The 57671-nt window shown below is 39.8% G+C and carries 52 protein-coding genes (1 of these 52 running past the window's edge); 23 read left to right on the top strand and 29 right to left on the bottom strand.

Annotation, left to right across the window (positions count from 1 at the left end; translation table 11 throughout):
- Positions 1-111 precede the first annotated feature (111 nt).
- The 6 genes from HMPREF0766_RS05120 to HMPREF0766_RS05095 form a co-directional block, all read right to left on the bottom strand.
- A complete protein-coding gene (locus HMPREF0766_RS05120; protein ID WP_002994377.1) occupies positions 112-747 on the bottom strand; it encodes a GntR family transcriptional regulator in 636 nt (211 codons plus the stop codon).
- Between the two features lie 109 nt (positions 748-856).
- Positions 857-3589 carry a hypothetical protein gene (locus HMPREF0766_RS05115; RefSeq protein WP_002994374.1) on the bottom strand — a complete coding sequence of 911 codons (2733 nt, stop codon included), beginning with the start codon at positions 3587-3589 and terminating at the stop codon, positions 857-859.
- Between the two features lie 153 nt (positions 3590-3742).
- Complete coding sequence (locus HMPREF0766_RS05110) at positions 3743-4729, bottom strand: DUF4466 family protein (RefSeq protein WP_002994370.1); 987 nt, start codon at positions 4727-4729, stop codon at positions 3743-3745.
- Positions 4730-4742: 13 nt separating this feature from the next.
- Entirely contained in the window at positions 4743-5141 is a 399-nt protein-coding gene (locus HMPREF0766_RS05105) for a hypothetical protein (protein ID WP_002994367.1), read from the bottom strand.
- 94 nt (positions 5142-5235) lie between these two features.
- Entirely contained in the window at positions 5236-7071 is a 1836-nt protein-coding gene (locus HMPREF0766_RS05100) for a RagB/SusD family nutrient uptake outer membrane protein (protein ID WP_236590542.1), read from the bottom strand.
- Positions 7072-7084: 13 nt separating this feature from the next.
- Complete coding sequence (locus HMPREF0766_RS05095) at positions 7085-10270, bottom strand: SusC/RagA family TonB-linked outer membrane protein (protein ID WP_002994364.1); 3186 nt, start codon at positions 10268-10270, stop codon at positions 7085-7087.
- Positions 10271-10882: 612 nt separating this feature from the next.
- On the opposite strand from HMPREF0766_RS05095, the gene HMPREF0766_RS05090 reads away from it, so the two are divergent.
- From HMPREF0766_RS05090 to HMPREF0766_RS05075, 4 genes are read left to right on the top strand one after another with little or no spacing between them, the layout of a single operon-like run.
- On the top strand, positions 10883-12391 hold the full coding sequence (locus HMPREF0766_RS05090; RefSeq protein ID WP_002994359.1) for a PQQ-dependent sugar dehydrogenase: 1509 nt from the start codon (positions 10883-10885) through the stop codon (positions 12389-12391).
- Entirely contained in the window at positions 12391-13623 is a 1233-nt protein-coding gene (locus HMPREF0766_RS05085) for an Nramp family divalent metal transporter (protein ID WP_002994358.1), read from the top strand. The genes HMPREF0766_RS05090 and HMPREF0766_RS05085 overlap by 1 nt, the downstream gene beginning before the upstream one ends.
- A 5-nt stretch (positions 13624-13628) precedes the next feature.
- On the top strand, positions 13629-14648 hold the full coding sequence (locus HMPREF0766_RS05080; RefSeq protein ID WP_002994357.1) for an NAD-dependent epimerase/dehydratase family protein: 1020 nt from the start codon (positions 13629-13631) through the stop codon (positions 14646-14648).
- Positions 14648-15706, top strand: coding sequence for a dihydrodipicolinate synthase family protein (locus HMPREF0766_RS05075; protein ID WP_002994355.1), 1059 nt, complete (start codon positions 14648-14650; stop codon positions 15704-15706). The genes HMPREF0766_RS05080 and HMPREF0766_RS05075 overlap by 1 nt, the downstream gene beginning before the upstream one ends.
- A 101-nt stretch (positions 15707-15807) precedes the next feature.
- Here the strand turns inward: HMPREF0766_RS05075 and HMPREF0766_RS22055 are convergent, their stop codons facing one another.
- Entirely contained in the window at positions 15808-16554 is a 747-nt protein-coding gene (locus HMPREF0766_RS22055) for a DUF3667 domain-containing protein (protein ID WP_002994353.1), read from the bottom strand.
- A 22-nt stretch (positions 16555-16576) separates the two neighbouring features.
- Positions 16577-16774: a hypothetical protein gene (locus HMPREF0766_RS05065; protein ID WP_236590543.1), complete on the bottom strand. Its 198-nt coding sequence runs from the start codon at positions 16772-16774 to the stop codon at positions 16577-16579.
- 284 nt (positions 16775-17058) lie between these two features.
- Between HMPREF0766_RS05065 and HMPREF0766_RS05060 the strand changes: the two genes are divergently transcribed.
- The 7 genes from HMPREF0766_RS05060 to HMPREF0766_RS05030 all read left to right on the top strand — a co-directional run bounded on the left by HMPREF0766_RS05060 (position 17059) and on the right by HMPREF0766_RS05030 (position 21225).
- A complete protein-coding gene (locus HMPREF0766_RS05060) occupies positions 17059-17436 on the top strand; it encodes a helix-turn-helix domain-containing protein (protein WP_002994347.1) in 378 nt (125 codons plus the stop codon).
- Between the two features lie 86 nt (positions 17437-17522).
- Entirely contained in the window at positions 17523-18278 is a 756-nt protein-coding gene (locus tag HMPREF0766_RS05055) for an SDR family oxidoreductase (RefSeq protein ID WP_002994345.1), read from the top strand.
- Positions 18279-18445: 167 nt separating this feature from the next.
- Positions 18446-18877, top strand: a complete 432-nt coding sequence (locus tag HMPREF0766_RS05050) for a DoxX family protein (RefSeq protein ID WP_002994343.1) — start codon at positions 18446-18448, stop codon at positions 18875-18877.
- Positions 18878-18947: 70 nt separating this feature from the next.
- Positions 18948-19466, top strand: a complete 519-nt coding sequence (locus HMPREF0766_RS05045) for a DinB family protein (protein WP_002994341.1) — start codon at positions 18948-18950, stop codon at positions 19464-19466.
- Positions 19467-19518: 52 nt separating this feature from the next.
- Complete coding sequence (locus tag HMPREF0766_RS05040; protein WP_002994339.1) at positions 19519-20118, top strand: Crp/Fnr family transcriptional regulator; 600 nt, start codon at positions 19519-19521, stop codon at positions 20116-20118.
- Positions 20119-20178: 60 nt separating this feature from the next.
- On the top strand, positions 20179-20805 hold the full coding sequence (locus HMPREF0766_RS05035; RefSeq protein WP_002994337.1) for a hypothetical protein: 627 nt from the start codon (positions 20179-20181) through the stop codon (positions 20803-20805).
- Positions 20806-20823: 18 nt separating this feature from the next.
- A complete protein-coding gene (locus tag HMPREF0766_RS05030) occupies positions 20824-21225 on the top strand; it encodes a DoxX family protein (RefSeq protein WP_002994333.1) in 402 nt (133 codons plus the stop codon).
- Between the two features lie 69 nt (positions 21226-21294).
- Here the strand turns inward: HMPREF0766_RS05030 and HMPREF0766_RS05025 are convergent, their stop codons facing one another.
- The 3 genes from HMPREF0766_RS05025 to HMPREF0766_RS05015 form a co-directional block, all read right to left on the bottom strand.
- Complete coding sequence (locus HMPREF0766_RS05025; protein ID WP_002994330.1) at positions 21295-21795, bottom strand: hypothetical protein; 501 nt, start codon at positions 21793-21795, stop codon at positions 21295-21297.
- A 131-nt stretch (positions 21796-21926) separates the two neighbouring features.
- A complete protein-coding gene (locus tag HMPREF0766_RS05020; RefSeq protein ID WP_002994327.1) occupies positions 21927-22676 on the bottom strand; it encodes a DeoR/GlpR family DNA-binding transcription regulator in 750 nt (249 codons plus the stop codon).
- Between the two features lie 32 nt (positions 22677-22708).
- Positions 22709-23098: a VOC family protein gene (locus HMPREF0766_RS05015; protein ID WP_002994324.1), complete on the bottom strand. Its 390-nt coding sequence runs from the start codon at positions 23096-23098 to the stop codon at positions 22709-22711.
- Positions 23099-23197: 99 nt separating this feature from the next.
- Between HMPREF0766_RS05015 and HMPREF0766_RS05010 the strand changes: the two genes are divergently transcribed.
- Positions 23198-24373, top strand: coding sequence for an MFS transporter (locus HMPREF0766_RS05010; protein WP_236590544.1), 1176 nt, complete (start codon positions 23198-23200; stop codon positions 24371-24373).
- A gap of 30 nt (positions 24374-24403) precedes the next feature.
- On the opposite strand, the gene HMPREF0766_RS05005 is transcribed toward HMPREF0766_RS05010, so the two are convergent.
- The 3 genes from HMPREF0766_RS05005 to HMPREF0766_RS04995 all read right to left on the bottom strand — a co-directional run bounded on the left by HMPREF0766_RS05005 (position 24404) and on the right by HMPREF0766_RS04995 (position 28384).
- Positions 24404-26368 carry a tetratricopeptide repeat-containing sensor histidine kinase gene (locus tag HMPREF0766_RS05005; protein ID WP_002994318.1) on the bottom strand — a complete coding sequence of 655 codons (1965 nt, stop codon included), beginning with the start codon at positions 26366-26368 and terminating at the stop codon, positions 24404-24406.
- 370 nt (positions 26369-26738) lie between these two features.
- Positions 26739-27716 carry a Gfo/Idh/MocA family protein gene (locus HMPREF0766_RS05000; protein ID WP_002994315.1) on the bottom strand — a complete coding sequence of 326 codons (978 nt, stop codon included), beginning with the start codon at positions 27714-27716 and terminating at the stop codon, positions 26739-26741.
- Between the two features lie 65 nt (positions 27717-27781).
- Positions 27782-28384, bottom strand: a complete 603-nt coding sequence (locus HMPREF0766_RS04995) for a hypothetical protein (protein ID WP_002994312.1) — start codon at positions 28382-28384, stop codon at positions 27782-27784.
- A gap of 212 nt (positions 28385-28596) precedes the next feature.
- On the opposite strand from HMPREF0766_RS04995, the gene HMPREF0766_RS04990 reads away from it, so the two are divergent.
- The 7 genes from HMPREF0766_RS04990 to HMPREF0766_RS04960 all read left to right on the top strand — a co-directional run bounded on the left by HMPREF0766_RS04990 (position 28597) and on the right by HMPREF0766_RS04960 (position 35023).
- Entirely contained in the window at positions 28597-29865 is a 1269-nt protein-coding gene (locus HMPREF0766_RS04990) for an ATP-binding protein (RefSeq protein WP_002994311.1), read from the top strand.
- Positions 29866-30132: 267 nt separating this feature from the next.
- Positions 30133-31437, top strand: coding sequence for a hypothetical protein (locus HMPREF0766_RS04985; protein ID WP_002994309.1), 1305 nt, complete (start codon positions 30133-30135; stop codon positions 31435-31437).
- Between the two features lie 10 nt (positions 31438-31447).
- Positions 31448-31852, top strand: coding sequence for a hypothetical protein (locus HMPREF0766_RS04980; RefSeq protein ID WP_236590545.1), 405 nt, complete (start codon positions 31448-31450; stop codon positions 31850-31852).
- Positions 31853-31910: 58 nt separating this feature from the next.
- Positions 31911-32852, top strand: coding sequence for a hypothetical protein (locus HMPREF0766_RS04975; RefSeq protein WP_002994305.1), 942 nt, complete (start codon positions 31911-31913; stop codon positions 32850-32852).
- Between the two features lie 314 nt (positions 32853-33166).
- The gene (locus tag HMPREF0766_RS04970; protein ID WP_002994301.1) at positions 33167-33550 is read left to right on the top strand and encodes a VOC family protein; all 384 of its coding nucleotides are present in this window, start codon (positions 33167-33169) and stop codon (positions 33548-33550) included.
- Between the two features lie 17 nt (positions 33551-33567).
- Positions 33568-34443 carry an AraC family transcriptional regulator gene (locus tag HMPREF0766_RS04965; protein ID WP_002994299.1) on the top strand — a complete coding sequence of 292 codons (876 nt, stop codon included), beginning with the start codon at positions 33568-33570 and terminating at the stop codon, positions 34441-34443.
- An 85-nt stretch (positions 34444-34528) separates the two neighbouring features.
- Positions 34529-35023 (top strand): VOC family protein, encoded by a 495-nt coding sequence (locus HMPREF0766_RS04960; RefSeq protein WP_002994297.1) that lies wholly within the window; start codon positions 34529-34531, stop codon positions 35021-35023.
- Between the two features lie 363 nt (positions 35024-35386).
- Here the strand turns inward: HMPREF0766_RS04960 and HMPREF0766_RS04955 are convergent, their stop codons facing one another.
- Both HMPREF0766_RS04955 and HMPREF0766_RS04950 read right to left on the bottom strand, forming a co-directional pair.
- Positions 35387-35737 carry a hypothetical protein gene (locus HMPREF0766_RS04955; protein ID WP_002994295.1) on the bottom strand — a complete coding sequence of 117 codons (351 nt, stop codon included), beginning with the start codon at positions 35735-35737 and terminating at the stop codon, positions 35387-35389.
- Position 35738: 1 nt separating this feature from the next.
- Positions 35739-36197, bottom strand: coding sequence for a hypothetical protein (locus HMPREF0766_RS04950; RefSeq protein WP_138944198.1), 459 nt, complete (start codon positions 36195-36197; stop codon positions 35739-35741).
- A 197-nt stretch (positions 36198-36394) separates the two neighbouring features.
- Between HMPREF0766_RS04950 and HMPREF0766_RS04945 the strand changes: the two genes are divergently transcribed.
- A complete protein-coding gene (locus tag HMPREF0766_RS04945) occupies positions 36395-36652 on the top strand; it encodes a hypothetical protein (RefSeq protein WP_002994291.1) in 258 nt (85 codons plus the stop codon).
- A 7-nt stretch (positions 36653-36659) separates the two neighbouring features.
- Here the strand turns inward: HMPREF0766_RS04945 and HMPREF0766_RS04940 are convergent, their stop codons facing one another.
- From HMPREF0766_RS04940 to HMPREF0766_RS04930, 3 genes are all read right to left on the bottom strand, one after another.
- Positions 36660-37205, bottom strand: coding sequence for a GNAT family N-acetyltransferase (locus tag HMPREF0766_RS04940; protein ID WP_037459601.1), 546 nt, complete (start codon positions 37203-37205; stop codon positions 36660-36662).
- A 103-nt stretch (positions 37206-37308) separates the two neighbouring features.
- Positions 37309-37764, bottom strand: coding sequence for a DUF5004 domain-containing protein (locus tag HMPREF0766_RS04935; RefSeq protein ID WP_002994287.1), 456 nt, complete (start codon positions 37762-37764; stop codon positions 37309-37311).
- A gap of 59 nt (positions 37765-37823) precedes the next feature.
- Positions 37824-38387, bottom strand: a complete 564-nt coding sequence (locus HMPREF0766_RS04930) for a Crp/Fnr family transcriptional regulator (protein ID WP_002994285.1) — start codon at positions 38385-38387, stop codon at positions 37824-37826.
- Between the two features lie 74 nt (positions 38388-38461).
- Here HMPREF0766_RS04930 and HMPREF0766_RS04925 point away from each other — a divergent pair, with 74 nt between their 5' ends.
- Both HMPREF0766_RS04925 and HMPREF0766_RS04920 read left to right on the top strand, forming a co-directional pair.
- Entirely contained in the window at positions 38462-39154 is a 693-nt protein-coding gene (locus tag HMPREF0766_RS04925; RefSeq protein ID WP_002994283.1) for an HAD family hydrolase, read from the top strand.
- Between the two features lie 128 nt (positions 39155-39282).
- Positions 39283-40881, top strand: coding sequence for a serine hydrolase domain-containing protein (locus HMPREF0766_RS04920; RefSeq protein ID WP_002994281.1), 1599 nt, complete (start codon positions 39283-39285; stop codon positions 40879-40881).
- A 453-nt stretch (positions 40882-41334) separates the two neighbouring features.
- On the opposite strand, the gene HMPREF0766_RS04915 is transcribed toward HMPREF0766_RS04920, so the two are convergent.
- The 10 genes from HMPREF0766_RS04915 to HMPREF0766_RS04870 all read right to left on the bottom strand — a co-directional run bounded on the left by HMPREF0766_RS04915 (position 41335) and on the right by HMPREF0766_RS04870 (position 55546).
- Positions 41335-41616 (bottom strand): hypothetical protein, encoded by a 282-nt coding sequence (locus HMPREF0766_RS04915; RefSeq protein ID WP_002994278.1) that lies wholly within the window; start codon positions 41614-41616, stop codon positions 41335-41337.
- Positions 41610-42695: an RHS repeat-associated core domain-containing protein gene (locus HMPREF0766_RS21810; RefSeq protein ID WP_002994276.1), complete on the bottom strand. Its 1086-nt coding sequence runs from the start codon at positions 42693-42695 to the stop codon at positions 41610-41612. The genes HMPREF0766_RS04915 and HMPREF0766_RS21810 overlap by 7 nt, the downstream gene beginning before the upstream one ends.
- Positions 42696-42778: 83 nt before the next feature.
- Entirely contained in the window at positions 42779-43288 is a 510-nt protein-coding gene (locus HMPREF0766_RS04905) for a hypothetical protein (RefSeq protein WP_002994274.1), read from the bottom strand.
- A 1-nt stretch (position 43289) separates the two neighbouring features.
- On the bottom strand, positions 43290-44228 hold the full coding sequence (locus tag HMPREF0766_RS04900; protein WP_002994273.1) for an RHS repeat-associated core domain-containing protein: 939 nt from the start codon (positions 44226-44228) through the stop codon (positions 43290-43292).
- Between the two features lie 52 nt (positions 44229-44280).
- Complete coding sequence (locus HMPREF0766_RS04895) at positions 44281-44535, bottom strand: hypothetical protein (RefSeq protein ID WP_002994271.1); 255 nt, start codon at positions 44533-44535, stop codon at positions 44281-44283.
- Between the two features lie 98 nt (positions 44536-44633).
- Complete coding sequence (locus HMPREF0766_RS04890; protein ID WP_002994269.1) at positions 44634-45062, bottom strand: DUF5958 family protein; 429 nt, start codon at positions 45060-45062, stop codon at positions 44634-44636.
- Positions 45063-45064: 2 nt separating this feature from the next.
- Positions 45065-48967, bottom strand: a complete 3903-nt coding sequence (locus HMPREF0766_RS04885) for an RHS repeat-associated core domain-containing protein (protein WP_002994268.1) — start codon at positions 48965-48967, stop codon at positions 45065-45067.
- 33 nt (positions 48968-49000) lie between these two features.
- Positions 49001-54466, bottom strand: a complete 5466-nt coding sequence (locus HMPREF0766_RS04880) for a DUF5977 domain-containing protein (protein ID WP_002994265.1) — start codon at positions 54464-54466, stop codon at positions 49001-49003.
- 11 nt (positions 54467-54477) lie between these two features.
- Positions 54478-55002 (bottom strand): hypothetical protein, encoded by a 525-nt coding sequence (locus tag HMPREF0766_RS04875; protein WP_211206617.1) that lies wholly within the window; start codon positions 55000-55002, stop codon positions 54478-54480.
- Positions 55003-55036: 34 nt separating this feature from the next.
- On the bottom strand, positions 55037-55546 hold the full coding sequence (locus HMPREF0766_RS04870; protein ID WP_002994261.1) for an OmpH/Skp family outer membrane protein: 510 nt from the start codon (positions 55544-55546) through the stop codon (positions 55037-55039).
- A gap of 494 nt (positions 55547-56040) precedes the next feature.
- Here HMPREF0766_RS04870 and HMPREF0766_RS04865 point away from each other — a divergent pair, with 494 nt between their 5' ends.
- Positions 56041-57671, top strand: partial view of a hypothetical protein gene (locus tag HMPREF0766_RS04865; RefSeq protein ID WP_380948577.1) — the 5' portion only. The gene runs 1336 nt beyond the window's last position; only the first 1631 of its 2967 coding nucleotides appear in the window; its start codon is at positions 56041-56043; the stop codon falls past the right edge of the window.

Raw genomic sequence — 57671 nt, 5'->3', positions numbered from 1 at the left:
GACTGCTGGTCAGGAGGATATTATTCTGGAAAAGGTTCGGGAAAATAAAAAAACCGGAAGATTTCTCTTCCGGCCGTCAGTCAGGTTATACAGATTAGTGAATTTAACAACTTAAAATTCAATAGATTCCTTCTCTCCTCTGTCAAGATGCTCCAGTAAAGTATCTATGGATTCTTTTAATTTACCCTCCTTCAGGTATTCCACGATTTTACGGTGTTCTACTTCAGTCTGTTTATAGTCATCCATATGGCTCAGAGCATTGCCCAGCTTCAGATGAAACAAAGGAATATTACTGTTATGATAGATATGCAACAAACGCTCATTGCCTGTAGATTCGATTATTTTCTCATGAAAACGCACATCTGCTTCACATGCCCCGCCATAATATCCTTTTTCTACCATGGAAGAAAAATCGTCACAAATGAGCTCCAGCTCTTTGATCACTGCTTTATCTCTTTTTGTAAACAAGATCTTGAGCGCACCGACTTCCAGAAGTTCACGCAGTTCGCGGATGTCCTTGATATCATCAGCTGTCATTTTTTTAACAAAACAACCGCCTTTTCCTCCAAACTCTACAAGCTGCTCTCCGGCTAAACGCATAAAAGCCTCACGGATAGCAACACGACTCACACTTAGTTTATCTGCCCAGAAACTCTCGATCAGTCTGGCACCGCCAACAAGCTGATTGGACAATATTTTTTTCCTGATCTCTAAATACGCCTTATAAGACAACGAGTCTTCCTTCATATTGTATACAATTTAATATCAAAAATAAGAATACATCTCGTATTTATTGCAATAATAAAATGCATCCCTGTAACTTACTAAAAAAATCAATGACAGCACAAACAATAAATTAATTATTATTCAACCCTGCTTCATCTGCTCCATATTTTCTTCCGGGAGCAAACCGCAATGCAGTTCCCTGAGATTCAAAACTGATAACATTCTTACCCGGATCAACCGGAATATTTTTATCAGAAACCTGCTGCCCGGATTGAATAGTCCAGAATCCTTCTTTCAGACCTGCCAGAATGATTTTGTATTTTTTATCTGCCGGAACTGTTAATTCAATCGGCTCACTGATCAGTTGTCCGCCTTTACTGATGCATACAATACGATCATCCAGCCTGATTAAATAATAACCTGCTTTTTCTTCATATTGAACAGGTAAGGGAGCGGATTGCCCTTCCACCATCTGAAAAACCGTCAGAAAACGATCTTCCCGATTTTCCTGTTGTGGTGTAACCATGATACGGTGTGCACGTGCCTCCGGCCAGTTTGATTTGACTTCATAATCATCTCCAAAGACCTGATTAGCTTTTTCCCCACTCAAAACAGTGACTACTCTTTGCTCAGACTTCGGCAACAACATATTGACATAAGTTTTCCCGGTATTTCCTTCCAGTTCACTATGCAATACCAGCTGTCCCTGCTCTTCTTTTGGTGCATTCAGTGTATTGATCTGCCAGTATTTTTTAAAGGCCGGATCATTTACTTTCATGTCATCCGTCAGAATAATAGCCGCAGGTACATCTTTACGGTTCAGATCGAGAAACAGAAAACCGCGGGTATAGCTACTCATTTTAGATGTATATGCGGCTGTCAGATCTATATTGTAATAACTAAAATCCGGCGACATGGGGTCGGCAGCTACAGCAGAAGAGCGTACGAAACCAACATTGTACCAGGGATCGGTCTTTGCCTCTGTCGCCGTTCTCGGAAAACGCTGGCTGAAACGCGTGCCCCCGTCATTAGTTTTTGTTCTGAACAATAGTTTTTCCTGAGGATCTAAAGCCAGCATCATACTGTGTGACACTGAACGTTTGTTAAAATTGAAATCATATGGCGATCCATAAGACAGATACAACCCGAGATCACCCACCTGTATCCCGTGATAGTAGATCTGCAATGCTCCGGCATCTGCATGCTGGTGATTTCCGAAATGATAACCTCCGCCTTTTATTTCAGCGACCACATCACTACTGCTGCGATCCATATTCCATCCTGTACGCGCAACCATAGCTCCCAACACCGGGCCAAAATCTTTTGTTTTAGGCAATTGATTCAGATTATAGTCCGGCTTAAGCAACGGATCGTTTAACAGCAGGAACAAAACCGGATTATCCGGCAATGCGCCTTGTTTGTAGAACTCGGCTTTGATCAGAGGATTGTGCGAATATGCATAGCAAAGCAACATAGTTTGGGGATTTTTCCAGTAAAAGTTACTACTGGAGGCATACTTGACATTGAACATATCGCCGTCCCGTAACATTTTACCATCCGGCGTACGCATATAAAGCCAGTAGTAAGGCATGTTTTTGATATTTTCATCAAAAACCTCCTGACCTGTCATCCTGTAATAGAACCATACCGCATGCATTTCCCAACCGAAACGATAGCCACCGTAATCTATCCCCTGATTGTGCCGCGGAGACTGATACTCAAATTTACGCATAGGAACCAATTGTTCTAATACGGTATACGACACATATTGATAAGGCAACGGATCTTCATCATATACTGCTATACTCATAGCTAACAGGTCTCTGCATATCTGTGCCTCATTGCCATGCCCGTTGATAATGCTTTCCTGACCATAGAACGGAGGCCAGCCGATTTCCATATCATCCGCCAGCCGGTACATATGCCGACGGATATGCGCCCGCTGTTCCGCTGTCATCAGATCATAGCACCAGTCGTACACGACTGCTGAGGTGTAGATTGCACGTCCGATCTCCCGGGTAATATCCCCGTAGGTAATGTTTCCGAATTCCAGAACTGACAGGTAATCTGAAACCAGATGCACAGCCTCTTTTCCAACCGATTTGTCTCCTGACATCAGATAATAAAAAGCTTTTATCTCTATATTTTTTTCCAGCACTTCATTATAAAACTGTTCCTCTGCCGGATTGATATGGAAGGTAAATGCGGCAGTAGCTGCCGATTTTACTTTCTCCCATTCAGGTCTGTTTTCTTCACTGCTCAATCTGTTTTTGATCGTCACCAGACTTTCTTCATTGACCCAGATACGCGGTCTGCTTTTGGGAGGTACAATAGCTGGCTTATAATGAAGAGCCTCCTGTGGTACCTGAGGAGCTTCAAAACTCCGGATTTTAATCGTCTGGAACCTGATATTTCCGGGCAACCACATCTTTATCTGATGTTGCCCCTTTTTCAGTTGAAACTTCCCGAGCACCTGCCGTCCTCCCATGTGTGCATCAAACAGGATACGGCTTGTAGGCCGCTCTTCATCGATCTGCAATTTAACATTCTGCGTCATGCGCCCCGTCTTATCTTCTTTTTTCAAAGCCTCCGCATCCGATGGTTCAACTACAGTTTCCAGGGTATATTTACCATCAGCAGGAACATACACATCGAATATTATATCATATTTATAATCAAATTTTTGTACTACTTTACTAATGTTATTCTTTAATACTATATAACCTTCTGACGACTTATTTCCTTTGGATTTTGCCACAGTATGCGCATTGATCCCGGCATCAGAAGCATGGTATATTTTTTCGTATACAGACACAGGAGAGAGTTGTGCATGTACGGATACAACAGACACTGCTATCACCATGAACAATGTTATTAAAAAAGGGATACGGCAATATTTATTCTTTAAGGATCTTTGGCTGTACATATTCTACTTGTTGAAACAAATTAATAAACCGGATTTCCTTTCTACGAAAAAGAAATCCGGAATAAACAATCTAAAACAATTATACTGAAATTAGTTCATTGCTAATCTTTTCATACTGATTTTCAATTCTTTTGTAGCATCAGTTGAACTATTGATATACACATATGCTCTATACTTCTTATCCGCTGTCTCTACCCACAGTCCGCCTTCATTCCGCACATTGACAGCGAAATCAGGGGCATCCGCAAAGTCTTTCTGCATCAGATCCAGATCATCCACGAATACACCGTACTGCAGACGCGCCAGCTGCTGATCACGTACTGTCCATGCTTTGATCAGCTTTGTGTTATTTTTTACTCCTGCAGGCAGCGTTACTCCCGGTAAATAGATAGCATTAGCAGACGGGGCTACTACAGCATGCTTAAAATCTATATTTGGAATAACACGATACAGGTATACCAAATCGATTTTATCAGGATTCTGAGCCGCAAATGCAGCATCATATACCGCCATATCGGCAATCGAGATATAGCAGGCCTGTGCATCCTTAGCGACCAGATCAAGTTTCATATCCATTTTACGGATATCATACGGACCAAGATTATAGGTAACCGTCTGTCCGTTGCTTGCTTTTGCAGAAAACTTAAAGGAAACGGTCTTTCCGCGCGCTTCTTCCGGTATTTTATAATAGTACCGTAATGTAGCTGCACTTGTATCTCTTGAAAAATTAACTGTAGTGGTCGTACTGCTGGTGACGGAAGGGTCTCCGATCTGCACACCTACATCTACCCCCGAATTATTCGTGTAATATGACTTATTGTCCAGATATGTACCGCTGGCTCCGGCAATGGATGCTTCCACTGTAGCCGAGACGATCTTACCTTCTGTGGGCAATAACGCCATCGCATAGGCGAATTCAATATTTGTCCCAACGACATTAGGACCCATGGATCGTTTGATCACATCGTTATGCAATCCGGATTCCGCTTCAGGAATCTGATAGGAATTTTCTTTACATGCCGTTACAAACAGCGTAAGCATGCTAACGATTCCGATATAACTTATTAATTTCTTCATCTTTATCAGTTTTTTACTGTTTAACAGTCAGTGTAACGGTATATTCTTTTCTCACCTTACGGTTGCCTGATACCACTGTCCATTTGCGTGGAGTGCTCAGGTTAGAAAAATCCTCTTTACCGACGATTTTAGGATCTAATAAGGCATCTGCCACTAAGCTAAACTGCGGGTAAAGGTTGCGGAGATCGGTACCGAACATCACTTCTACTTTTATGGTCTGCGCTACGGTATCGATAACTGCAGCTTTGGTACGTACAGTTTGAAAATCAGCACCCAGCAATTCAAAATTGCTGACGTAACATTCTGCCCGATTCGTGATCAGCAGCCCGTCACTATCCATAGGATAGTCTTTTTGACAGCCTGCCATCGAGATGCACAATGTCAATAAAAGGCCTTTTATAATATTTTTCATCTGTATATAATTTATTTTTTAATGTGGATGAAACTATCAGATCTTTCATTTGAATCATTCTGATGATTTCATATTGATATCGATTAATATATAATTATCTCCAGGGAATATTCTGCGTCAGACGGCTGTTGCGGTCACGTTCGGTCTCCGGGATCTGGTAAATATAACAACGTTGGTAGGTCAGCTCCGGCTCATTAAAGAAAAAGCGCTCCCAATTGTTGCCATAGGTATCCTGAAACCATTTTCCATTGCCATATGCTGCTCCGAAGACTTTCTCTATGGTTCTCCATCGTCTCAGGTCGAATGCGCGCTGACCTTCACCAAACAACTCCACAATACGCTCCTGCTCTATTGCATCAAAGAATGCTTGCTTAGAACTTGTTTTTGTACTGGACAAAGCCGGCAGATTACCGCGACGACGTACTCTGTTTACCAGGTCTATTGCATCAGCCTGTGGTCCGCCTACCTCATTTGTAGCCTCCGCATACATGAGGAATACGTCAGCCAGACGCATCATCGGCCAGTTGTAGTCTCCCGAACTTCTGTTTTGACCGCCATAATTACGCACAAACTTACGTGTCTCTATACCGGACAGATTGGTGCCGTTATCATTGAAGGAAGTATAGCGTACACCATCAATAGTGACTGCTGCCCCCCAGGTCTTGTAGATAAAAGGAACATAGCCTGTCAGTTCAGTCGTACCCATTCCCATGATTTTCTCATAATCCCAAAGCAAAGTCGCTTTCATACGATAATCCCGGTTACGGTAAGATTCCGGATTAATAGCCGAATTAGGCATCGTACGTGCACCCGCTACTGTTGGGGCAACCTGTATCATGGGTGGCAGAAAATCTCCCGTAATGGTCGACTGGTAGCGATTAGCAATCTCATAACGGGCTACCACCTGATTCTGAGACAAACCTACAGACACGCCGGTCCACACACGCATATACTCTTCACTCTGACCTGTACCGTTTCCGCCGTGTGTCAATACCATGATCATCTCTCCGTCGGTATTCGGGTTTCCTGTAGACGGGATGAACATGTAGTAATAGTTTGGCAGTACATCAGCTTTGCCCATTTCTCCCCATTCACCCGGTTCTCCATTCCGGAACAACCGCAATCCATAGTCGTTGATAACCTTTTTAAAATCCTCTGCAGCACCGCGGTATGCTTCCTGAGCTACAGCTGCGGAGGGCGTAAAACGTTCCAGTTCCGGCCAGCCATTTTTATTCCAGGAAGCCCAGAATAACTGCAGTTTACCACGGAAAGCTAATGCAGCAGGTTTGGCTGCACGACCTATTGTCGCACCTTTCACTGGAAGTTTATCATATGCATAAGTAAAATCAGCCATAATGGAATCTTTGATCCGTGCGATAGGCATCCGTGATGCCGTATCCGCTTCTATAGGATCACGCAGGATATGTGAAAAATACGGCACATCTCCCCAAAGTGAAATCAATCTGAAATAAGCGATACCTCGTAACAGTTTCGCTTCTCCGGCTATTGCTTCCAGATTTTTAAGCGAAGTCTCTGTCTTTGCATTCGGCAGCATCAGCTTATTGATATTCTCGATCACATAATTTGAATGTGTAATCGAACCATATAATGCACGGTATAATGCTGAAGCACCACCGCCATAGTTGCTGGGGCTGTTCACCGTCATTGCAATCGGCGCAGCTCCTACATTCCATACCTTCAGAAAATCGCCATGTCCGTCAAAATGATAATCCCTATCAAAGCAGGGGCGAAAAACAGCGTAATTCCCCATAAGGGCGCTCAATGCATCATCTTCACTTGCCCAAAATGTCTGTGTGCTGGGCGCTGTCGTAGGCACCTGATTCAGCAGATCCTTGCGGCATGATGACAATCCTGTCACAGTTGCTATTATAACACTAAAAACAACTGTTATATTTAATTTCGTTCTCATCCTTATAAATCTCTTATAGTTCCACATTCAGTCCTAATACAAAAGTTTTGGTAATGGGATATGCATCATTTGCATACGAACTTTTCTCCGGATCCAATCCTTTGAAACTCGTAATTACAGCCAGATTATCAGCGGATCCGTATACCCTTAGTTTATTGACTCCCAGACGTTTTACCATCCCGTTACTAAAGGTATAACCCAGTTGTATATTCTTGACACGCAGATAAGACAGATCCTGTAACCAATGCGTACTCAGGTAATTGCTGGTACTTGTAGATCCCAGTGTACTTGGCAACAATCTCGGATAGTCAGCATCTCTGTTATCCAGATTCCAGGTATTATTCCACTGATCCTCGGTGATAGCCTGATTAGTGGTACCGATAAACGGACTATTAATTCTGTTCATCCAGAATTCTTTACGTCCTGTCGCTCCCTGAAGCAGGAAGGCGAAATCAAATCCTTTCCAGCTTGCACTTCCTCTCAACGCATAGTTGGTACTTGGTCTTCCTAATTGCGATTTAGGGTAAGCTACACGGTCATTGATATCGATCTTACCGTCTCCGTTTACGTCCTTGATCAGCACATCTCCCGGAGAAGCTCCCTGAGGAGCAGCTTTATAAACATCTTCCCAGGTCTGCGCGATACCCAGAGACTCAAAGGCATACACAAAATTATAAGGCATATCCAGGAAAGTAGAACCTTTGGGCAGTTGTTCATTCCAGGACAGCAGGCGGTTTGAATTTTTAGAAAAATTGAAATTGACCATGTATTGGAAATCTTGCTTACGATCTGTCCATGTCAGATTGGATTCTACACCCCTGTTGCGCATATCTCCGATATTTCTTCTTGGAGCGATGTATGCACCACTCAGGTGAATGGAAACATCCGAAGGGCGATTCATTCCTTTAGTCAGACGATCATAATAATCTACTTCCCAGGATAGTCTGTTATTGAAGAAAACAAGGTCCATCCCCAGATTCAGCACATTTGTACGTTCCCAGGTCAGGTTATAGTTGATAAATTTCTTATTCGTAAGACCGATAACAGGTACTCCGCCAGAAATATAGTTACTTGCTGTCAGCAATTCCTGCTGTTCATATCTACCCACACCACTGTTATTACCTAATGCACCATATGAAGCACGTAACTTACCTGTGCTCAACGCAATTTTAGATTTCAGATCCGAGAAGAAACTTTCTTCTGTAAAACGCCATCCTGCAGATGCCGAAGGGAAAAAGCCATACTGATCTCCTTTGAGGAATTTAGAAGATCCGTCTACACGGAAATTTGTTTCCAACAGGTATTTGTTGAAGGCAATATAGCCTATACGACCTATATAGGAACGCAAACCTTCATTATCGGAAGAACCTCCTGTAGTCTGCACATTATTCAATGCGCCGTCAATTTCATGCAACAGCGGATTCAGACGATCCCCCCTGCTGGCAGAGAGATATCTGTCACTCCAGAATTCCTCACTGTAAGCCCCCATAACAGAAAGATCATGATCACCGAATTTGCGCTCATAGTTTAGTCTTCCTGTTAATTGGGTTTTATAACCTTCTCTGTCTACATTATAAATAGGTTCATTATTTCCCACATAGATTCGTGGCCCCCAGTCGTCCAACTGGAAATTATATGCACGTGTAGGCAGATCTGCACGCCAGTCAAATCTGTTGTTATATTTTAAAGAATAGTCTACATGAGCGGTAAATCCCTGAAAAGGTTTCCAGTCCAGGTATCCATTCAGATAAGCTTCTTTCTGATTCATGGTATTCCTGTTGCGGACCAGATAATCCGCGTAAGGATTGGTAGACTGCGAACTTTCATTGTAAGCCATAGCACCACCATAATAGCCGGTCACAGGGTCAAAAGGCAGAATACCCGCAGGTGCGGTAAAGATATCCAGACCATTCGGACTATTTGCGGTCATCCCCTCCTCGTAGTTGTAATGATATTTGGACCAGTTACCTGAAAATTTAACACCGGTATTAATGGTATTAGTCACCTTCAGATCAAAGTTGAATGCCGCATTGTAGCGTTTGAAATCATTCTCGATCTGAATACCTTTTTCATCCAGCGCCCCGAAAGAGACATAGTAGTTTGAATTTTCACCTCCGCCGTTTACCGATACATTATAGGTATTGGATTTTCCGTCGCGAAGGATCACATCCCACCAGTCGGTATTCGGATAGCGCTTAGGATCGATCATACTCAATGCCAGCCATTGATCTATAGTTCCGTTTTTGAACTGAAAGTTACCCGGCAAGGTCGTGGCAGCCTGCGCACGCTGCGTGGCTGTCAATGCCTTTGCGTAATTACTCAAAAATTCAAAACTCTGTGTTGGTTTTACCAGGGTCCAGCTTCCTGAAGCGCTTATTTTAGGTTTAGCATTTCGATTTCCGGTCTTTGTTGTAATCAGAATAACCCCGTTTGCTGCCCGGGAACCATACACAGAGGCTGAAGCAGCATCTTTCAATACCGACACACTTTCCACGTCATTGATATTAATCCGGTTGAGACTGACGTCCGGCATTCCGTCTACGACGATCAATGGTCCGGCATTATTGACTGTTCCCAATCCGCGAATCATCAGATCTGCGGCATTATTTCCTGCCATACCTGAGTTTTGGCTTACGGCCAATCCGGGAAGTAAGCCCTGTAAAGCAGAAGAAACATTAGACATCGATCTGCTGGTTACGGCTTCATCGATCTTCACCGAAGCCACAGAACCGGTCAGGTTGACTTTCTTCTGTGTTCCGTATCCGACAACGACCACTTCATCAAGTTCTTCCAGTGAAGTCTGCAGTGTCACGGAGGCCGCATCTTTGGCGTCCTTTACTTGAGACAGAAAACCGATAAGTCTGAACTGCAACTTGTCAGATGGTGCTGCAACGATGCTGAAACTACCGTCTGCCTGTGTCAGTGCAACTACATTACTGGTCAGATTTCTGACTTCTACACTCCCCAGTCCGTTTCCATTGCCATCTATTACCTTTCCTTTGACTGTTGTCTGTTGAAAAGAAGTAGCATACACCTGTATACGACCGGTCATACCTCTAGCATGCGGATCTTTAACAGGATGTGTCCCCGTAGCAAAAGTAATAGAAGGGCTGAGTGCCAGAAGTTGAATAACTGGAATGATAAAAAGATGGTTTTTTGTTTTACCAAAAAGCCTGTTCCGGTTAATGTTTGTTTTCATTATTTATCATGGTTTATAATTGTAAACATTTTGAAAATTTACTGGACCCGTCATCCAGACTGATAAAAGCTGATCATTTTATCTTGACAATAAGGTAATTATCTAGTGATCATAGGCCTCCTTTCCATAGGTAATTCTCGGTTTATCCATTTTCAGGTAACGTTTTTACTTTTTTCTCTTAATTGATCATCTCCTTATCTTTTAACCGGAGTTAAACAGACAGTAAGGAATGGTATGAGATAAAAAAGTACTGTTAAATACTATCGGTTCTCCATAATTTAGGATATAAGTCTATCCTTTCATAAACATTATCACAACAATAATGTATACAATTATATCAATAATTTGTAAACAACAAAAATTATTTATTTATTTTTTTCATTCCGGAAGAATCAAACCCGGAGTCCATCTACAGGAAGAAATCAAATCGCATATTTTTGTTTTGCCGCACTAAAGCAATTGTAACATCATATTTAATATTGTAAACAAATAAAGTTTAAAATTGTATACAATATTATTTGATTTTCTCAGATTAATATTTACATTTGACTCAACAATTGAGGCTTTATCTTTTACCTGAGGATAGATGCCTGTAAACCTGAAATTTGACACATGCTTAGATTTAACACTTTTATTATAGTTGCTGTTATTGTGTTTATGGCATCCTGTGGGCCTAAAAAACTACCTGAAAATGCCGAATTTGTACAATTGCAGCAGACAGTACTGTCCCTGACACCGGAAGCAGACAGCCTGGATGTCCCGTGGGATTTACAATATGATCAGGCAGCACATGCGATTATATTTTCGGAAATAGCCGGAAAAATCAAAAAACTGGATCTTAAAACATCAAAAGTTGAAAACCTGATTACTATCCCGGAAGTATATCATCAACGTACACTGGGATTACTGGGTATGGCTTTATTTCAGGAAAAAGATTCGCCTTCTTATCTGTATCTTTCATACACGTCCAAATCCAGCGACAGCATCTTTTCAAATCTGGTGCGCTATGATTACAGTACCACGAGCAAATTAAGTAATCCAAAGACACTGCTCAAAATCCCCGGAAATACTGGACATAATGGCTCCCGCATAATTGTTACGCATGATCAGAAAATAATCTGGGCTACCGGTGATGCAGCCAGCGATACGTATGCACAAGACAGCACCTCTCTCAACGGTAAAATCCTGCGACTCAATCCGGACGGGTCTATCCCGAAAGACAATCCGATCCCGGGAAGCTACGTCTATGCATGGGGATTCAGAAATATGCAGGGACTGACACAGTCTCCCACCGGAAATATCTATACATCAGAACACGGAGATGCCATAGAAGATGAAATAAACCTCATACGACCACTGCATAACTATGGCTGGCCACAAATAGAAGGTATGCACGATACGGAAACGGAAAAAGCTATTGCTAAAAAATCTCCACGTACGGAGCCTATCCGTTCATGGACACCAGTCATCGCTCCGGCAGGGCTGGCTTACTATAGTAACGATGCTATCCCGGAATGGAAAAATACATTACTGTTAACAACCTTAAAAAGTCAATCGTTACGTATTCTGAAGCTCTCGGATGACGGCAGCCGGATTGTAGATGAAGATATAGTATTTGCAGATAAGCTGGGCAGACTAAGGTCGGTAATGGTGCTGCCGGATGGTGATATATACTTTTGCAGCAGCAACAGGGACTGGAATCCGCAAAAGGGATTTCCGAAACCGGCCGATGATGTGATCTATAAATTAAGTAAAACGGATGTACGTCCCGTAAAAACGATCAAACCGACAAAGCCTGTTGCCCAGACGACCAAAAGTGGTCAGGAGTTGTATAAAGCCTATTGTGCTTCCTGCCACAAGGATGACGGCAGCGGAGTACCGTCCTCCTTTCCGCCGCTGAAACAATCGGCCCTTGTCAACGGAGCTCCTGAACCGCTGATCCATATTCTGTTAAAAGGATTGACGAACCAGAAGACAGGCAAAGTACAATATGAAGGCGCAATGCCTGCCTTCTCATTTCTCAGGGATGAGGAGATTGCATCGATTGCAACTTATATCCGCAGCAATTTTAACAACCAGGCAAGTGCCATCTCTGCTACCCAAGTAAAATCTAACCGATAATGTCAACACAACCTACAAACACTCCGAAGACTAAAATAAACTGGCTTTCTGTACTCGGTCCCGGTATTATTACCGCAGCACTGGTATTTGGTCCGAGTAAAATGACCATTACTTCTAAAATGGGGGCCGATTATGGCTACGACCTGCTATGGGTCATTATTCTCGCCATTTTTTTTATGATGGTATTCACCACAATGGCTGCAAGGATAGGTGCACAGAACAGTGAATCTCTGCTTACCCTGATAAAAAACAAATTCGGGAAGCCTGTAGCTATATTCATTGGCCTGGGAATATTTCTGGTCGCTATATCGTTTCAATCAGGCAATTCTACCGGAGTAGCAATATCAGTAGGTGAAGCTACAGGATCCAATCCGAAGATCTGGATAGTGGTATTTAATGTTCTCGGAATCCTGTTATTATTCTTTCGATCTTTTTATAAAGTATTGGAAAAGCTTATGTTGGTATTGATTATTATCATGCTGTTTTCATTTCTTACCACTGCCATACTGGTACAGCCTAACCTGATTGACATGAGCAAAGGGATTATCCCAGGTATACCGGATGGCTCGATGGTACTCATTATTGCATTTATAGCATCCTGTTTTTCACTTGTAGGAGCTTTTTACCAATCCTATCTGGTACAGGAACGTAAAAAAATGGGCGGTTCCGATCAGCAAAACGGCACAGAAATGCTTGGAAGCCGGGTCGGAATTATAATTCTGGGTATCATGAGTACAGGTGTACTGGTATGTGCAGCGAATATCCTGCATCCGCAAGGAATCAAAGTTAACTCAGCGACAGAAATGGGGAAAGCTCTGGAACCCTTATTCGGAGACTATGCTTCACAGCTTTTCTATATAGGCCTGTTCGGAGCTTCCTTTTCATCCCTGATCGGGAATGCCGTGCTGGGTGGTTCTCTGCTAGGCGATACTTTCGGATACGGCAACAATCTGAACAATAAAATGGTGAAATTATTTATCTCCATTGTTATGATTTTCGGATCCATTATCGCTCTGGCATTTGGCAAACTTCCTCTGGAGCTGATTGTCTTTGCGCAGAGCATTACCACCTTACTCGTTCCGTTTATCGGTTTCACTTTATATCTGATAGGAAATGATAAAACGCTCATGAAGGAACGCGTTAACTCAACATCAACCAAAATATGGGGTGCTTTGGGCCTGATCCTGATTATAGGGCTGGCTGTAAGTAACCTGATCACTTTAATAAAATAAAGCATATGAACAGAGACTTAGTACAATTAGAAGAAGAAATCCTGGCTCCTTCTGCAGCACTTATTGCAGATATCAAACGTATAGAAGGTGATATTATGCTCCTCGGCATAGGAGGCAAAATGGGACCAAGCATGGGCAGACTCGCCGTGCGTGCCATTCGGGAAGCCGGATTATCAAAAAGAGTGATTGGGGTTTCCAGATTCTCGGATAACAAAGTTAAATCAGAATTAGAGGCTTATGGTATCGAAACGATATCCTGTGACCTGCTCAATCAGGAAGAGTTACAGCAACTCCCTCAGGTACCTAATATTATTTATCTCGCCGGACATAAATTCGGCACAACAGGAAATGAAGATTTTACATGGGCGATGAATACTTATCTGCCGGGCATGGTTGCTCAGCATTTCAGGAACTCCAAAATTGTAGCCTTTTCTTCCGGAAATGTACTTCCCTTTGTCCCTGTTACATCAGGAGGCGTATCGGAAGAATCTTCACCGGAACCTGTAGGAGAATATGCTCAATCCTGCCTAGGGCGGGAGCGGATTTTCCAGTATTTTTCCAAAAAGAATCAAACAGAAGTATTGATCTACAGACTCAACTATGCGGTAGACTTTCGTTATGGAGTATTGGTAGAAATTGCCAAAGCAGTACTTCAGGATAAACCTATTGACCTGCGGACTGAAAATGTAAATGTAATCTGGCAGGGAGATGCCAATGAAATTGCTTTGCGCTCCTTACTGCATTGCGAGGCTCCGGCAAAAATGCTCAATGTCACCGGTCCGGAAACGTTATCTACACGTTGGGTTGCAGAACGATTTGCAGCGATATTTGGTAAAACAGCACATTTTGAACACGAGCCGGCCGGTACAGCTCTTCTCAACAATGCTTCCGAATGTCACCGTCTGTTTGGTTATCCGAGAGTTACTATCCGCGAAGCCATCGATATTACAGCCAGATGGCTTACAGAAGGAGGCGATCTATTCAATAAGGACACCCATTTTCAGGAGAGAGGAGGAAAATTCTAATGAAAAAATTAGATCCTGCTTTAAAACAACTTTTACACGAAGGCACTGTCATTCCGGCACATCCGCTGGCCCTGCATGAAGATCGCAGTATCGATGAAGAAGGTCAGCGCCTGTTATCCAGGTACTATATGGCAAGTGGTGCCGGAGGTATCGCAGTGGCTGTACATTCGACTCAGTTTGAAATTCGCGATCCGAAGATCAATCTCTTCGAAACAGTGTTACAGTGGGCAGCGGAAGAAGTGCAGAATGCAAACTTAGATCGTCCCTTTATTAAAGTAGCCGGTATCTGCGGACCTACAGAACAAGCCGTACGGGAAGCAGAAACTGCCGTACGATACAACTATGACATCGGACTACTGAGTATGGGCGGATTGCAGGACTGGACGGAAGAACAGATTCTGGAACGGGTACGCAAAGTCGCTGAAATCATGCCTGTATTCGGATTTTATCTCCAGCCATCCGTAGGCGGAAGAATATTTTCCTATGCATTCTGGCAGGCATTCGTAGAGATTGACAATGTAGAAGCCATCAAATGTGCCTCATTCAACCGTTATCAGACGTTGGATGTAATGCGGGCACTGGCCAATTCATCCCGAAGAAATGACATCGCGATGTATACCGGCAACGACGACAATATTATTGCCGATCTGCTGTCTACTTACCGGTTTCCCGTAAATGGGGAATCTGTAGAAATCAACTTTAAAGGCGGTCTGCTTGGACACTGGGCTGTATGGACACAGAAGGCTGTAGCACTGATGCAAGAAATAAAGGAATACCGTAAACACAAAACCGATGAGAAAGCAGACGAATTACTATCCCGAAACATAGAAGTAACCGATGCTAATGCCGCATTTTTTGACCCTGCACACCACTTTCATGGATGTATCCCCGGCATTCATGAAGTATTGAGACGACAAGGCCTGATGAAAGGTATATGGTGCCTCAATCCAAATGAAAAACTGTCCCCCGGACAAAAAGAAGAAATTGACAGGATATATAGAGAGTATCCGCATCTGAATGATGATGTATTCGTTCAGGAGTTTTTAAAGAAAAATTAAATAAGAGAAGGTGACCAAAAGGTCACCTTCTCTTATTTATATCAGGAGCCTGATCTGATTTACAGAATCCAAAAAAAATCTGTTTCAATCGTGGATAGCTTCTACTTGAACCTGCTGATTATTCCCCATATTATGCCAAATACCAAAGAAAGTAATATATATGACACCGGAATCATTATACTCCTTATCATTCGCCCTCTCCTGGAATACCCTGATTCTGAAAAGAATTGATAATATATCCACACGGTATAAATCAACATGGATATACTGATAACGGTATAATACAAAAAGAACAGGACTGTTTTGTCGGTATAGAAAACGGTAAGGGTTGTAAACAGCAAACCAATAACTAATTCGGCTGCAGACTTATACGAATTCAACACCAAATGTTCAGAATAATTAAATTTAGCTTTCCTAAACCATAAAAAACTAAATAAAGAATATAGCGGGATAGTGATTAACGGAACGAGCTTAGGATATTTAGTTAAAATCCTCTCAATCGGACCTGCTGCTTCACGGCTCTGCTCCGGCATCAGATCACTTAATTTGATATCAGAATAATGTCCGATGATGCCTGACACTGCTATGATAATCAGTATAAGGGTTACAAAATTAAAATAACCCACCCGCTTACCTAATATATATCCTCTTATGCTGTGCCCCGGACGCGTAAATAATTCCTTAATGGTAAACAAAATACCCTTGTCTACGTGCCATACACCATGAACCAGGTCATGTTCAAAAAAATGTTTAAGAGAATACCGGTGCGTACTGCTTTTCTGTCCGCAGCTCTTACAATAATTTCCGGTTATTTCATCGTGGCAATTCAGGCAATTTTTTTCTGTCATTTGTTAATAATTGATATTTAATTTATCTGGATTTTATTTCGGCATTCAACACTTTCAATGCGTTAATCATTGGTATAAATGTTACAGGTAATACGGCAGCAGGAATAAATAACTTAAGAGAAGAAATATTCATGTAGACGTAAAATGCCATCCCTATCATAAAAAACCATACGATTACAGCACCGATAAGAATTCCTTTAACAAGGTTTCTTCTTTCCATCAATCTTTTTATGCTGAGGTCTCTGAGGTTTTTTAGTAGCATTATATTGTTAGCAATAGTGGTTAAAACATGGTATGTTTGGTATGGTACTGGTAAACAGAGGTATTATTACCGGTAAACTTATTATAAGTAAACCAGAATGGTTTATATTTTTAGAAACCGAAATTAATTTAAAATACTTTCCCCTATCTGCCCACAAAAATATAGTACTGATCTGAATTATACAATAAGGATTTATAGAATAGGTTTATTATTATATCTCTCCATTATTTGTATACTTGTATATGAGTAAGATCAAAAATAATCAGGAAAAAAGAAGCGTAGAGATAACTTCAAAATACTTTGATTTTTTAGATCATCATGTAGATGATGTCTTAAATGGACGTACTGACGAATTTATGGAGCTCAATCAGATCGCAAGTGCACTGGCAGTATCACACAAGCACCTCACAGATACAATCCAGAAGGAAAAAGGAAATCACCCCTGCCACTTCTATGATGAAAAGATCATCGAAAAAGCAAAAGCATTATTGACGGAGACCACCCTTCCGGTCGCACATATAGCGATGAAACTTACATACGATCCTTCTAATTTTTCCAAATTCTTCAAAAAATGGACAGGCATGACCCCGGGAAATTTTCGTAATTCAGAAACAAAGTAAGTATCAAACCAAAACTTCCGAAAAGTTCACCATATCGCTCTGATTTTCATTACAGAACTTTGCCATACAAACAAATTAAAAATCTTATGGCAAGAAATGATTTAAAAGGAAAAGTAGTATTAATCGCAGGCGGAGGTAAAAACCTCGGAGGACTGTTGAGTCGGAATTTCGCAAGTCAGGGAGCAAAAATAGCCATTCATTTTAATAGCGAAAGCACAAAAGCTGAAGCCGAAAAAACGTTGGCGGATATTCAACACGCCGGAGGAGAAGCGTTTCTGTTTCAGGCAGATCTGACTCATGTAGAGAATATCAAAAAACTTTTTAACGAAACCATATCAAAATTCGGGGGTATTGATATCGCTGTCAATACCATTGGAATGGTCCTGAAAAAACCATTTCTGGAAACAACTGAAGAAGAATACGACACCATGTTTGATATCAACTCCAAAGTCGCCTATTTCTTTATACAGGAAGCCGGCAAAACATTAAACAACAATGGTAAGATATGTACAATAGTTACTTCCCTTCTGGCAGCCTATACGGGATTATATTCCACATATGCCGGAGCTAAAGCACCTGTTGAGCATTTTACAAGAATGGCTTCCAAGGAATTTGGTGAACGGGGTATTTCTGTTACGGCGGTGGGGCCCGGTCCGATGGACACACCTTTCTTCTACGGTCAGGAATCAGCAGATGCCGTCGCCTATCACCAATCTGCCTCTGCTCTTGGAGGACTGACAGATATCAAAGACATCGCACCACTGATTCAGTTTCTGGTCACAGATGGCTGGTGGATCACCGGACAGACCATTTTTGCGAATGGGGGGTATACGACACGTTAAATCCAAACGAAACAATAGGCAGCAGAACAACGCTGCCTATTGTTTTTATTACACAACACTAGCTGTTTTCTAACCTTACGGACTATGGAATTTCAAAAAAGGGTTATATTTTACTAAACTTTATCCATCGTTGGCTGTTTCTAATCTTACATATCATTACCCTGACCATGAAAAACAGAAAGATATCAACGATTCAACATATTGCCCGTATTGCATTGGGATTATTTCTTCTGTTTGCGGGTATCGGTCATCTGAGTTTTGCCCGCTTGGAATTTCGTGCACAAGTACCGCCATGGGTTCCGATGGATGTAGATCTGGTTGTGATCCTGTCCGGTATTGCAGAGATCGGACTTGCCTTACTGATCCTTATCTGGGGACAGCGTAAAAACTGGATCCCCTGGTTTGTAGCACTGTTCTTTATTGCTGTTTTTCCTGGAAACATAGCACAATACACAGAACAGAGAGACGCTTTCGGATTAAATACAGACGGACTCCGGCTTTTTCGGTTATTTATGCAGCCTGTACTTATTATCTGGGCATTATGGAGTATGGATGCTTTTCATAAAAGAAAACATAATTTACGAAGACAATACAAATAAGAAAACCGGTTGTTCGAAAGCCCTCATATGCAAAAAATAATTACTAACTTATGGTATATTACAGATAAATATGAAAAAGGCAACAGAACCTGAAGTATGGATGCGGGGGCCGGTTGCCGGCGTACCGGGATTATTGCAACCAGTCGCACACGCACTTTTACAGGCAAAGGAAGATATCACTGATGCTGTAAAAGGAATAGATGAACAGAGCCTCTGGCAACGTCCTGCCGGAGTTGCTTCCATAGGATTTCACTTACAGCATATCACCGGAGTTATAGACCGTATGTTTACCTATGCACAGGATCTTCCGCTGTCCGAGCAGCAGTTGAGTTATCTGGCAAAGGAGGGCCTGGTAGATCCCACAGTGACTTTAGAAAGTCTCCTGCTTCAACTGGAAGTACAACTGCAATCCGCTATATCCCAATTGTGCAGTACGGATACCGATCAGCTCACAGCGACCCGTTACCTTGGCCGCAAGCGTATACCGACTACTTTAACCGGATTACTTTTCCATGCTGCAGAGCATACACAGCGCCATACGGGACAATTACTTGTAACGGCAAGAGTATTGCTATGTCCCTCCTTTTAGCTCTGTAAGGGGAGATGTATTATATTTGCGTCTTCAAACGCACAGACAGGTTATGGATAATGAAAAGTATATCGGAGATCTCATTGCTCACTTTAGAAAAACAGTGCCACTTACGGAAGAAGAGGTAGCAAAGATCATCCCTGCACTGGAACCAAAGCTGCTCAAACGAAAAACATATATACTAGAGCCCGGACAAATCTCCCGACATATGCGCTATATCGCCAAAGGAAGCATGCGCTGCTATTACCTGGATGACAAAAGCCAGGAGCATACCCTTCAGATCGGAATAGAAGATTGGTGGATCAATGACCTGTATAGTTATCTCACGCAGAAACCATCCCGGATGTACCTGCAAACAATGGAAGAAAGCGTTATTATCCGGATAAACCGTCAGCAACTGGAAAGATTATATACTGTAGTACCCGCGCTGTCTGATTTTTTCAGATTAAAAATTCAAAATGCATATGTGGCTCTTCAGGAACGCACACTCGAACACATGAGTGTAGATGCTTATGAGAGGTATTGTACATTTCTGTCCGAATACCGTGATATAGAACAACGGGTACCTCAATATATAATAGCTTCCTATCTGGGAATGACTCCCGAATTTCTCAGTCATCTGAGAAAGAAAAATGCTGCAAAGATTTCTTAAGATACCTTAATTTTTAGCGTAACTCTGCCGCCTACTTTTGCCTCTGTCAAATAACATGAGATGAAAGCAGCGAAACGTATTACCCTTTTTTTAATCCTTTGTTGTGCGGATTTTACCCTCTTCGCACAACATCCGGAATATAGTCCGGAAATCATACTTGGAAACAGGGCATTCTCCTATATCCATCAAGTCAGTTACAGGTTCAGCCCAAAGTGGAAACTGGACAACTTAACCTTATTCGACACAGAATATGGAGATAAGAAAAATGATATATTTTTTATTCGAAACAGTCTTGCCTATTCCCTGCATAAAAACATATCTTTCAGCACGGCTGTAGGTTTAAAAAATCCGGGAATCTTTACTTCAGTTTCTGCACAGTATCAGCTCCGGCATAGGAATTTTTCATTGTCTTATGCCGCCGGGATAACCTATCAGAAAGGAATTACGCTCGAACAATCCTTCAATGCACTATACACACCTGTTATTACTCCTGTAATACATGGATATTTTAAAATTCAGGCTGTAGCAAATATCAATACGAGAGAATACCAGCGTGGATTTCAACAGTTGCGGACAGGATTACAAATAAATGGCAACATATACGGTCTTGCATTTAATCTGGATCAGTTCAACAATAGTCATAAAACACTCGAAAATACAGGCATATTTCTAAAACATAATTTTTAACATCAAAAATCAAATCAAATGAAAAAATCACAAGACATAGGGCTATTCATTGTCAGAATTACTATTGCTGTTCCGATGCTGATGTACGGGATCAGTAAAATAATACACGGAATCAGTTATATTGAAGGCCTGCTCAAAGAAAATGGATTACCCTCTGTACTTGCTTACGGGGTATATGTGGGAGAAGTGATCGCACCAATACTGCTTATTGCAGGATTCCGAACAAGACTGGCAGCCGTATTATTTGCGTCAAATTGTCTGACAGCAATTATTTTGGCACAGACAGCAGCTATATTCAGTCTCAATGAAAACGGAGGTTGGGCTCTGGAAACTCTGGCCATATATGCTGGAATAAGCATTGCATTGTTCTTTACCGGCAGCGGTAAAATCGCATTATCTTCAACACATCAATGGGATTAAGATGCGAGTGCAAACTGTGCAGAAGAGACAGATTATCTTCTGCACAGCTTGTGGCTTTAGCCATAGTAATCAGGATTGTTTATTGAACCTGACTTCACCCTGATATTGTTTATCAACAAGCACCAACAGTACAGGATGTACTGTAAACGACTGTTTACCTTCCTCTTTGACTGTATAATCCAGTACAAGATGATCACCGACCTGCTTCAGTGCGGAAGCCGATATGGTAGTCGCTGTATCTGTGACTGTACCGATCACCGCTAAGACATATACTTTAGCAAAGTCTATAGAGGTAGGCGTACCATCCTCTCCCATCACAGCTGCCATACCAAAAATACGGTCAAATTCTTCCTGTGATGTGATTTTTAACTCTTCCGTTTTACTGTTATTATAGGTGTTTTTGACAAAGTAACGTTCAGCTTCTGTAAACGGAATATCAGGTATCTTTTCAGAGAGCACATTTTCGCTGGTATCCGCTGCATTTTCACTGTTGTTCTGATTTGTATTAGACTGACACGAGACTGCCAGAAAACCGGCCGAAAGTGTAAATAAAAAGATTCTTTTAATCATAACTGTTTTTCATTAAAAGGTAAACATCCTTTAGCATATGCTACATTTTGTATCTAAAATAAGAATAAAAAACCGGAAAGACCAACATTCACCTTTGAAGAACATTTGCTGCAAAGATCATTTAGGATATCTTAAACCAGCTGAATTCCCGATCCGCGAAAATCATCCAGCCGCTTATCATCACTTGCTGCTTCCGTTATCAAGGTATCTACATCCGATACATCGCATACTTTAAACGGATATGTACTGTTCAGTTTATCCGTATGGCTCACCACGATCTGTTGCAAAGAAGACTTTAACATAGCTTGTTTCAGATCTCGTTCTTCTTTAGTGCCGGCAGTAATGCCGTATTGATATTGAATAGCGCATGCCCCCATCAGATACAGATCGGCCACATATGAACATACTTCTTCACAGGTTTGTAGACCGCTATTTACCTGTGTCTCCCGGTTATAAATTCCTCCCAGAACAATAATTTCAATCCCTTTGTATACGGAGAGCAGAGGGATCAAAGCCTGATTATTGGTAATAACTCTGAAATTTGAATGCGTTGGCAAATGAGCCGCGATTTCGCAGATAGTCGTACCTCCGTCCATAAAGATAGTTTGTCCGGCTTTGATAAATGGTTGCGTTTTCAAGGCAATAATTTCCTTTTCTGTAGTGAAATAAGAGCTGCGGTCCTGAAAATTAAGCGGATTTTTGGCCGGCAGTATAGCCCCGCCCCTTACTTTTACAAGCAGTCCCCGGTCTGCCAGGGTATCTATATCCCTTCTGATTGTATCTTCTGAAACAGACAAATCTGCTGAAAGCGGGGTATATCCCACTTTTCCCGCATCCCTCAGCACAGTCAGAATATGATCAAAACGTTCTTCCTTTAACATGACTTAAAAAATTATTGATTATACATCCAATCTTAGACAGCGATAAGCTCCAGATGGTTCCCCTCGGGATCCAGCACTACACTCTCATAATACCCGTCTCCGGTAATGCGGGGTTCACTATAGATCGTATATCCGTCCCTGCGCAATCTTTCTGTCATACTATCCACATCCTCCTTACTTCCTACAGTAATCGCAAAATGCGTAAGCCCTTCCATAATCCCCCGGCATGTAGCTGGAAAGATATCCGGCCTGTTCATCAGTTCCAGACGGGTCCCCCCTTCAGAAAATTGCAGGAAATAAGCCATATACTGTTTTTTCTCATTTATATATTTATCCTCCGCAACAGCAGCAAAATATTCTTTATAGAAGTTTTTCATTCTTTCCAGATCTGCGACCCATATGGCCAAATGTTCTATTTTCATTGCAAATACCAATTTTATTTTTCGACAACCCTTTAATTATTTTGCAATTTTATGAAAATTTGCATTTATTTGCAAAATAAAACTATCAAAATGATGGAAATGAAACTCAAAACAACAAAGGCCATTACAGCAACCAAAGCTATATTTCTGGTTTGCGGATTAGCCATTTCCAGTTGGGCACCCATGGTTCCTTATGCTAAGGACAGATTAGGAATCAATGATGCTGATCTGGGAATTTTACTTTTGCTTTTGGGTGCCGGAGCTATTGCGATGATGCCTGTCAGTGGAATTCTCTCACACAAATACGGTACGCGCCGGGTTATACTGGTAGCAGCGCTGGCCACGGCTCTTATCCTGCCTTTATTGCTGATTATCAGCTCGCCTGTATGGATGGGTGTTTCCTTATTCCTTTTCGGAGGGGCGCTCGGTACTGTAGATGTCGCCATGAATGCACACGGGGTACAGGTACAGAATAGTGCTGAAAAACCAATTATGTCTTCCCTTCACGGACTTTTCAGTGTTGGTGGATTATTTGGATCATTGGGTTTAGGCTTTCTCATTAAGATGGGACTTCCTCCTATCACCGCCATTGTCGCTATCTGTATTTTACTCATCTGTATTGTCTCCTGGAATTTCAGGTTTTTGTTTGATATGCACACTGAGAAGGAATTAATTGTAAAATTTGCGGCTGCACCTGACGAAAAGAAAAAGACAGGTGTATCCTGGCTACAGGCAAGCATACTGTTTTTGGGGCTGATGTGCTTTATCACTTTTCTTTCTGAAGGAGCAATGTTAGACTGGAGTGCGATATTCCTTCGGGAAAATAAGGGTGTAGCACCAGAGCTTGCAGGCGTTGGTTACGCCGCTTTCTCTGTAGCCATGGCAACCATGCGCCTGTTAGGTGATCGTATCATTTCCCGATTAGACGGGAAGACAGTTGTAGTAGGCGGATCAGTCATCGCTGCTGCAGGTATCTTTATTGCTGTTGCGGCTTCCTGGCTCCCGCTTACGCTGTTCGGATTTATACTTTTGGGAATCGGAGCAGCGAATATTGTTCCTGTATTCTTTAGCGAAGGCGGACGCATCCGGAATGTCCCGGCCACTATCGCAATACCGGTTATCAGTACCATGGGATATGCAGGTCAGCTGGCTGGCCCGGCAATGTTAGGTTATATATCCTTCCGTTTTTCGATAGATACGGCATTTTTGCTGATTGCCTTCCTGATACTTATTGTAGCTCTGACATACGGATTGCGAAAGACGTCTAAAATCTGACGAATCCATATTTCAAAGTAAACTTTCTGCTTATCTGAGATCAGAAAGAGGTATGTGAATATAAAATATACTTCCGAACCCTTCCTGACTACTGACAGAAATAGACCAGCCCATTCTGGCAGCAAAGTCATCACATAACAAGAGCCCAAGGCCGGTACCTTTTTCTTCCCAGGTGCCGGGATGACTTTTTTTCGTCGAGATACTTTTCAGGCTCAGCAGTTGCTCTTCGCTCATTCCTACACCTTCATCTTTCACGTAGATCTGCAGCTCAGTATCCGACTGATCCGCGCCTATTGTAATCGGACGACCTGTAAAACTAAATTTAATGGCATTGCTGATCAGATTACGGATAATAAACTCAAAGCGTTTTCTATCTCCACGCACAACCAATGTATCCGGGATATGATTGATTAGCGCTAAACTCTTCATTGTAATTCTTTCCTGAAACAGCAATTGACTGGATTGTACGATTTCCCGAACTTCAATAGATGCTATCCGGAGTTCCTCACTGGACATCTGCCCCGCAGACCAGACCAATAATTCATCCAGCATCGTAGAGGCAATATTGACTTCATGGCCAATCTTGAGCAACGAACTTCGGATATCTTCCGGTGGAATTTCGGCTATCTTGGAAAAAGATAATAAAGATTGAAAAGTACTGATCGGTGCACGCAGATCATGCGAAACCACAGAAAATATCCGGGACCTGAACCGCTCTGCTTGCATCAGAGACTGATGTTGCTCCTTTATCATCTCCGTTTGTTGCCGTATTTCTTCATTAGCCTCCAGCAGTCTTTCCCGTTCTTCATTTAACAAATGATTTTTCTTACGTATCAATACAAACAGCATTGCCAGTATCAGTACAATAGCTCCTGTAGCTACCCATAGTATCTTGATCCGGTTAGCTTCCTGCTCTATACTACGGTTTTCCAGCAACAGATTTTTATTCTCCAGATCCTTTTTCTCACTTTCATATTTTTCACGGAGTTCTTCTCTTACTTTGAGTCTTTGCAGCCCGGCCTCTTCCTCACTCACCCGCAGCAGACTATCCTTATCTGTTAGTAAGACGGAAGTATCTTTTTCTTTTACAGCTTTTGCTATTTTCTCAAAATCGGTGCTGAATTCATCATTCAGATAATCCAATCCACTTTCACGGATTAGTTTTTTAATCCGGGCAACCTCCTGTGTAGCCTCCTCAAACAAACCCTGTTTTACCAGAATATTAGCACGGTTAATACGTGCATACGAACCGGCCAGCTTATCCTTTGTCTTATCTGTAAGGGCTACAGCAAGATCCGTATATTTCTTACTGAGTTCCAGTTGGTCGTCTTTCAGATAGACATAGCTCAATAAGATATACGTATTTGAAAGATCCTGATCCGGCACATTCTTTTTTGCAAACTGTATTGTTTTCAGCAGATACTGCACCGCCTGTTTGATGGCATCAGGCTTTCCGTTATCCAGTGCATCCTGACTGTATATATTTGAAATATTGTTATACAGATTGCCGATAGACTGATTGTCCCTGATCTGTTCGGCGAGCGTCAGACTCTCCTGATAGTAGCGTAAAGCTTGCTTGGTGTCTCCGCTTTTATTAAACACATTTCCGATGTTCATAAAAGCACGCACCATACCCTTTTTGTCACCTTTCGCTTCACGGAGTTTTAATACCTTAAAATGAGTTTCAATACTCTTATCATACTCATTCAGTTTCAGATAAATAACACCGCTAAGGTTCAGAAAGTCCAGATCCAGGTCTTTTAACTTTCGCTCTTTTGTCAGCTGCATACCCTTATTTGCCCATTCCTGAGCACGATTAGCATCCTGCAGATACGTTGTAGAAGCCAGCTTGTAATAATAAACGGCTTTTAAAGAATCGGAAGGTTCTTTTTCAATCTTAGCCAATAGGCTGTCAGCTGCGGTTTGTTGTGCGAGCAATGGGTAAGGAACTACCAACAGAACAAACCACAAAAAAAAGTAAAACACAAGTTTCATGAAGAATGAATTGGACGAATAACAGACGTCGGTTTTTATAGGTACTAGGTAACAATGTGATACAAATTTAAAAATACGATTGAAAAAAAAGAAATTTCAATAAAAGGTATACAACGACGTCAGGAAAGAAGAGGGTTATTCTGCGGTTCAATAGCTAGAATACTTTAATTTTAAAGCAGATAGAAATGCATCTGTAACAAAAATCCCTGATCCGTCCAACGACAGATCAGGGATTTTTGTTAATTTTCAAACCTGTTGTATGTATAATGCAGAACTAAATTAAGCTTCCGTTAGCCGGGTATTTTTCACCTGTACACGTGATCTCCCCCTCCAGCTTCTGACAGCATTTTCCGGATATGCTATTTATAAATCAATCTCCGGTGAAACTATCCATTACCTGTATTACAGCCAGACCTTCAGCGGCACTGCAGGGATTCATGTCTCCACCACCAAAATAATTTACCACCTCTTCGATCATGGGTTGCTGTACATGAGGTAAAGGCTCAAATTTAAACTCTTGTTCCCCATCCTTATTGGATAAACGTATAATACGCTGATCAAAAAACGAAAAGGAAATGCGTCCTTCTGAACCTATGATTTCGCATTCGTCCCGCTCTTCATGTACACTAAATGCCCATATCCCCTGAAACACGACATCATTTTTAAATAAGATCTGCCCTGATACAATATCATGAGCCTGATACATTTTCGATTGATTGTGGGAAATTCCTGTACTTGCAGCTACTTTACCGAAAAAATAATACATCAGATCGATCTGATGCGGCGCAATATCATGAAACAAACCACCTCCGGATTGTTGCGGATCTATACGCCACTTCATCTTGGGCTGTTGCAATTGTTCTGCAGTCAGTGTCTTCTGAAAATAACGAACAGAAGCCAATCTTGCGGTGCCGATAGCCCCATTATTTAGCAACTCTTTTATTTTTCTGAAATAAGGCTGAGCTCTACGGTAATGAGCAATCACCAGTTTACGTCCGTATAACTGCTGAGCCTGTACCAGTTTTTCTGCTTCCGTACTGTTTAATGCCATAGGTTTTTCGACATATACATCCTTTCCGGCTTCCATAGCTGCTATTGCATATGCCACATGTGAATCCGGAGGAGTAGCGATATATATAGCATTCACCTCCTTGTCCCGGATCAATGCCAGTGCATCCGTGTACCATCTTTGCACGCCATGTCTTTCGGCATAATCCTTAACTTTTTCTTCATTTCTGCGCATTACAGCGATCAGATCCGAATTTGCAACCTTCTTAAAAGCAGGTCCGCTCTTGACCTCCGTGACATCCCCCGCTCCGATCATACCCCAGTTGATCTGTATTGCCATGTACTTTATTTTTTGAATGAATTTCCGCAGATAAATATTTAAATCCTTTTACCCCTGTGAACTGGTTACCAATTGGGGGGAGTAAAAGTATCTTTCACCGGCACAAATATATAGTATGCCTTATAATAATCCGTATAATACTTATCCCTGATCTGCCCACCCCCATCTATAGTAGAGGAGACCTGTATCAATGTATCCTTCTTTACAGTAAAATAGGTATAATTAAACTGGGCCAAAGGGGTATTCATACGTTGTACGACTAACCTGTCCCCTTCTGTTTTGTAGTAACTCTGAAAAAGCGTACGGCTTTTTTTTGCGATCTGATCCGCAATGCTGTTATTAAAAGCAGCTGCATAGGTACCTTTACGGGATGTGGTATCTTCCGGATCCAGCACCATATTCACCTGACCTGCCGGATAAAATTTATAAATTTCTCTTTCCTTCGCTGTCACTGTTCTTTTAGTGTCACGCTGACTGGTCCATATTTCCTGCAGGACATACACACCGTCTGTACGCAACATAGAGGTGTCGCTCAACCGAAAGTCCGGCTGGTAAAAAGAATAGTCTTTATTTTGATAAAATTTATACGAATTACAGGCTACAAATGCAGCACAAATACCCGTAACCAGTAATACAGTGATAATTTTCCGGGAATATAAGAAGGTCATATTTTCACGTTATTTAATACATTAACAATTTGGCAGACCGTAAGTTTGCAGACATGTTCTAAGCGCAATATACTGTCCGACATGAAAATACGGCTTATTGTACAATCTTCCTTTACCATGGTTCATATTTTTACAATCAGCTCCTTAAAAAGCAAAAGATGATAAACATTTAAAGTTTTCTTACATTCGTATATTGATATAATTTCTCCGAAATGAAGAACAAAGCCAACGTCACAAATGCCAGTATTGATTCAGCAGGACTTCCAAAAGATTACCGCCAGGCTATTGCCGAGTATATCTGGAATGGATTTGATGCCAAAGCTACCCATGTCAATCTGTATGCCGAAGCTAATGAACTGGGACATATTCAGCGTATAGTCATTGAGGACAACGGCGAAGGGATTCCATTGGAAACCCTGAATATTTCTTTCGGAAATTTCCTGGATTCCCTTAAAAAGAAAAATATACAACGCTCCTCTTACACCCGGGGTAAAAAAGGAAAAGGTCGTTTTTCTTTTTCATTATTCGCCACACGGGCGACCTGGCAGACCGTTTATCTTCACGAAGGAAGTCTTCTGGAATACAGTATTGTTATAGAACGTAATCAGAAAGATGAATATGAAGATATTAATAAAGTAATCTCCAAAGCGGCACATACCGGTACAAAAGTGATTCTGGAAGGTATATTTGGCATCACCGCGGCGCAACTGAACAGTGCGGAATTTAACACGTTTCTGGCACAGGAGTTCGGCTGGTTTTTATTGTTAAATAAGGATCTGGGATTCAATTTGTCTATCTCTGACGAACCGCTGGGCTATAAGCAGCTCATCTTAGAACAAGATGCTGTTGTATGGACTATAGCTGATCATCAGGAGCAGGTCTACCCTTTCCGCATCAACTATATCCGCTGGGGAGACAGCATCGGTGACCGCTACTATTACTATTTTCTGAATAAGGATAAAGTAGAGATCGCAAAAGAACTGACCAGCTACAATAACAATGCGATAGATTTTCATCATAGTGTCTATATCGAATCCCCGTTTTTTGATTCCTTTGAACGGGAATCCTTAGCTGACGGAGAACAGGATAATCTTTTCAGCCAGCTCAATCATCATATTGTTTATCGGAAACTAAACAATGATCTGAAAGAATTTCTCTATCGTAAACAGAAAAAATACATCAAAGAAAAGGCGGCCGCTACCTATCTGGCAGATATAGAGCAAAAGGCTTTACTTCCGGTATTTTCGAGTGCGGAACAGGATCAAAAACAAGACTTGCTCCATGTGATCAAAGAACTCTACTGTATACAGCCCAAAATATTCATGGGGATAAAAGCGGAAACCGAAAAAACATTAATCGGTTTATTGCATTTACTCCTGTCCACCCCGCAACGTCAAAATATATTGCCTCTTATGGAACAATTAACTCCCTTGACAGAAGAGGAACGCAATCTGTTGAGCAAGGTATTAAAGCGGAGTTAATGGGTTACTGATAATATATTATTGTAATACCTCTCAGATTACTACATTTCATTGAATTATGTAATAGATGGCCATTATATCTCAACAATCATAATCAGCTATTAGTATTTCTTTTAAGAGCTAACAAGAACTCTTTCATTGTATTAACCTCATTTTCAGGCAAATTTTCATAATTACAACCTCAGGTTATAAGATATTTTTCGATATTTTTTTATTTCAATTTAATAAAGATACATTTGAAGATAACTATTAAAAACCTGTTTAATTATGAAAACTAAATTAGTACTCATTTTTAGTTTCCTGGCCTGTCTGTATGGGTGTAGACAAGATCAGCTACTGGAATTAAATCCTCAAACAGAAAACTCACAATCTCTTAAACTGGATTTTGAACAAAAAACCGGGTACAATGAAAAGGATATCTACTTTCTGAATCCAAACTTTAGAACTTCTATTAAATGGAGCAGGATTGTATGGAAAAGTACGGATACGGCTTACATCAAGGTAAATGTATTGGATGAGCTTTCATATCCACTCGGGGACACCGTGATTTCATTACAGGATCAGGTATGGATCAAAGCATTCAAAAACAGTAGCAAAGAATGGAGATACCTGCTGCTGACTTTTATTCCTGTAGAAACAAAGAAAGCCTTTTCAGGAACGATTATCTCTTCATCTATTCTGTCAAACAGCACAAAAATAGCTACCTTTAGTAAAGGAGAAAATATAAAAAATCTGAATCAGACGAATGTAACCGCTATCGAGAAGTATAATAAAAGTATGGGCTCTTTAGTCAAAATGGCAGCAGGAAAGAAATGTGTATATGCTTATGTGAACGGACAGCTCAATCAGATCTCCTGTACAGATACGGATGAAATTGATGACGGAGACGGTGGAATTTACGATGATCCACCACCCAATCCAGGTGATTATTACCCGACTAACCCACCAATAGGTGGTGGTGATACAGGCGAACAAAAGGAAGAAGAGAACATAGAAAATAATATTGAAAATCCCTGTCTGAAGAAAATAGTTGATGAAGTGATCAGTAATGATATTGCATCTTTGACAAACGAATGCCTCTTAGATGTTTTCAAACAAAATGACAAGATTAATCTCCGGTTTTATGAGACAACCAGATTACCCGATCTGACAGCAGGTATTGCCTCAACAACTTTTACATCAGGAACATCAAATCTGGATGTTAAGATTGAACTCAATGCAAACACACTTCCAAACGCTTCTCAGGAGTATGTTGCCTTGGCTGTTGTTCATGAATCCATTCATGCTTATCTTTATACAAAAGGATTTTTCACTACTATGATAGATCAACATGATATGATGTGGTCGAGTTATATTGATGTAATCGCTGGTTATTTAAATCAACAATACGGCACTGATATGAATGTGGCTCGAACACTTGCTACAGATGGTTTACAAAACACTTTTGGTAGTAAAATTTTGGAGAGCACGTATACAAAATTAAAACTAAATACAAATTACCCTGCTATTAGAAGAGCTGAAATAGCAACTCAATATCGTACAGGAATAAAGGGTAAAAAATGTGATAATTAATTCTTATAATATGCAAAAAAAGATTCCAAAATATTCGTTTCTTCTTTTAACAATCGCATTATCGTTTTTGTCTAGATGTTCAACAACAGTAAAATTTGGAAAATTAGCGAAATACAATTTAAGGTATAAAAATGACAAAAATATTGAAAATGGTAAAACGGCAATTTCAATAAATTTATTTGATTTAAATGATAAAAATGAGATTGAAATTGCCAATGTTAAAACTCTTCCTGGATTAACAATAGATAGCTCAAATAATTATAAATTACTTTTGTTCGATAGTGATTCAATTCCTTCTAATATAAGAATTGATAAACCAGGAAAGATACCTATTCCAATATATCCAAAAAAAGGCAAAAAGAATCTGATCATATATAAAATCTATCTTGGAGATGACATTAGAGGTATAATGTAGAGTTCATTTAGCTTTATTGAGTTATATTATTGATTGGATAAATCCATAAAATAAAAAAATGGCACAAAATGCAATCCGTAGATTTACACTATTAGGTTTGTTTCTAATAATTTGTAACTCATATTTATTTGGACAGGTAAAATATTTTATAATTGAACCCGAGAATGAAGATCAAAAATATGATTTACATACTTACAAACTAGCTACAAAAACTTTATATGGAATAGATAATAGTGTAGAACTCTATAATATTGTATATATAAATAACATCTACGATAAACATGAAGACTCAGAAAAGAATCTCATATTGTTTTCAGTATTGCCAAATTTAGAAGGCGGCAGTGATAATTGGAAAGAAATTAGCTTAGATACCATACAATCTAAATTGTTACCTATTGGAAAGCTTAAAAACCTTTTTCAACGAAATACAATGTCTATATTCTCTGAAAAATATGGTGAAAAAACAAAGTATTTTAATGAATATAAAATAGTGATTAAAAAAGAAGGAAAGTATTTTACCCCTTATAATTGTCTTTTACAATTTTATGCTATCAGAAATAGATCAGAAATTTTCAGCAATGTTTATGGAACTATCAATACTAAATTAAATCCTGTAACTGTATCCGATTTCGAATTAATATTTGAGTCTACTTATCCTAAAACCTATTTTCCTATTTATACTCTACCCAATGAAAGGCATACAGCTACCCTTGACCGTCTTAGAGACAGAAGAGAATATCTTTCTAAAAAATGGAAACTTAAAGACGGAAGTATTGCATTCCAATTTTGGACATATACTGACTGGCATGAACCTGATTTTTATTATGAGTATGAAAGGGGTATCGACCGGTTTGTCTATATACCCGACAAGGGAATTGTAGGAGGCTCTTTTGACTTTTACTTCTATTATCATCGACAAAAACTGGGCATGACAACTCTGGATTTTAAGAATAACATTAGAAAAGAAAAAGTCATGCTTGCTGAGGAATATAAACATTAGCGTTTCATAAGATATCTTAACATCATTAATATGCACATCATTTCAAATTTATGGCCATTATTTAATCTGGCACTAATCGTATTTATTATTTTCATAGTCTATTACTTAGCATTAGTTTTCACAAAACGTTTTTTAAAACTATATCAGGAGCGCAACGAATATCTGAAAGAAATAGCAGATCATCTTAAAGTTATCAGCAATAAGAAATAAACTTCCTTTAAAGACTTTTCTCAGACATAAATTACGGATAAGGATCTTTATATTTAAATCCATTTTAATACAGGTTTATTAACACATTTTAATTGCAGTATACTATGTCTTCCAATCCGGTTGTTTATTTTGAAATTCCCGTTCTTGATTTGCAACGTGCGCGTATATTTTACGAATCAGTTTTCGGTTTTGAGTTTGAAATGGATAATATTGATAACAATGAAATGGCGATCTTTCCTTTTAAAGAGGAAGAAAAGGGAATATCCGGAGCTTTGGCTAAAGGTGAGATCTATCAGCCTTCTCTGGCCGGCATTCTGGTCTATTTTTATACACAGGATATTACAGAAACACTGAATACTGCCGTTCAAAATGGTGCAGAGATACTTTATCCGGTGACCTCTAATGGTCAGTGGGGTTTTGTTGCTGAATTTAAAGATAGTGAAGGCAACAGAATAGGACTGCATCAGGCTCTTACCCATGAGGGATAATATAATATCCATAGCCTATGCTCCTGTCCATTAACGATTTCTCAGAAAAATATACCTTCACCCAGGATACAATATTGCTAAAGCCTGCAGAATTTGCCTTTGTCAGACTCCATGCTTTAGCTGAAGAAATTGTTGCTGCCCGGAATAATTTTTATATGATTATCCTCGGTATAGAAGGACAAGGTCATGCAACCGTGTCCCGGCATCAGTTTGATATCCGGCCTTCCTCCATCTCCATCATACCAGCAGAGACCAGCTACAGTTTGCAGCATTACAGTGCAGATTTCCATGCTGCTGTCTTAGTTTTTGATAGCGATTTTATAAAAAAAGGATTTGTCAGAAGCGAAGTCATGGACGAACTTTTGTATATCAATCCGGAGTACCCACCTGTCTTTGATCTGCCGGAAGCAGATTATCAAGATACCCTGTATAAGCTAAATCGCATACAACACGAGATCAGGTTACAGTCCCCCTTCTTTCCGGATATTATCCGGCTCTATGCATTGCAACTGCTGTATGATTACAACCGTATCTGTGAGATCTGTTTATTAAATTCAGGCACGGGGCTCAACAGACCTTTTCAGATTCTGCACGAATTCAGAAAACTGGTAGAACAGCATTTTAAAGAATGGAAAACCGTAAAGGACTATGCCGAAATATTGCATATTTCTCCCAAATACCTAAGCGAATGTGTCAAAGGCCAACTGGGCGTCCCTGCTATCCATATTATTCAACAGCGGATAATTCTGGAGTCTGAACTCCTGCTCAACTACGGTTCTCTTAGTATCAAAGAAATTGCAGAGGAACTGCATTTCGATACCGCTTCTCATTTTTCCAGATATTTTAAAACAGCAAAAGGAATTTCGCCAACAGAATTTCGCCAAAAGCCGTAAAATTGGTACGTCATACCGTAGTATCGATATTGTACTGCAGTCCCAAACAGGCGACTTTTGTATTGTTATCAAATACAATACATTTATGAAAAAATCAACATTCATTTGCCTTACTCTTATCCCTCTTCTTAGTACTATGGTAAACAATCCTGTGTATGCACAATCCTCAACCTTAACAAAAGCAAAAATAAAAGCAGTACAATTCCGGATAGCAAGACCGACCAACAACTTAAAAGAAGTTGTTCGATTCTACACGGAAGGCTTAGGTTTGCCACAGATAGGCGCCTTCAAGGGACATCAGGGATACGATGGTGTCATGTTAGGGCTTCCGGACAGCGGACATCATCTCGAATTCACTCAATATGCAGATCCTGTTTCACTGCCCGCTCCTACAAAGGAAAATTTACTGGTGCTATATTATGATATTCCGGAACAGTATGAAGCAGCCAATAAAAGATTACAGGACATGAATATTCAAGCTGTGGCACCTGAAAATCCATATTGGGAAGGAAAAAGTAAAACCTATGAAGATCCCGATGGCTGGCGGGTTGTTTTATTTAACGGAATATATACACCCTAGATATTTGCCTGTTAAAGGCACAAACAAAATGCTTGCGTCAGAGCAGGAACAACGGTTAAACCTATGTTAATTCCCTCCTTTTCAAGGAGAGAGCCCAAAGGGCAGAGAGGTTACAAACATTAAACTATAAAGGCACAAGCAACATGTCTGCGTCAGCGTAGGAACAACGGTTAAACCTATGTTAATTCTCTCCTTTTCAAGGAGAGATGCCCAAAGGGCAGAGAGATTACAAACATAAAACTACAAAGGCACAAGCAACATGTCTGCGTCAGCGTAGGAACAACGGTTAAACCTATGTTAATTCTCTCCTTTTCAAGGAGAGATGCCCAAAGGGCAGAGAGGTTAGAAATTTATCCTTGTTACTTAGTTCAATTCCCGTACAGTGATATACATCTTTCCCTCCGTATCTTTCCAGCTTTCTCCACTTACTGTAATGGTGTCTCCTACCTCATGAGATTTATATGTACTGTTACCCTTTTGCAGATTTACAATACTGATCGTCGCATAACAGACCGATCCGTCTGTTGTATTCAGGATAGCAGTATATCCATCTTTTCCTTTTACGATCTCTGTTATACGCCCTGTTAATTTTATTGTGTTCTGCATATCCTGAGTTCCCTCCTGTTCCTGAGTTTTGCCCTTTTTTATGGAACAACTGCTTAAGCTGAGCACAATTGCGAGGAACCCGGCAACAGCTATATCTTTTATTCTCATACTATTTTTTCACCAAAGGCATTTCAGCAATAAAATGTAATTTTTCTGGTTCTTTAAAAACCATTTTTCCATCCCGTTCTTCAATATCTCCATACCCTTCGATTACTGTATCACCTTTAAACTTAAAAGCCACCTGACGCACAGAAGTTGTACCCTCAGACTGAAAGGTATAGTCAGCCAGCAACAGGCTGTCCGTCAATACGCCCTCAATGCTTCCGGTATTGCGGTCTTTTTCCTTAATCTGGTAAGCCAGTTCGCCTGTCACCTTACCTTCCAGATTTGTCAGTTGAAGCACTATAGTATCTCCGTTATTCTGATAGCTGTACGTTACAGGTACAGGATTGCTATCTGCGTTAGTAATACTATCCTTAGTGGATTCAGACCGGCCTGAAGATTGGCAGGATACAAGTAATATTCCGGATGTCAGGATTAAAATTCCTTTTAAAATAGATCTTCTCATACTGTTGTTTTTCATTTGATAACCACCTTTGTACTTTTTTAAAGTAAGCTCTAAGCTAAGAAAGTAACAACAGACAGCATATGTTGTTTCAAAAAACTTTCATTAACGGTCTGTGTTTCCCCCCTTTCTATATTTTTTATGCGGTCTGTGTATCGTATTCCCTTTCATATTCGTTCTGTTAGCAAATCAAATACGATATGAAACCTATACTTTACTTATCCTTTATCTGCCTGTTAAGCAGTTGCAATGCCGTTAAGCAAAATACATCGAAACCTAAAGAGCTCATCAGAGACTGTCCCGAAGAAAAGATCACCAACAAAATGCCCGGCCCGGCTGTAAAAGGAGAAAAAGAAAAAAGCTATTATATCTACAAAGGCAAACGTAAAGAAATAAGCGACTTTGACGCAGCATGGATTTCCCAAAACTGTGAGGTCAAAGAAACAGTTGTCTATTAATCGTACTTCAGGAATTACCCGGGGTCGAAAGCCAGGACTCTTTAGTAATGTGATAAACGACGTTTGTACGGGATGGTTCGCCATAATAGGCAACCTCCCGCTTACCCACACTTACTCCCCCGATTCGCTCAACGGCAGTCTGTGAACGGATATTATCTGCTCCGACATGCAGATACACCGTATCTACATATTGGAAAATATAATCCAGCATCATCTTCTTGACCGCAGGATTAATTCCTTTACCCCAATATTTCGTCGCGTAAAAAGTATAGCCGATCAGAATGCTTCTGGCTTCTTCGTCATAGTCATAGAAGCGTGTACTTCCGGCGATCTCCCCCGTCTGCTTATCTATAATTTTGAAAGCACCTTTGCTGTTCACAGCACCTTCAAAAAACAACCGGAAAACCTCTCTCTTCCATCGATCCTTATTAGGATGCTGTTCCCATATTTTTTCATCTGAAGCAGCAGCATACAGCGGTTCAAAATCAGTTTCGGATAAGGGGACTAAGGCTACATAGTCATTTTCTAAAAGGGGCTGAAGGGAAAAGTTCATAGTTACAAGTGAAAAAGTATCATCAATAGTATCAAAAATAAGAGATTTTAAACCAATCCGATTACTTTCTTTCAAAAAATAAGATCGAATATATCGACATCTGTTATCTTATCCGGATATAACTTTCAATAATCTCATGATCTACATTTAATTCAGGAATATGCTCAATTCCTTTCTGAATCAGGGTATCTCCTTTCATCGTCAGCGTAAAATCAAAACTTTTACCTTCCCAATCCCGCAGACTGCAATACTGCAGGTTCTCCCGATACTGGTCTCCTTTCAGAATATATTTGCCCGATCCGCTCACAAAAAATGCTGTACTGTCTTTGCCTTTACTCTTGTCATGATTGAAAAAAGCAAAATCAGTATCATTAAACATTTTGATCATCTCCGTTTTACTGGTATCCGTAAAAGCTATGGTGGTATCTTTTTCTTTTATCGTCTTACTTTCGATCAATTTCCAGCTGCCGGACAGCGTGTTTATTTTTTCCTCAGGAGTATTGTTGCAGGAAGCCAATACGCACATTGCAATCAGCGGACTAATAAAGATTGTTTTCATAAGGTTGATGTTACTGGTTAGTGTGTTAAAGATACTATTTTTTATTATCTCTCAGATACTTATTTCAGACTCTTTAACGTCCTGTTCAGACTTCGTATAGTAATACCGAGATAAGCAGCCATATCCTCTTTGGAGATATCCAGCTGCTGATCGGCCTGTAGCTGAAACAACTTGGAAAGGTTGTATTCGACCGTATACAATTGCTGGAAAGAAGCCCGGCTGCTGGTGTTCACAATACGGCTGGAAAACGATTCCATAAGTAGCCGGTTAAATACAATATCTTTTTCCAGCAACATTCTGAAATACGGTACAGCAATAGAAAAAGCTTCTGTTTCAGCGAGTACCTCTATACTGCACAAACAATTGATGCGACTGATGACCTCTACTTCGCCCAGTATTTCTCCTTTCCCCAAGAATTCAACCACGAATTCCTTACCATTTTCCTCTCTGAAATAACACTTCGTAATACCATCATTCACAATAAAGAGTCTGGACAAGGGATCTCCCTGCTGCAACAGCAGTTGTCCCTTTTCAAATTTGCGTAAGATAATATCGTCTTTACGATCCTGACCATTGTAAAGATTGCTGATATAGGATAAAAGATCCAGATTAGTTCGTACCATATGGCTTGGGACAAATGTCCTTTTTTGAAATTATTTATATGTGCAACTTCGCAAATGAAAAGTAAAGATTAAACATGAAAAATCAAATACAGGTTATCGCTTTTGATGCAGATGACACACTTTGGGTTAATGAACCTTATTTTCAGGAAACGGAAAGAGAATTTTGCAATCTTCTGCAAGACTATCTGCCTCATCATACCATCTCACAGGAACTCTTTCGTACAGAAATGAAAAACCTACACCTCTATGGTTATGGGGTAAAGGGATTTATGCTGTGTATGATTGAGACCATCGCACGTGTATCGCATGGAACAGCATCTTTTAAGCTTATAGAAAAGGCAATCGCATTAGGTAAGGATTTATTACAAAAACCCATAGAACTCTTACCCGGAGTAGAAGAAACTCTTCAGCAACTGCAAGGCAGGTACAAACTGGTGATGGCAACCAAAGGAGATTTGCTGGATCAGGAGCGTAAATTGAAAAAATCAGGATTAGAAAGCTATTTCCATCATATCGAAATTATGAGCGACAAACAGATTCCTGATTATCAGAAACTCCTGAAGCATCTGGATTGCCAGCCTCAACACTTTCTGATGCTCGGCAATTCGATTAAATCGGATATCCTTCCGGTACTGGAGATCGGAGGACATGCGGCGCATATCCCCTATCATGTCACCTGGACGCATGAACAGCATGAACATCGCCTCGAGCATCCGCAATTCGTTGAATTAAGCTGTCTGGAAGATATACTTCCACATGTTGCTTAGGATATTCAGGATAAGAAAGGGATTGGAAATAATCCGGTCTTGGTTATGATCAGCCAATATACGGATGAAGTATTTTTCATATATTAGTATAAGCAAAAATTACAGTTGCAGGCTTTTATAAATCTTCTATGAAAAACATTCTGATCCCTTTTATATTAATACTTGGTATTCAGGTACACTTGTATGGTCAAAAAACTAAACGTATAGATGAACTCCTCACCCATTATGAAAAGGCATCCCAATTTAACGGAACCGTCCTGGTGGCAGAAAAAGGTAAAATAATTTTCGAAAAAAGTTATGGCTACAAAAACGCTCCGAAAAGGGAAAAGAACACTAATAACAGTATCTATACGATATATTCTACAACTAAAATATTCACATCAACTGTCATTCTCAAATTAGCGGAACAAGGTAAACTTTCTTTATCGGATAAGCTCTCCAAATATTTTCCGGAATTGCCGTACGGAGATCAGATAAATATTGAAAATCTGCTGAATCATACTTCCGGAATGCCAGGCGCAGACGATGCGGATTACACGATCAATGAAGAGACGTTTTTACCTTTTATTTCCGGTAAAAAGGTTGATTTTGCGCCTAATACCAGTTGGAACTATTCCAACTCCAACTATTACCTGCTGGGCTATATTATCAGAAAAGTCAGCGGAATGGATTATGACAAAGCGATAAGCACCTATATTTTCAACCCCCTGCAGATGACAAATAGCGGCTTTGATTTAAAAACGCTGCAGAATGAAAACAAAGCACTTGGATATGAATTTTTATCGGATAAACATTCCAATGAAGCCTTACGCTTCAAAACTGCTCACCCTTTTGGTGCCGGTGCTATGTACTCTACTGTAGAAGACCTGTGGAAGTTCAACAGAGGCATGAAAAACAATAAAATTCTGAAGCAAGCTACTCTGGAAAAGGCACAGGTACCTTATCAGGACAAACATTATGGCCTCGGTTATGAAATTGACTCTCTGTACGGTAAAAAAAGAATAGGCCACAGCGGTGGAGGTCCCGGCTACAGATGCAGATATTTTAATTTTCCCGAGGATGATATTACCTTTATCCTCCTCTGTAATGCTGAAATGAATCCTGTGGATTTCATAACGAGTAAAATCACTTCTATTCTATATAATAAACCTTACGAGATCCCGCAGAATGCGTCTGTATCGAATGACTCTTTGCAAAAACTGGAAGGCATCTATTCCTCAAAAGATCATGACTTCTGTGTTAAGATCATCGACGGACTGGTTATATTTAATGAGCGGAATTATCCGCGCAATCAGCTTTTCCCGATATCCGCGAATAAATTCCAGTTGAATGACAATTTTACATTTACATTCAAACCCACACCTACAGGAGAAATCGATTCGCTGCTCATCAACTTTCCGAATGGAAATAAATTAGGCGGTAAAAAAGTAAGTAACACTTTTGTCTGGGGAATAGCAGGCTCCGCTACTCCGAACGGATCGGAAGGTCTGGATATTCCGTTGAACAGAGATAAGGACAAACCCAATATCTACTACCTGAATAATTACAAACTGAATACGGGCGATCTGAGATTCCGCCTTAACAATGATCCTAGCAACAGCTATGCGCTGAATAATACCGGAGAACTGACGTATAACGGATATGATATCAAAGTTCAGGAAGGAGTATATGATATTGTACTGGATATGACAGATCAGGTTTCGCCCCGTTATACTATAACAAAATAAGGTTATCATAAAAAGTTGTTCAGGCCTGCAAGCCTGAGCAGTTTTAAAGTGTAATAGCCACTACCTGATCTGACAGTTAGATTCTCTCGGCATAAGCGTCCGCTTATGATTAATTACAGCAAAAGCTCCGCTCCGCTAATACTTGCGCTATAGGGGGTGTAACCAATCTAATCTTATCCCCTCTCAAAATCATCCTATCAAGAAACTTGGTGTTTGCGGTCCATTGCTCTGCTGCCGACATCTAATCCCAAACACTTGTCGGTATTTGAAATCTTCTTGCTCCTAACTCTGTCGCAAGTTCTGTGTAAGCTGGATAGTGACCTAAAACAGTTGTTACCGTCTTAGCAGCAGTGACTTCCCTTGCACCAAAAAAAATCACTGTCTGCTGCATTGGTATTCGCCACAAAAAACAGCATCAACGAGACCAAGTACAGCCACTTTCTAACTTTATTACTAAAATAGATTATAGACATTTTTCTCTTTTAAAAACTCAATTATATCTAAATCTGATATCATTGTTTTTGTTCTATCTGATACACTAGGAATATCAATACCATACAAATATTGGATTAATTGCCATATAAGCTCTTCGTTTTCTTTTGGCTCAAACTCAAGCTTTCCGCCATCAAATAATTGCATCATTTCCCAGGCCCATCTATCAGCCTCTGAATATGATAAGCTTCCATTTAAAACAGAAGCATATTTTTCTAAAACTATGTTAACCGATACTACCATTTTCCTAAGTAACCTCCTGTACCGTTAAATAAGTAATGTGTTTTAACGCCTGTGTCAAATTCGGGTCTTACTTGAATGACACCACCATTAGGATTTAATGTTTCAAACCAAGTACGCTTACCTCCTGTCGCTGGGTCCCATTCTCTAACCATTCTAAAAGAATTGGCATCCCCTCTGTTTAAAGTAGCTTGCCCATAATATCTAAATCTTCCATTAGCTAGTTCTTTAAATTCTCCTGCCCTATATTTTTCAAGCTGTTCTAAATGCTGACTTAACTTTACTCCATTCGTAGATAAACTAGCACCACTACTTCCCTCCTTAGCAAAAGCATTGTATAATGATCCTACCCTGCCGATTACTTTGATTGTAGCGATTTCTACAACTCCGAAGTTAGCAATATTCCGACTAATTGCCAGCGAAGTAGTTGGATTGGATAAATCATTGTAATTCGTATTGGCAAGCATCTGACTGTAGTTATACATCATTTGCCGGTGCGAATAACTTGTTCTGTATGGATCGGGCTTAGTTGCACTAAGAGTCGGTTGTTGGATATGATCTACTCGGACTCCAAAAGTCTCATAAGCCGGTTTTGCCTTCACTACTCTGGTTACAACAGCCTCTTCCAATACAATTCTTGCGGCAACATCCTCTTTACTACTGAAAACTCCCTTGAGCCATCCCCATAATCCTCCGCCATCATTCCAACCCCCATTCGGATCTACTCCGCTTACCGGATTATTACCCATACCTACATAAGGAGAATAATACTGTCCGTAAGGATCTACAGTAAGCCAGCGACCTATAGCTGCATCGTAATTACGAAGTTCAAAATTGTTCCAGCCGGTCTCACCATCTTTTTCGGCATATTGTCCCTGATAACCATATCTGCCTTCTACTCCTCCCGAACGCAGCACCATCCCAAACGGATAGTAATCCGCATAATACACAACATCAGCTTCTCCATTTGACAGTTTATTGCGGTTGATCACTACCCGGGTATTACCCAGATGATCTGTCAGTGTGTACTGATAATTGCCAGCCTGCCTGTAATAAGTCCCTATCCTATTGGCGGCATACACAGGTTGCTCTGCTAATCGTATAGCTCCCTCTGATCCGGCATTATCTTGGTGGTAACTAGGCTCCTGAACTAGGGTTTGAGTTATTAAGTCAATTCTATGACCCTATTTTCTTCGCTGGTTTGTATTGACAACAAATTATCTTTAATGCTAAAATCTTCTATGAGGCCAAATAATTCAGCTCTCACAATATCGCCATTGTAGTTTATTATTCTCAAATAGGCCTCTTCCAAAATAAGCAGCTTGTCATTGCTGATTAGATACAACCCTACTAGTGGTGTGGTAGTTTCGAGTGATGTTTTAATGTTTAGACTTTCATCTATTAAATAAATGTTTGTACCTGTGTCCAATACAAATATATTCTCCCAAAACAAAAAGTTCAAATTATCTTCACTCTCATCACTACTAAAGGATAAAACAAATTGCTTTTCTTTTGTTAATGAATGATAGCAAACATAACAATAATAACTATCGCCAAGCGTATCTTCAATGGACAAACTTCTTTCAGCTTTTTGGTTTTTAAAAAAAGTTGATGCTTCTTCCACAAACGAAAATCTGAACACTTTTAAATATCTATTTTTAATGACTTGTTTCATATTATTTTCCGCCTAATAATTTAACTGTTATCAATCTATTCCCATCCCATATACTTTCTACTTTAATACCTCCGTTAGGCCCCATTAATAAAGATTCTCGCAAGTAACGGCCATTAGACTGAAGTATTCCTTTACTACTATTATAAACTCCTTGCAAATGACTATTTAAATAAGACCTTCCCGCTGCATTATCAAAAATCCCTACACTTTCAAGTTGTCTTAACATTCCCGTTGAACGTTCTATATTATGGGCTGATCCTGTTGCCTTACCAAATACATACTCTAACTTAGTTCCAATGTTAGCTCCCTCCTTACCAAAAGCATTATACAATGATCCTACCCTGCCGATTACTTTGATTGTAGCGATTTCTACAACTCCGAAGTTAGCAATATTCTGACCAATTGCCAGCGAAGTAGTTGGATTGGATAAATCATTGTAATTCGTATTGGCAAGCATCTGACTGTAGTTATACATCATTTGCCGGTGCGAATAACTTGTTCTGTATGGATCGGGCTTAGTTGCACTAAGAGTCGGTTGTTGTATATGATCTACTCTGACCCCAAAAGTCTCATAAGTCGGTTTTGCCTTCACTACTCTGGTTACAACAGCCTCTTCCAATACAATTCTTGCGGCAACATCCTCTTTACTACTGAAAACTCCCTTGAGCCATCCCCATAATCCTCCGCCATCATTCCAACCCCCATTCGGATCTACTCCGCTTACCGGATTATTACCCATACCTACATAAGGAGAATAATACTGTCCGTAAGGATCTACAGTAAGCCAGCGACCTATAGCTGCATCGTAATTACGAAGCTCAAAATTGTTCCAGCCGGTCTCGCCATCCTTTTCGGCATATTGTCCCTGATAACCATATCTGCCTTCAACTCCTCCCGAACGCAGCACCATCCCAAACGGATAGTAATCCGCATAATACACAACATCAGCCTAACCGTTTGACAGTTTATTGCGGTTGATCACTACCCGGGTATTACCCAGATGATCTGTCAGTGTGTACTGATAATTGCCTGCCTGCCTGCCTGCCTGCCTGCCTGTAATAGGTCCCTATCCTATTGGCGGCATACACAGGCTGCTCTGCCAATCGTATAGCTCCCCCGGATCCGGCATTATCATAGATGGCCATCAGACTGCCACCTGCATCATAGCTATAATATGTCACAGAACCTGTACGATGATCCTGCTTCCGGATGCGGTTGCCCGATTCATCATACACAAAGCTAAGCATTACTACAGATTTTCCGGCATCGCTATAGATCTTACTGACTTTACCACTTTGGTATAAGCACCGCTTCGCTAATGCTTGTTCTATAATAGACTTATCAATTAAGAAAATTGATTTATAACCTTTTTGACATTCTCGTCTTTAGAAAGATCCCAATACCACCATTTATTAGGATCGTTCCTTTCTAATTTAAACCTCCGCTGATAAGAAACTCTAAATAAGCTTAAAAACAATTTTAGAACCTTTTCTTTCTCTCTTGCTGGTAGCTCTGCTATCTTTTTCAAATTATGATAAGATACCCCCTTGAGCAAAAGAACACAGGGCGTAAATGTTGGCTTTAGCCCACTTTCACGTATAGCATCGCCGATATCTTCATCGATAGGTTTTGATTGTAAAACCAAAAAGAGCAGGTCATTTAAAAATTTATTCTTGTCCATCAGGTCAAACAACTGAAATTTATCAAGTAAAACTTCATAGCTAGCCAAACCCTGACCAAACTTATTTACCAGTATTTCATCTTGCAGCATCATATTTATTTTGGAAAAATTATAACAAATGGTTTAGTTGGATCGACAGGCCCCTTGAAGATATCTATCATCCTTGGTAAATTATCAATTCTAGACGGCGCTCCTGGCAATGAGTTCTTAATCTGCTTCCACTGCTTATTGGTCAAGCCTTCTATCACATAATCCCAATCCGAAGTAGGTTTAGCAGTGCCACTCGCCCTACTGCCGACCACATTTATAGGCTTGCCTATACGGGTTGCAGCATTTTCTATTCTTGTCAATTCTCCTGCGCTTAATAAACTCTTTCCAGTCTTAGCGGCTACTATCTCTTCCCCTATAACCTGCGCACTTTTCTTAGCCCAAAGATAACTACCTGCAGTATATGTTGCTAATATAACCTCAAATTCAATATTTGTTGTCTCAGCTATCCCTGTATGTAGAGGCTTGCGCTCAAATCTACCTGCATACTTAAAGAAATCGTCAGATAATGGGGTGCCAAAATTACCTCTGCTATAAAAATCAATTGCTTTGGTTTCTTCATTGAAACCTTGTCCTTCCAACGTATAAAATCCCCACTCTCCATTACTCTTTTTAACAAGACCTGAGGTACTCTTTCCAACTATACGTGCCAGTAAATTTCTGGTATAAGCACCGAACCAACTCCACCCCCCATTCGGATCTACTCCACTTACCGGATTATTACCCATACCTACATAAGGAGAATAATACTGTCCGTAAGGATCTACAGTAAGCCAGCGACCTATAGCTGCATCGTAATTACGAAGCTCAAAATTGTTCCAGCCGGTCTCGCCATCCTTTTCGGCATATTGTCCCTGATAACCATATCTGCCTTCTACTCCTCCCGAACGCAGCACCATCCCAAACGGATAGTAATCCGCATAATAGACAACATCAGCTTCTCCATTTGACAGTTTATTGCGGTTGATCACTACCCGGGTATTACCCAGATGATCTGTCAGTGTGTACTGATAATTGCCAGCCTGCCTGTAATAGGTCCCTATCCTATTGGCGGCATACACAGGCTGCTCTGCTAATCGTATAGCTCCCCCGGATCCGGCATTATCATAAATGGCCATCAGACTGCCACCTGCATCATAGCTATAATATGTCACAGAACCTGTACGATGATCCTGCTTCCGGATGCGGTTGCCGGATTCATCATACACAAAGCTAAGCATTACTACAGATTTTCCCGCATCGCTGTAGATCTTACTCACTTTGCCACTTGCATCATAATCCAGATACATCCCCGCACCGCCTTTGATCTGGCTGGCTAACTGCCCGATGGCATCATAGGTATAATCAGCATACCCCGGTACAGAACTCAGCTTATTCGTATTTGCGGCATAATTATAAGTAAAGTTACTGAGATCCGTACCGCTGCTATTTGTCCTTTGCAGAGACCGGAGATTACCGTGGAGATCATAACTCAGATTGTGTTCCCGGTTAGCATTTCCGGATGAAATAAAACTATTCGCCGCATAATCCGGTGTACCCCAGTTACTGGAAGTGAGCTGCTGATTCCGGTCATACGTATAGGTATTCATGACAGGTGCATCCAGTCCGCTAATGGAAACGGGTTTTCTGGAGAACCAGCTGACACCATTCACCATACCATTATAATTAGATACGGCACCATTCGTCTGTATGCTTGATATTCCGGCATCAGTATGCATATAATCCCCGGGATGATATTCCAGATTGAGTCCGAATACATCTTTAGCAAATCCGTTTGCACTCCCATCCCTTCCCGGATCTTTTGTACTCTGCGCATTATTGATACTCTTCAGCTTGCCGTCAATACCGTATACATAATCTATCCCCTGTAATTTATCGGCAAGTTCTATCCGCTTCAGAGGCCCGTGCAGATAATAATAGTAACGTGCCTGAAGCACTTTAGAACCGGGATCATCAGTAGTACCGGTATAGGATGCTGATAATTGATTATTTTTATTAAACTCAAAATAATGAATAAAGGTCTCTGTGACAGAGTTCTTCTGATAAATACTTTTTACGACATTGCCCAGATCATCGTAGCTGTAATCTACTGTTTTGTATTGCAGCTCAGGTGTATAGTTGACTGTCCACAGGATATGACCATCTCCGTCATAATTATACCAGGTCTTGCTGACTAAATGAGTATCGGATATCGCAGTTGTATATCTTGCAGTAGTGCTGACAGCACTTCCCGAAAGAAAATAAGTATCCTGTGTATATCCTAATAATCCTGGAATAACTTCAGCCTCATCATATTTACTTACCGTAATATCTGACTTTGCACCCTGCAGAATGGAGTTACTGCTTTCCCCTGTAAGATCCAGTTGAACCTGATTGATAGTCGTAAACAATGTTGTTAAAGTCGGGGATAATTCTCCGCTTTCAATAGCCCTTCCATAAGTATCATAGTTTGTATAGCTGAATTTACCTGTCTGCCGTTGTAATGCATTCTGAGACAATCGCAACTTACCATCACTGCTGTATTTGAATTCACTTCTCCCGGCATCCGGATTTACACTTGCTATTACATTGCCTTTACCATCATACTCAAATGTTTCAACAAACGGGATGCCAGCCAGAGAAGCATAATTATCTATACCACCATTAAGAAGTTTTTTAACACCTTCCGGTGGAATTGTTGCTTTGACGCGCCCAAGTTGGTCATAAAAAGTATATGTTATATCAGAAACGCTATATTGAAAAGCTCCTGAAATGGCTCCTGACGGCGAAGAAAGCTGATAAAGCCCGGGCTTTAGCCTTATGGTTCCGTTTGACAAGGTGGTCTGAGCCTCACCCCGAAGATAATCCTTTAATATTCCCCCGGTAAATGACACGTCTTGTTCCTGCAGAATTCCAAAATAATTAGTCTTTCCTGAGCCAACCAATACCGCCTTTGGAATTAGCAGATCATTCCCGTCACGAGCCGTCATGACAGTCTTACCTTCTATGGAAACACTCATTTGAATCCGGTCATCCTGATCTATAATCACGGACATGACACTATTAGATGAGTCCCGAAGGATCTTTCCGCCTATATCTGACTCGCTAAAGTATTTGTTGCGAATAGATGTATAAAGGTCTAACTCACCGAATACAGGAAGACTAAACTGCACGACCTCATGTCCGCTGCCTAATCTGGTTGCAGCTCCGATACCACCTGATATAGAGAAGTTACTAACTCCGTTATTTGCTCCTGTACTCAGGCTGTAAGGATAATCTGTCACATCCTGCAGATGCTCCCACTGATTATTGGAGCTGTAATACCAGCCAAGAGTTCCGATCTGACTTTTATCCGCTGGATCAGCATTGAACCGCTTGTCGTATATATGTATACCATTAGCATATCGTCCATAACTCTGATAATTTAATCCGTTACCATCTGACCTCCTGGCAAAATCAGCTCTGTAATTGAATGAAACATTATTAATCGGAGCAGAAAGTGTCGATCCGACCTGCTTTCCTCCCACGTCATATAAAGGTTGAATTGCGACTACATGGCCTGCTTCTAAATTTTTGAATTGTGTCTGTAATGCTTTACCATTGTCATCAAAAAAGGTTTTAGTCTCCCCGATCGTATTTCCATTGGCATCGAAAGACCGTGCCAATGTCCAGTTCATATTACTGTTCTCATTCGGATTATCCGGGGCACCTGGTCCGCTTATATTCGGATCAATTTTTAGCAATACATACGAACCTTGTTTGAAATGAACACCATTTCTGAGGGTAATACTGGTTCCGCTGGTGACAGTCAAAGACTGTCCGGGTTCAACAATAAGAGACGTACTTCCATTCTGCGGAAGGATAACAGGATTAGGGCTGTTAATCTGTGCAAAAGCTGATTTATGAAAAAGCAGGAACAGAAGAGTAAAAACATGTAGAATATATCGTATATCAGATCTTTTCGTTTTCATAACATTGTATTTAAAGTATACATTATTCCCACATTAATAACAATCACCTACTAATTCAATTTCAGCGGAGAGATCAATCGCCGGTTGATTTTGGCCATGACTAAAACTTATAGAAGAATTTGAAACATAAGTACATACATAAAACACTAAATACGAACCACTATTTCCCTCTGACTCAAAATTCTGGTAACTTGAAGATCGGTACTGATTATTGCAATCTCTGTAATTGACATATAAATTCAGATTCTGGAGATTCATTCTATGAATGGTGACCTTATACTTTCGACAGGTTATGCAATTTGCATTTGCATTCGCATACTCTTGTCCTAATGTATTTATTTCAGCCAAGGCTTTGCTGTTTGCATCAGCCTTACTAATACTGGAAGAATATTTCCCTTGTGGAACAGTATACACTACTTTACCTCCGATTCCAGGCCAGGAACAATTATTCTTTTGAACGGATTCTTCCATCTTATCGTTATAGAAAACAGCCTTGTTTATCCCATAATTCTGTTGATATTCATTTGTTTTATACGGAGCTTTGCCTAATTGTTCTTTATAGGTTCTTATCAGCCTTCCCATAGCATCATATTCAAATCGGGTAAAGAGATTCAGGTGATCCAGAACATAAGTAAGCTCTCCGGAAAAGGTATCATACACATATGCTTTAGCAGAAGTATTTTTGGGATGAAACCTAAAGTCATCCATAAAACACGATTCAGCCCCTTCATTATTAGCATAGATTTTGAAATTGGTTCCCGGAGTGAGCGGAATATCAATATGTACCAGTGTCCAGTCTCCTGATTTCTTATTACTTTGTCCTGAACTTACAGATGCAGCCTTCACCACATTATCAATTTCATAATACAATTTCACGTTACTGGCAGGACTGTTTTTAACCCACACACTGGCTATGTAACTACGTCCGGGAGTAAGTGCATCAATTGGAGCGGAATATTCAAAACCCCGGCTGCCTGCAGCAACAGACAGACTCTTGTGTCCGGTATGATAAACTCCGGAAGATACAGTGCCTGCACCACCAGACACTTCTCCCGGTATACCGGATGAAACCAGTTCATCCTCAACACCGCTATATGCCAATTCTTTGTATTTACTGTAATTTGCACCTGCTACAATTTTACTGTTATTATATCCGTAACGGTTTACAGAATAATTATAATTACGATCATAATCTTCCAGAGGCTTCGAATACACATTATAGAGATTTAGAGTACTAATCATTTTCCAGAATGGTGCATTCATATTGAATTGCTGAATAGGCAACATACCTGTACCGGAATATTGATCAGGTATTTCAATTATGCTTTCCTGTTCCTTACGCCAGACATGACCATAAGTGTTATTATTTTGTTTGATAATTTCTCCGGTTGGAGCAAGTACATTTACATTTTTACTCCAGGTTGTTTTAACACCGTTTATAACTCCGATTTTATTTTGATAGGCATCTACTTTATAATTAATTTTGCTAAAGATCTGACTCAGCATGTTTTTGTTGCTCATACTAATCACTTTATTTGCCATTTCGGGATATTGCTGGTATGCATATTCTGATTCCGTGATAAATTGATTACCATATGAATCTGAATTCAGGATCTTTGAAGGAAGACCATTTATAAAATCAAAACCCAGATTTTTCGTAGTCTCTGAAGAGCCATTTACATAATCCTTCCGGGTAGAGGAAAGCATGATTGAAGGGTATTGCTCTTTAGCACCCATTATTATATACATGACATTCCGTTCGTTACTCTTATAGAAGAAGCGGGCTTCTCCAAACCGCTCTGTAACTAAACCCTGATAATTAAACTTAGCCAGCTCACTTTTATATCCACTTTTAAAATTAGTATTGGAACTTACTTCATCCATCAGATATTTGTTACTGATTTCCTGAATTAGTTTTCCTTCAGCATCATAATATTTTACACCTAACAGATCTCCAATATTAGCAGTAAAGTCAGCAATAGATAGGTTTACGCCATGATTTTTATATTTTCCATAATAGTGATCTTGTATAATCTCCCGGCTAATCATTCTCCTGTCAAGTACCCGATACGTATTCTCCGCAAAGCCTTCTTTCTGACTGTCGCCATTTGGATGAATGACTTTATTTCGAATCTGAACTTTTCTGTACATTACCCCGGGTCCGGGAATTTCACGGGCATATTTAAGTACATTATCTAAATCCTTATTCAGAGCTCTTTTGTATAAAATTCTTGCAGCTTCATTAACATTATCTGCAAAATCTCCTGTCTCTATATTATACGGAACATAAGAAGTAACTCCCCATGAGGTATTATCAATTCCATAATGATAATCCGTCTGGTATATGGTATTATTCACAGTCTTATTACGAATACTTTTTATCCTTGCACCTCCTCCATAATTCATGTTTGCATTTAAATTAAAGCGGATATTAATCAAATTAAGTCCCAAAATTTCCCTGTTAAATCTCAGGATTATTTTATTATCATCAGTCCAGCCTTCATAGAAACAAGTTTGATTAGAAGTATTGGATTCGAACAGGTATAATGGAAAAGGATTTGACAACATAAAGACACCATCTATAACACTGCCCGGAGGGTAAGATTTCTCAAATTCTTCCTTACTGACAGGGATTTCCACTTTACATTTGTAATTATCTATTCTCTGGTAATTTCTAAGAGGTATACTCAGCTTTCTTTCAAATACTGAGGCAGCATATTCATTACTTTCATAATTTAATTCTATATTACTACCTAAGGGTGAGCTGATGGCACGTAGATTCCAGGCGTCTGTACCGACAGAAGATGTTGCAGTGACTCTCCTTGCCAGATCCTGATTCCATGTCAGCAAAGACCGGTCTATATCTCCTTTATAAAACCCCCAAATATCCTGACAATCCTGGCAATAGTCCGGATTTTTAGTGATTCTCAGATTCACTTTACCTGATGTTGCAGTTATGTTTTCACCATTTGAAAGCGTATAGATATATCCGCCACCTCCCTTTATTTTGACATCGGTTATCATTCCATAATAAATTGGATTATCACCAGCGCTTTCAATCATCATTCCCCTATCTAAAATGGCATTAGAGACAAATTGATTAGCAGAATAATTTTCGGCCTCAAAAGTTTCTTGATTAGATGCATATGAAAATTTAGTCACCGGAAGTAAATCAGCCCCCCCTTTACCTCTGAAATGAACACCATCTAATGTTAATTTTCCGAATTTAACATCAGGATTCTGAACACGAAAACTATTAGGCGTTTTCTTCGACAGATCATAACTATACCCAAAATCAATCACCCGGATCGCTTTAGATTCCAAATTGTTCCTGCCTACTTTGGATACATCATAATTATCAATAACATTGCCGTACAATTCATTACTGCGATCAGAAGTAACATATTCGCTGGTCTCTGAGATCATACCGGCATCCGAATTTTTTAATAGATAAACTCGGTTCAATCTTAAACTTTGCATAGAAGTGGCATCAAATCCACCTGCTATATACCTATTTGTCAAAGCATTAGATGCAGCCCCCTTTCCATCAAGCCTTACCTCTTTCTCAAATATAGCTGTATGAGTACGTGTCCGGATTTTATTAACATAGTACAATTCCTTTTGACCGGAGGTGTACATAAAATAGTTCCGGTCTAAATCAGGGTCTGTTCCCTGGGCTGGTGTACGCCATATATAATTACCGGTCCATTTACCATAATCCATGGCAACCCAATATCCCCAATCGGCTTCATCAACCAGACCGTTATTATTTCTGTCCACATAATCAGGTCCTGTAACAGCCGTCAATAACCATGTATAGGCATATGGCTCGTTTCTTTTTGTTTCAGTATATTTATATCCTCCCTTGTTTGTCGAATTAAAGGAGTATTCATTATACGAATAGGCAGGTAAAGCATAATGATAAGTCACGCCGGATTCATTTGTTATCATAAATCCCCCAATTTGGCTACCTCCTTTTGTTGCAGTTGAAGTAATATAACTTCCGTTTGTTATTCGCTGAAATCCTTTAGCTGTATTGCCCACATCTATAAATCCTTTTGATTTAGCAGTCCCACCCCTGATTTCGTCATTGGTAAAATACTTAACATGCTTTGATCCGGCAAGTTCATTCCCGATTCTATTATCCGGTTTGCCAGCCATATCGAATGGCATAGTTGGTATAGAAGGTTCAACCCCTCCCTGTTCGGCTACATTAGTTAAATTTTGATCGAAAGAATTAGAAAAATCATTGACAAACCTAAATCCTACATTCTCCCTGAAGTTAGATTGTTCTGCATATGGCCTGCTTAGACTTTTATATTCATACATGTTTTGCAGACTCAACGCTCGCTGAAACAAAAAGGGTTTAATTTGTCCTCCAATTCCTTGTCCTGTCACAGAATAACCATCATATTCGGGAAATGTACCGCCGACCAATTTTTCATCATCGTTATTATCTGCTATGTTTAGATTATCAGGAAGCAATCTGTAATTGTCATAAGTCCTGTTATCCATGTATTTGGGCCCGGGACCCTGCGAATCAGGATTGGTATTAAAAATCGGTGTATACAAGGTACCACTTGAGGTAACTTCTGCTGTCTCATCAATCCAGTAACGTGTACTTCTGAAAGAAGCGCCAACGGAGAAAGCTCCAAGAGGGATCGTAAATCCAAAACCGGAACTACTCGTACTTATTCTTCCTGCATTCTTATTGTATAAACTAGCACTCCCTCCCATAACTGCAAGGCTTGGTTTATTTGATGAGCTATTTATGGAAGCAGATAGTAAATGGCGGGAATTAGTCATCAAAGATAATCCTCCACCAACATTTACACTCTCAAAATTTGTTGAAAGACTAAGACTCGGCCCTATATTTAAAGATTCGCCGACAGCAATACCTGAAGAGACATTCATTCCGGCATAACTTCCACTATAAGGGCTCAATCCGACATCAACCCCAGCTCCTATTGGTCCAAGCCTATATCCAAATCCTACACTCGCCCCAATCCCAAAGCCTGAATACGTATCTGATGCAAATACAAGACCTACATTAACAACACTTGCAAAACCGACTTCCAGTCCATAATCTTTTCGGTTTCCCCCAGCCCAATAATCTCTCCTTTTCAGAGATACTTCCGAAAAATCATCCGGAAATCCAGAAACATTTCTATTAATAGCACCCGGATTCAGTGTCCACCCTAAACCAACCCATGAAGCCTCCAGATCCGGACGAATACCGGCATGATACGATAGAGACAAAGGATAACCGCCCTCAGGTCCGGGAACCTCTAAAAGTGGCAAATTATATGTAAAACTTCCGGTAAGCGGATTGACCATATCAGTAGTATCTACCGGCTCAAAGCTGGAAGCCTCAGGCGATGTCGGGCCAGCAGTCAATGCAAGTGCGACAGAAGGACTAAGAACTTCAAACATCATCAACCCTGCAAGTATTATAGCAATACGTGTGGAATATTTATTAAGACTATGAATCAGTATCATATCTGCTAACTTTAAAATTTGTCAATAAAAGGTTTGTAATTCAATTGTTCTTTATTTACAGAGAAATTAAGCCTCCCTAAATTAAGTCCAAATTCATCAATACTTAACTTCAAATCATCGTCCGGCAGTTCCTCATCAAATACAACCAGAAGATCATTAGATCTTCCTGCCTTATAACTAGGTTGATAATTAATCATACTCGGATAATACGATTTACCATTTTTGTCTATCAAATATATTTTTTGGTCCATACCGAAAGAAAATAATTGTACATAAGTACCATAATCTTCTGAGGGAAGTTGGGCAAGTAGTTCATTTCCTTGATAAGAAAACTGAACATTGAAATACTTGATAAGAGTTGGATTGTTCGTCTTCTGTATTAAGACCGACGGAAGAACCTGTACATTTATTTTAACCTGGCTTGGTAATAATGTATCTGAAATAAATCCATTTTCTCTATCCGAAATATATTGAAATGCGTCCTGACTTGATGTGAATTTTTCAGGCATGCCTGTGCAGCCGCAAATAAAAACCATGATTATGAACAAAAAAAATAACCTTCTCATTTGATTATTTGTTTAGCTCTTTAAGAACGTCTTCCGTCAGGTCAGTCCCCTCTTCTGCATAAGCAATTGTTCCTGAAGGATTCGCTATAAAAATAAATTTGTAATTATTACGCTTTCCATAATCTTTAAGAAAAACATTAAGTTCTGCTGCGATTTTGTTCATGGCATTAGCCTCCTCTGATTGGATATTTTCTTGTATCATTCGCCGATATTCCTCAAGTTGCCTTTGCTTCAATTGGATAATTTGTTCAGACTGATTATCCTTTTTAACAGCAGATTGTCCGTCATACCGAATAATAGCTTCTCTGACTTCCTGGTTTAGTGTATCCAGTTTGGACTTAAATTCTTTAGTTTTTTCTTCAAGTTTTTCCCTTTCCACTTTGGCTCCTTTATATTCCTGAAAAATCCGGGTAGATTCAATATACCCTATCTTATCACTTTTCAAAAACAACACATAAACAACAGAAATTACACATAAGGCCATACACACCCAAAGGGCAAAAACACTCTTCATAAAAGATAATTAAGTTAAACTATAAAATATTAAAAAAAGCAATTAAACAAGCTATAGCGCTCCGAAAACAGCAAGCTATAATTCAAAAACAGACACTTATCGGTTAATATCAGCACATAATAATTGTACCCAAAGCTATAATTATTAATTCTAAAAACCAAAGCAATCTCTACAATTATTTTAATATTTATTTGCTGTTAAATAATTACACAACAATACTCTTTCACAGTGCAGCAATATCCTCTTAACAGCTATAAAAGAGCAGCTTAAAACAAGAATCACAAACCTCACTGACAATTGAAGTAATACTTTCGAAATACCAAAACGGTTATTCTTAATTAAGAAACAATCACTTCATTAATATAAAAACAAACCTAAATATTAATAAAAATTTAATTTGTAAATTAATCAAAACAACCTTACCTTAGAAATACAATTATTAACAATGCTCTTTCTTGAACGGAGCAAAATTATTTAACTTAAATTCATTTGTTATGAACAGGTCCATTTGCTTAATGGTGCTCTTTTTCATTTTTTGTGCGTATACATTCGCCCAATCTTCCGGCACTGGTAAAGAGAGTAATTCAAATAACACTGAGACACCTCCATCTGCAGCAAATCAACTTCCTTTATATAATTTATTCTACTTAAGTAAGTTTATAACAAGTAAAAATTCAGAGTCAAAGGATCGTATCTATAACGCTCTAACACAACAAATTGGAAAAGAAAATATAAACAATTTATTAAAGGACAGCCTATATATAAATGTAAAAACATTTCTCTCTGAATATGAAAACAGCATTACTATTGGAATACTTGAAAACTTATCAAAGGACAGAAATGACACCTCTTTACAAGAGTTAAAAAAGCAAAAAGATACACTGGATAATTTGACAAAACTTGGCATTCAGATCAACAATAGAATTTCTGACCTGGATATCCTGGAAAAAATATTAAAAAATATAGATAATGATAGTTTGAAAAAGGATACGTCCAATAATTTTCTTCTGGAACAACATCAGAAGGTAAATAAAAACAGACTTAATATCGAAGGTATGAGATTAAACAACCTTTGTAATGAATCCTTTTTAAAGAATCCGGATTCCCTCTCCTCTTTTCTAAATTGTCTTATAAAAAACACTATTAATGAAAAAACAGAATTAAAAAAATATAAAGAAAACATACTTAAAACAAGTGTAAGTAATAAAGAAAAAGAATTCAGCAGCTTGTTAAAGAGTAAAACGAAAGAAATTCTTGAAAATCAAACAGAATCCAGAGATATAAAATTTTACTTTGAGAATCTTATTGAAACAAAAAATAACCAGAATACTCAAATCTCCATTATAACAGCCTCGCAAAATGCCCAGCAGAGTCTGTCTTACAGTGGACTTAATATCCCCAGTCAATCGCAGATGATCGAGGCTATGGCTATTTTTCTGGCCAAAAGAGCAAAACAGGAAGCCGCAATCTGGTTTATGGATCAATTACGTGAACGAGTCAAAAATCCTCTTATTTATGACACGTTTCCCGAAACAATTGCCCTTCTGGATAATCTGGAAGAATACCATACCGCTAATTTTGGTAAATCATGGCGATATGCAATCGCCAATGATTTTGTAAAAATGCCCAAAAATCTGGTTAACGGTAATTGGATAAAACAAACCTTACCGGCTGATAAACAAAAAGATCTGAAAATCGCTGTGGATTTTGGATATGATCTCAATAGTCTGATTATGGAACGCTATAACTACAGAGACATTATCCGGAATTTTTATCTCAATCCGGCATACGCAAAAAATAACGAAACAGAGTTATCTAAATCTTTACGCAAATCTTTTGTCGTCCTCTATATAGCAACAAACGAACTCTTTACCCTGCATACAGTAGATAACAAGCCCACCTATCGCCTCTTATCTTATGAGGAGCTGAAAACGCTGGATCAGAATCAATGGAATACATTTATAGAATTATTAAAATTAAAGTATGGCTTAGAGTTTTCTGATCTGTATACGAAAATGGGAGATCAGGCAAAAGAGTATCAGAATATCACAAAATGGATCAGTAACCTGTTGATATCGCTCAATCAGTTTGATAAGATCAACCAGGAGCAACAGCAATTGCTGAA

The organism is Sphingobacterium spiritivorum ATCC 33861 (genome assembly GCF_000143765.1).
Lineage (GTDB): Bacteria > Bacteroidota > Bacteroidia > Sphingobacteriales > Sphingobacteriaceae > Sphingobacterium > Sphingobacterium spiritivorum.
The sequence above is the reverse complement of the archived record's forward strand: the minus strand, read 5'-3'. Positions and strand labels throughout refer to the sequence as shown.

What these genes read in the sequence shown, in the direction of transcription:
- HMPREF0766_RS05120 (WP_002994377.1), bottom strand. Translation starts at nt 747, where the DNA reads ATGAAGGAAGACTCGTTGTCTTATAAGGCGTATTTAGAGATCAGGAAA.
- HMPREF0766_RS05115 (WP_002994374.1), bottom strand. Translation starts at nt 3,589, where the DNA reads ATGGTGATAGCAGTGTCTGTTGTATCCGTACATGCACAACTCTCTCCT.
- HMPREF0766_RS05110 (WP_002994370.1), bottom strand. Translation starts at nt 4,729, where the DNA reads ATGAAGAAATTAATAAGTTATATCGGAATCGTTAGCATGCTTACGCTG.
- HMPREF0766_RS05105 (WP_002994367.1), bottom strand. Translation starts at nt 5,141, where the DNA reads ATGAAAAATATTATAAAAGGCCTTTTATTGACATTGTGCATCTCGATG.
- HMPREF0766_RS05100 (WP_236590542.1), bottom strand. Translation starts at nt 7,071, where the DNA reads ATGAGAACGAAATTAAATATAACAGTTGTTTTTAGTGTTATAATAGCA.
- HMPREF0766_RS05095 (WP_002994364.1), bottom strand. Translation starts at nt 10,270, where the DNA reads ATGAAAACAAACATTAACCGGAACAGGCTTTTTGGTAAAACAAAAAAC.
- HMPREF0766_RS05090 (WP_002994359.1), top strand. Translation starts at nt 10,883, where the DNA reads ATGCTTAGATTTAACACTTTTATTATAGTTGCTGTTATTGTGTTTATG.
- HMPREF0766_RS05085 (WP_002994358.1), top strand. Translation starts at nt 12,391, where the DNA reads ATGTCAACACAACCTACAAACACTCCGAAGACTAAAATAAACTGGCTT.
- HMPREF0766_RS05080 (WP_002994357.1), top strand. Translation starts at nt 13,629, where the DNA reads ATGAACAGAGACTTAGTACAATTAGAAGAAGAAATCCTGGCTCCTTCT.
- HMPREF0766_RS05075 (WP_002994355.1), top strand. Translation starts at nt 14,648, where the DNA reads ATGAAAAAATTAGATCCTGCTTTAAAACAACTTTTACACGAAGGCACT.
- HMPREF0766_RS22055 (WP_002994353.1), bottom strand. Translation starts at nt 16,554, where the DNA reads ATGACAGAAAAAAATTGCCTGAATTGCCACGATGAAATAACCGGAAAT.
- HMPREF0766_RS05065 (WP_236590543.1), bottom strand. Translation starts at nt 16,774, where the DNA reads ATGGAAAGAAGAAACCTTGTTAAAGGAATTCTTATCGGTGCTGTAATC.
- HMPREF0766_RS05060 (WP_002994347.1), top strand. Translation starts at nt 17,059, where the DNA reads ATGAGTAAGATCAAAAATAATCAGGAAAAAAGAAGCGTAGAGATAACT.
- HMPREF0766_RS05055 (WP_002994345.1), top strand. Translation starts at nt 17,523, where the DNA reads ATGGCAAGAAATGATTTAAAAGGAAAAGTAGTATTAATCGCAGGCGGA.
- HMPREF0766_RS05050 (WP_002994343.1), top strand. Translation starts at nt 18,446, where the DNA reads ATGAAAAACAGAAAGATATCAACGATTCAACATATTGCCCGTATTGCA.
- HMPREF0766_RS05045 (WP_002994341.1), top strand. Translation starts at nt 18,948, where the DNA reads ATGAAAAAGGCAACAGAACCTGAAGTATGGATGCGGGGGCCGGTTGCC.
- HMPREF0766_RS05040 (WP_002994339.1), top strand. Translation starts at nt 19,519, where the DNA reads ATGGATAATGAAAAGTATATCGGAGATCTCATTGCTCACTTTAGAAAA.
- HMPREF0766_RS05035 (WP_002994337.1), top strand. Translation starts at nt 20,179, where the DNA reads ATGAAAGCAGCGAAACGTATTACCCTTTTTTTAATCCTTTGTTGTGCG.
- HMPREF0766_RS05030 (WP_002994333.1), top strand. Translation starts at nt 20,824, where the DNA reads ATGAAAAAATCACAAGACATAGGGCTATTCATTGTCAGAATTACTATT.
- HMPREF0766_RS05025 (WP_002994330.1), bottom strand. Translation starts at nt 21,795, where the DNA reads ATGATTAAAAGAATCTTTTTATTTACACTTTCGGCCGGTTTTCTGGCA.
- HMPREF0766_RS05020 (WP_002994327.1), bottom strand. Translation starts at nt 22,676, where the DNA reads ATGTTAAAGGAAGAACGTTTTGATCATATTCTGACTGTGCTGAGGGAT.
- HMPREF0766_RS05015 (WP_002994324.1), bottom strand. Translation starts at nt 23,098, where the DNA reads ATGAAAATAGAACATTTGGCCATATGGGTCGCAGATCTGGAAAGAATG.
- HMPREF0766_RS05010 (WP_236590544.1), top strand. Translation starts at nt 23,198, where the DNA reads ATGAAACTCAAAACAACAAAGGCCATTACAGCAACCAAAGCTATATTT.
- HMPREF0766_RS05005 (WP_002994318.1), bottom strand. Translation starts at nt 26,368, where the DNA reads ATGAAACTTGTGTTTTACTTTTTTTTGTGGTTTGTTCTGTTGGTAGTT.
- HMPREF0766_RS05000 (WP_002994315.1), bottom strand. Translation starts at nt 27,716, where the DNA reads ATGGCAATACAGATCAACTGGGGTATGATCGGAGCGGGGGATGTCACG.
- HMPREF0766_RS04995 (WP_002994312.1), bottom strand. Translation starts at nt 28,384, where the DNA reads ATGACCTTCTTATATTCCCGGAAAATTATCACTGTATTACTGGTTACG.
- HMPREF0766_RS04990 (WP_002994311.1), top strand. Translation starts at nt 28,597, where the DNA reads ATGAAGAACAAAGCCAACGTCACAAATGCCAGTATTGATTCAGCAGGA.
- HMPREF0766_RS04985 (WP_002994309.1), top strand. Translation starts at nt 30,133, where the DNA reads ATGAAAACTAAATTAGTACTCATTTTTAGTTTCCTGGCCTGTCTGTAT.
- HMPREF0766_RS04980 (WP_236590545.1), top strand. Translation starts at nt 31,448, where the DNA reads ATGCAAAAAAAGATTCCAAAATATTCGTTTCTTCTTTTAACAATCGCA.
- HMPREF0766_RS04975 (WP_002994305.1), top strand. Translation starts at nt 31,911, where the DNA reads ATGGCACAAAATGCAATCCGTAGATTTACACTATTAGGTTTGTTTCTA.
- HMPREF0766_RS04970 (WP_002994301.1), top strand. Translation starts at nt 33,167, where the DNA reads ATGTCTTCCAATCCGGTTGTTTATTTTGAAATTCCCGTTCTTGATTTG.
- HMPREF0766_RS04965 (WP_002994299.1), top strand. Translation starts at nt 33,568, where the DNA reads ATGCTCCTGTCCATTAACGATTTCTCAGAAAAATATACCTTCACCCAG.
- HMPREF0766_RS04960 (WP_002994297.1), top strand. Translation starts at nt 34,529, where the DNA reads ATGAAAAAATCAACATTCATTTGCCTTACTCTTATCCCTCTTCTTAGT.
- HMPREF0766_RS04955 (WP_002994295.1), bottom strand. Translation starts at nt 35,737, where the DNA reads ATGAGAATAAAAGATATAGCTGTTGCCGGGTTCCTCGCAATTGTGCTC.
- HMPREF0766_RS04950 (WP_138944198.1), bottom strand. Translation starts at nt 36,197, where the DNA reads ATGAGAAGATCTATTTTAAAAGGAATTTTAATCCTGACATCCGGAATA.
- HMPREF0766_RS04945 (WP_002994291.1), top strand. Translation starts at nt 36,395, where the DNA reads ATGAAACCTATACTTTACTTATCCTTTATCTGCCTGTTAAGCAGTTGC.
- HMPREF0766_RS04940 (WP_037459601.1), bottom strand. Translation starts at nt 37,205, where the DNA reads ATGAACTTTTCCCTTCAGCCCCTTTTAGAAAATGACTATGTAGCCTTA.
- HMPREF0766_RS04935 (WP_002994287.1), bottom strand. Translation starts at nt 37,764, where the DNA reads ATGAAAACAATCTTTATTAGTCCGCTGATTGCAATGTGCGTATTGGCT.
- HMPREF0766_RS04930 (WP_002994285.1), bottom strand. Translation starts at nt 38,387, where the DNA reads ATGGTACGAACTAATCTGGATCTTTTATCCTATATCAGCAATCTTTAC.
- HMPREF0766_RS04925 (WP_002994283.1), top strand. Translation starts at nt 38,462, where the DNA reads ATGAAAAATCAAATACAGGTTATCGCTTTTGATGCAGATGACACACTT.
- HMPREF0766_RS04920 (WP_002994281.1), top strand. Translation starts at nt 39,283, where the DNA reads ATGAAAAACATTCTGATCCCTTTTATATTAATACTTGGTATTCAGGTA.
- HMPREF0766_RS04915 (WP_002994278.1), bottom strand. Translation starts at nt 41,616, where the DNA reads ATGGTAGTATCGGTTAACATAGTTTTAGAAAAATATGCTTCTGTTTTA.
- HMPREF0766_RS04905 (WP_002994274.1), bottom strand. Translation starts at nt 43,288, where the DNA reads ATGAAACAAGTCATTAAAAATAGATATTTAAAAGTGTTCAGATTTTCG.
- HMPREF0766_RS04895 (WP_002994271.1), bottom strand. Translation starts at nt 44,535, where the DNA reads ATGCTTAGCTTTGTGTATGATGAATCGGGCAACCGCATCCGGAAGCAG.
- HMPREF0766_RS04890 (WP_002994269.1), bottom strand. Translation starts at nt 45,062, where the DNA reads ATGATGCTGCAAGATGAAATACTGGTAAATAAGTTTGGTCAGGGTTTG.
- HMPREF0766_RS04885 (WP_002994268.1), bottom strand. Translation starts at nt 48,967, where the DNA reads ATGAAAACGAAAAGATCTGATATACGATATATTCTACATGTTTTTACT.
- HMPREF0766_RS04880 (WP_002994265.1), bottom strand. Translation starts at nt 54,466, where the DNA reads ATGATACTGATTCATAGTCTTAATAAATATTCCACACGTATTGCTATA.
- HMPREF0766_RS04875 (WP_211206617.1), bottom strand. Translation starts at nt 55,002, where the DNA reads ATGGTTTTTATTTGCGGCTGCACAGGCATGCCTGAAAAATTCACATCA.
- HMPREF0766_RS04870 (WP_002994261.1), bottom strand. Translation starts at nt 55,546, where the DNA reads ATGAAGAGTGTTTTTGCCCTTTGGGTGTGTATGGCCTTATGTGTAATT.